Origin of the sequence: Halostella litorea, assembly GCF_004785955.1 — an archaeon.
Classification (GTDB): Archaea; Halobacteriota; Halobacteria; order Halobacteriales; family Natronoarchaeaceae; genus Halostella; species Halostella litorea.
This window is the reverse complement of the sequence record NZ_SJER01000005.1, coordinates 1-52,322: the sequence shown is the minus strand read 5'-3', so window position 1 is coordinate 52,322 and position 52,322 is coordinate 1. Positions and strand designations below refer to the sequence as shown.

Annotated in this window: 59 protein-coding genes, 2 tRNA genes and 1 rRNA gene (1 of these 62 running past the window's edge); 35 read left to right on the top strand and 27 right to left on the bottom strand. The window is 69.8% G+C overall.

The window, feature by feature from the left end; translation table 11 throughout:
• The 4 genes from EYW40_RS15030 to EYW40_RS15015 all read right to left on the bottom strand — a co-directional run.
• Positions 1–308: the beginning of a helix-turn-helix domain-containing protein gene (locus EYW40_RS15030; protein WP_135822479.1), read on the bottom strand. Its footprint begins 367 nt before the window's first position; only the first 308 of its 675 coding nucleotides appear in the window; it begins with the start codon at positions 306–308; the stop codon falls past the left edge of the window.
• A gap of 42 nt (positions 309–350) precedes the next feature.
• A complete protein-coding gene (locus EYW40_RS15025; protein WP_135822478.1) occupies positions 351–1,184 on the bottom strand; it encodes an N-acyl homoserine lactonase family protein in 834 nt (277 codons plus the stop codon).
• 561 nt (positions 1,185–1,745) lie between these two features.
• Positions 1,746–2,204, bottom strand: a complete 459-nt coding sequence (locus tag EYW40_RS15020; RefSeq protein ID WP_135822477.1) for a DUF7992 family protein — start codon at positions 2,202–2,204, stop codon at positions 1,746–1,748.
• A gap of 35 nt (positions 2,205–2,239) precedes the next feature.
• Positions 2,240–2,680 carry an acyl-CoA thioesterase gene (locus tag EYW40_RS15015; protein ID WP_135822476.1) on the bottom strand — a complete coding sequence of 147 codons (441 nt, stop codon included), beginning with the start codon at positions 2,678–2,680 and terminating at the stop codon, positions 2,240–2,242.
• 114 nt (positions 2,681–2,794) lie between these two features.
• Between EYW40_RS15015 and EYW40_RS15010 the strand changes: the two genes are divergently transcribed.
• The 3 genes from EYW40_RS15010 to EYW40_RS15000 all read left to right on the top strand — a co-directional run bounded on the left by EYW40_RS15010 (position 2,795) and on the right by EYW40_RS15000 (position 5,212).
• Positions 2,795–4,117, top strand: coding sequence for a TraB/GumN family protein (locus EYW40_RS15010; RefSeq protein WP_135822475.1), 1,323 nt, complete (start codon positions 2,795–2,797; stop codon positions 4,115–4,117).
• Positions 4,117–4,713: a zinc metalloprotease gene (locus EYW40_RS15005; protein ID WP_135822474.1), complete on the top strand. Its 597-nt coding sequence runs from the start codon at positions 4,117–4,119 to the stop codon at positions 4,711–4,713. Before EYW40_RS15010 ends, EYW40_RS15005 begins: the two co-directional genes overlap by 1 nt.
• A 97-nt stretch (positions 4,714–4,810) precedes the next feature.
• On the top strand, positions 4,811–5,212 hold the full coding sequence (locus tag EYW40_RS15000; RefSeq protein ID WP_135822473.1) for a hypothetical protein: 402 nt from the start codon (positions 4,811–4,813) through the stop codon (positions 5,210–5,212).
• Between the two features lie 30 nt (positions 5,213–5,242).
• Here EYW40_RS15000 and EYW40_RS14995 read toward each other — a convergent pair whose 3' ends face one another.
• Genes EYW40_RS14995 through EYW40_RS14980 form a run of 4 tightly spaced genes read right to left on the bottom strand, consistent with a single transcriptional unit; the run spans position 5,243 to position 7,814 of the window.
• Positions 5,243–5,539 (bottom strand): DUF8036 family membrane protein, encoded by a 297-nt coding sequence (locus EYW40_RS14995; RefSeq protein WP_135822472.1) that lies wholly within the window; start codon positions 5,537–5,539, stop codon positions 5,243–5,245.
• Positions 5,540–5,541: 2 nt separating this feature from the next.
• Positions 5,542–5,814: a winged helix-turn-helix domain-containing protein gene (locus tag EYW40_RS14990; RefSeq protein ID WP_135822471.1), complete on the bottom strand. Its 273-nt coding sequence runs from the start codon at positions 5,812–5,814 to the stop codon at positions 5,542–5,544.
• 36 nt (positions 5,815–5,850) lie between these two features.
• Complete coding sequence (locus tag EYW40_RS14985; protein WP_135822470.1) at positions 5,851–7,335, bottom strand: molybdopterin-dependent oxidoreductase; 1,485 nt, start codon at positions 7,333–7,335, stop codon at positions 5,851–5,853.
• Positions 7,332–7,814, bottom strand: coding sequence for a hypothetical protein (locus tag EYW40_RS14980; RefSeq protein ID WP_135822469.1), 483 nt, complete (start codon positions 7,812–7,814; stop codon positions 7,332–7,334). The genes EYW40_RS14985 and EYW40_RS14980 overlap by 4 nt, the downstream gene beginning before the upstream one ends.
• Before the next feature lie 135 nt (positions 7,815–7,949).
• Between EYW40_RS14980 and purM the strand changes: the two genes are divergently transcribed.
• On the top strand, positions 7,950–8,921 hold the full coding sequence (purM, locus tag EYW40_RS14975) for a phosphoribosylformylglycinamidine cyclo-ligase (protein WP_135822468.1): 972 nt from the start codon (positions 7,950–7,952) through the stop codon (positions 8,919–8,921).
• Here purM and EYW40_RS14970 read toward each other — a convergent pair.
• The 4 genes from EYW40_RS14970 to EYW40_RS14955 all read right to left on the bottom strand — a co-directional run bounded on the left by EYW40_RS14970 (position 8,918) and on the right by EYW40_RS14955 (position 11,595).
• Positions 8,918–10,144: a hypothetical protein gene (locus tag EYW40_RS14970; protein WP_135822467.1), complete on the bottom strand. Its 1,227-nt coding sequence runs from the start codon at positions 10,142–10,144 to the stop codon at positions 8,918–8,920. The two genes, purM and EYW40_RS14970, sit on opposite strands and share 4 nt — an antisense overlap.
• Before the next feature lie 141 nt (positions 10,145–10,285).
• Positions 10,286–10,825, bottom strand: a complete 540-nt coding sequence (locus tag EYW40_RS14965) for a CBS domain-containing protein (protein ID WP_135822466.1) — start codon at positions 10,823–10,825, stop codon at positions 10,286–10,288.
• A 38-nt stretch (positions 10,826–10,863) separates the two neighbouring features.
• Positions 10,864–11,232: a DUF555 domain-containing protein gene (locus tag EYW40_RS14960; protein ID WP_135822465.1), complete on the bottom strand. Its 369-nt coding sequence runs from the start codon at positions 11,230–11,232 to the stop codon at positions 10,864–10,866.
• 72 nt (positions 11,233–11,304) lie between these two features.
• Entirely contained in the window at positions 11,305–11,595 is a 291-nt protein-coding gene (locus EYW40_RS14955) for a HalOD1 output domain-containing protein (protein ID WP_135822464.1), read from the bottom strand.
• A gap of 411 nt (positions 11,596–12,006) precedes the next feature.
• Here EYW40_RS14955 and EYW40_RS20055 point away from each other — a divergent pair, with 411 nt between their 5' ends.
• The 6 genes from EYW40_RS20055 to EYW40_RS14930 all read left to right on the top strand — a co-directional run bounded on the left by EYW40_RS20055 (position 12,007) and on the right by EYW40_RS14930 (position 17,801).
• Positions 12,007–12,180, top strand: a complete 174-nt coding sequence (locus EYW40_RS20055) for a hypothetical protein (RefSeq protein WP_202614565.1) — start codon at positions 12,007–12,009, stop codon at positions 12,178–12,180.
• Positions 12,181–12,266: 86 nt separating this feature from the next.
• Positions 12,267–13,001: an archaeal proteasome endopeptidase complex subunit beta gene (gene psmB, locus EYW40_RS14950; RefSeq protein WP_135822463.1), complete on the top strand. Its 735-nt coding sequence runs from the start codon at positions 12,267–12,269 to the stop codon at positions 12,999–13,001.
• A 158-nt stretch (positions 13,002–13,159) separates the two neighbouring features.
• Positions 13,160–14,917, top strand: a complete 1,758-nt coding sequence (locus EYW40_RS14945) for a hypothetical protein (protein WP_135822462.1) — start codon at positions 13,160–13,162, stop codon at positions 14,915–14,917.
• Between the two features lie 54 nt (positions 14,918–14,971).
• Complete coding sequence (locus tag EYW40_RS14940; RefSeq protein WP_135822461.1) at positions 14,972–16,201, top strand: HD domain-containing protein; 1,230 nt, start codon at positions 14,972–14,974, stop codon at positions 16,199–16,201.
• Between the two features lie 42 nt (positions 16,202–16,243).
• Positions 16,244–17,257 (top strand): amidohydrolase family protein, encoded by a 1,014-nt coding sequence (locus EYW40_RS14935; RefSeq protein WP_202614564.1) that lies wholly within the window; start codon positions 16,244–16,246, stop codon positions 17,255–17,257.
• A 43-nt stretch (positions 17,258–17,300) separates the two neighbouring features.
• Positions 17,301–17,801 (top strand): universal stress protein, encoded by a 501-nt coding sequence (locus tag EYW40_RS14930; protein ID WP_375137158.1) that lies wholly within the window; start codon positions 17,301–17,303, stop codon positions 17,799–17,801.
• Between the two features lies 1 nt (position 17,802).
• Here the strand turns inward: EYW40_RS14930 and EYW40_RS14925 are convergent, their stop codons facing one another.
• Entirely contained in the window at positions 17,803–18,726 is a 924-nt protein-coding gene (locus tag EYW40_RS14925; RefSeq protein WP_135822460.1) for a biotin--[acetyl-CoA-carboxylase] ligase, read from the bottom strand.
• A gap of 49 nt (positions 18,727–18,775) precedes the next feature.
• Entirely contained in the window at positions 18,776–19,132 is a 357-nt protein-coding gene (locus tag EYW40_RS14920) for a winged helix-turn-helix transcriptional regulator (RefSeq protein ID WP_135822459.1), read from the bottom strand.
• Between the two features lie 138 nt (positions 19,133–19,270).
• On the opposite strand from EYW40_RS14920, the gene EYW40_RS14915 reads away from it, so the two are divergent.
• The 5 genes from EYW40_RS14915 to EYW40_RS14895 are packed head-to-tail and all read left to right on the top strand — an operon-like array spanning position 19,271 to position 24,591.
• Entirely contained in the window at positions 19,271–19,687 is a 417-nt protein-coding gene (locus EYW40_RS14915; protein WP_135822458.1) for a DoxX family protein, read from the top strand.
• 57 nt (positions 19,688–19,744) lie between these two features.
• A complete protein-coding gene (locus EYW40_RS14910; protein WP_135822457.1) occupies positions 19,745–20,680 on the top strand; it encodes an ABC transporter ATP-binding protein in 936 nt (311 codons plus the stop codon).
• On the top strand, positions 20,677–22,521 hold the full coding sequence (locus EYW40_RS14905) for an ABC transporter permease family protein (RefSeq protein WP_135822456.1): 1,845 nt from the start codon (positions 20,677–20,679) through the stop codon (positions 22,519–22,521). Before EYW40_RS14910 ends, EYW40_RS14905 begins: the two co-directional genes overlap by 4 nt.
• A complete protein-coding gene (locus tag EYW40_RS14900; protein ID WP_135822455.1) occupies positions 22,514–23,566 on the top strand; it encodes an ABC transporter permease in 1,053 nt (350 codons plus the stop codon). Before EYW40_RS14905 ends, EYW40_RS14900 begins: the two co-directional genes overlap by 8 nt.
• A gap of 50 nt (positions 23,567–23,616) precedes the next feature.
• Entirely contained in the window at positions 23,617–24,591 is a 975-nt protein-coding gene (locus EYW40_RS14895; protein WP_135822454.1) for an aldo/keto reductase, read from the top strand.
• A 21-nt stretch (positions 24,592–24,612) separates the two neighbouring features.
• On the opposite strand, the gene EYW40_RS14890 is transcribed toward EYW40_RS14895, so the two are convergent.
• A complete protein-coding gene (locus tag EYW40_RS14890; RefSeq protein WP_135822453.1) occupies positions 24,613–25,122 on the bottom strand; it encodes a macro domain-containing protein in 510 nt (169 codons plus the stop codon).
• A gap of 101 nt (positions 25,123–25,223) precedes the next feature.
• Here EYW40_RS14890 and EYW40_RS20050 point away from each other — a divergent pair, with 101 nt between their 5' ends.
• Positions 25,224–25,388, top strand: a complete 165-nt coding sequence (locus EYW40_RS20050) for a DUF7331 family protein (protein WP_202614563.1) — start codon at positions 25,224–25,226, stop codon at positions 25,386–25,388.
• A 47-nt stretch (positions 25,389–25,435) separates the two neighbouring features.
• Here EYW40_RS20050 and dpsA read toward each other — a convergent pair whose 3' ends face one another.
• Positions 25,436–25,969 (bottom strand): DNA starvation/stationary phase protection protein DpsA, encoded by a 534-nt coding sequence (gene dpsA / locus EYW40_RS14885; RefSeq protein WP_135822452.1) that lies wholly within the window; start codon positions 25,967–25,969, stop codon positions 25,436–25,438.
• 157 nt (positions 25,970–26,126) lie between these two features.
• On the opposite strand from dpsA, the gene EYW40_RS14880 reads away from it, so the two are divergent.
• The 4 genes from EYW40_RS14880 (at position 26,127) to EYW40_RS14865 (ending at position 29,004) form a co-directional block, all read left to right on the top strand.
• On the top strand, positions 26,127–26,777 hold the full coding sequence (locus tag EYW40_RS14880; RefSeq protein WP_135822451.1) for a helix-turn-helix domain-containing protein: 651 nt from the start codon (positions 26,127–26,129) through the stop codon (positions 26,775–26,777).
• A 58-nt stretch (positions 26,778–26,835) separates the two neighbouring features.
• Positions 26,836–27,153, top strand: coding sequence for a DdfA family disk-determining factor (locus EYW40_RS14875; protein WP_202614562.1), 318 nt, complete (start codon positions 26,836–26,838; stop codon positions 27,151–27,153).
• Positions 27,154–27,201: 48 nt separating this feature from the next.
• Positions 27,202–27,984, top strand: coding sequence for a sugar phosphate isomerase/epimerase family protein (locus EYW40_RS14870; protein WP_135822450.1), 783 nt, complete (start codon positions 27,202–27,204; stop codon positions 27,982–27,984).
• A gap of 69 nt (positions 27,985–28,053) precedes the next feature.
• On the top strand, positions 28,054–29,004 hold the full coding sequence (locus EYW40_RS14865) for a carbohydrate kinase family protein (protein ID WP_135822449.1): 951 nt from the start codon (positions 28,054–28,056) through the stop codon (positions 29,002–29,004).
• A gap of 14 nt (positions 29,005–29,018) precedes the next feature.
• On the opposite strand, the gene EYW40_RS14860 is transcribed toward EYW40_RS14865, so the two are convergent.
• Positions 29,019–30,326 carry an MFS transporter gene (locus EYW40_RS14860; protein WP_135822448.1) on the bottom strand — a complete coding sequence of 436 codons (1,308 nt, stop codon included), beginning with the start codon at positions 30,324–30,326 and terminating at the stop codon, positions 29,019–29,021.
• A 124-nt stretch (positions 30,327–30,450) separates the two neighbouring features.
• Between EYW40_RS14860 and EYW40_RS14855 the strand changes: the two genes are divergently transcribed.
• The 5 genes from EYW40_RS14855 (at position 30,451) to EYW40_RS14835 (ending at position 36,343) form a co-directional block, all read left to right on the top strand.
• The gene (locus EYW40_RS14855; RefSeq protein ID WP_135822447.1) at positions 30,451–30,927 is read left to right on the top strand and encodes a YbaK/EbsC family protein; all 477 of its coding nucleotides are present in this window, start codon (positions 30,451–30,453) and stop codon (positions 30,925–30,927) included.
• Between the two features lie 125 nt (positions 30,928–31,052).
• Positions 31,053–33,155: an acetate--CoA ligase alpha subunit gene (gene acs, locus EYW40_RS14850; RefSeq protein WP_135822446.1), complete on the top strand. Its 2,103-nt coding sequence runs from the start codon at positions 31,053–31,055 to the stop codon at positions 33,153–33,155.
• Complete coding sequence (locus EYW40_RS14845) at positions 33,152–34,213, top strand: phosphotransacetylase family protein (RefSeq protein ID WP_135822445.1); 1,062 nt, start codon at positions 33,152–33,154, stop codon at positions 34,211–34,213. Before acs ends, EYW40_RS14845 begins: the two co-directional genes overlap by 4 nt.
• Before the next feature lie 81 nt (positions 34,214–34,294).
• On the top strand, positions 34,295–34,924 hold the full coding sequence (locus EYW40_RS14840) for an HAD family hydrolase (RefSeq protein WP_135822444.1): 630 nt from the start codon (positions 34,295–34,297) through the stop codon (positions 34,922–34,924).
• A gap of 126 nt (positions 34,925–35,050) precedes the next feature.
• Positions 35,051–36,343: a S8 family peptidase gene (locus EYW40_RS14835; protein WP_135822443.1), complete on the top strand. Its 1,293-nt coding sequence runs from the start codon at positions 35,051–35,053 to the stop codon at positions 36,341–36,343.
• Here the strand turns inward: EYW40_RS14835 and EYW40_RS14830 are convergent.
• Complete coding sequence (locus tag EYW40_RS14830) at positions 36,310–36,840, bottom strand: HPP family protein (RefSeq protein WP_135822442.1); 531 nt, start codon at positions 36,838–36,840, stop codon at positions 36,310–36,312. The two genes, EYW40_RS14835 and EYW40_RS14830, sit on opposite strands and share 34 nt — an antisense overlap.
• Before the next feature lie 336 nt (positions 36,841–37,176).
• Here EYW40_RS14830 and EYW40_RS14825 point away from each other — a divergent pair, with 336 nt between their 5' ends.
• On the top strand, positions 37,177–37,473 hold the full coding sequence (locus EYW40_RS14825) for a PRC-barrel domain-containing protein (RefSeq protein ID WP_135822441.1): 297 nt from the start codon (positions 37,177–37,179) through the stop codon (positions 37,471–37,473).
• Here the strand turns inward: EYW40_RS14825 and EYW40_RS14820 are convergent.
• Positions 37,470–38,924, bottom strand: coding sequence for a DHH family phosphoesterase (locus EYW40_RS14820; RefSeq protein WP_135822440.1), 1,455 nt, complete (start codon positions 38,922–38,924; stop codon positions 37,470–37,472). The genes EYW40_RS14825 and EYW40_RS14820 overlap by 4 nt on opposite strands.
• Positions 38,925–39,188: 264 nt before the next feature.
• On the opposite strand from EYW40_RS14820, the gene EYW40_RS20045 reads away from it, so the two are divergent.
• The 3 genes from EYW40_RS20045 (at position 39,189) to EYW40_RS14810 (ending at position 40,113) form a co-directional block, all read left to right on the top strand.
• Entirely contained in the window at positions 39,189–39,335 is a 147-nt protein-coding gene (locus tag EYW40_RS20045) for a hypothetical protein (protein WP_202614561.1), read from the top strand.
• Between the two features lie 92 nt (positions 39,336–39,427).
• A tRNA-Lys gene (locus EYW40_RS14815) sits at positions 39,428–39,501 on the top strand.
• Positions 39,502–39,594: 93 nt separating this feature from the next.
• Complete coding sequence (locus EYW40_RS14810; protein ID WP_135822439.1) at positions 39,595–40,113, top strand: SHOCT domain-containing protein; 519 nt, start codon at positions 39,595–39,597, stop codon at positions 40,111–40,113.
• A gap of 154 nt (positions 40,114–40,267) precedes the next feature.
• On the opposite strand, the gene guaB is transcribed toward EYW40_RS14810, so the two are convergent.
• Positions 40,268–41,764: an IMP dehydrogenase gene (gene guaB / locus EYW40_RS14805; protein ID WP_135822438.1), complete on the bottom strand. Its 1,497-nt coding sequence runs from the start codon at positions 41,762–41,764 to the stop codon at positions 40,268–40,270.
• A 350-nt stretch (positions 41,765–42,114) separates the two neighbouring features.
• Here guaB and EYW40_RS14800 point away from each other — a divergent pair, with 350 nt between their 5' ends.
• The 3 genes from EYW40_RS14800 to EYW40_RS19670 all read left to right on the top strand — a co-directional run bounded on the left by EYW40_RS14800 (position 42,115) and on the right by EYW40_RS19670 (position 43,533).
• Positions 42,115–42,999, top strand: coding sequence for a DUF5794 domain-containing protein (locus EYW40_RS14800; RefSeq protein ID WP_202614560.1), 885 nt, complete (start codon positions 42,115–42,117; stop codon positions 42,997–42,999).
• 34 nt (positions 43,000–43,033) lie between these two features.
• Positions 43,034–43,258, top strand: a complete 225-nt coding sequence (locus EYW40_RS14795) for a DUF5795 family protein (protein WP_135822437.1) — start codon at positions 43,034–43,036, stop codon at positions 43,256–43,258.
• 98 nt (positions 43,259–43,356) lie between these two features.
• Positions 43,357–43,533, top strand: a tRNA-Trp gene (locus EYW40_RS19670).
• A gap of 53 nt (positions 43,534–43,586) precedes the next feature.
• On the opposite strand, the gene EYW40_RS14790 is transcribed toward EYW40_RS19670, so the two are convergent.
• Complete coding sequence (locus tag EYW40_RS14790) at positions 43,587–43,982, bottom strand: PIN domain-containing protein (protein WP_135822436.1); 396 nt, start codon at positions 43,980–43,982, stop codon at positions 43,587–43,589.
• Positions 43,979–44,179: a DUF7557 family protein gene (locus EYW40_RS14785; RefSeq protein WP_135822435.1), complete on the bottom strand. Its 201-nt coding sequence runs from the start codon at positions 44,177–44,179 to the stop codon at positions 43,979–43,981. The genes EYW40_RS14790 and EYW40_RS14785 overlap by 4 nt, the downstream gene beginning before the upstream one ends.
• A gap of 359 nt (positions 44,180–44,538) precedes the next feature.
• Between EYW40_RS14785 and EYW40_RS14780 the strand changes: the two genes are divergently transcribed.
• Positions 44,539–45,084 (top strand): hypothetical protein, encoded by a 546-nt coding sequence (locus EYW40_RS14780; protein WP_135822434.1) that lies wholly within the window; start codon positions 44,539–44,541, stop codon positions 45,082–45,084.
• Between the two features lie 82 nt (positions 45,085–45,166).
• Here the strand turns inward: EYW40_RS14780 and gdhB are convergent, their stop codons facing one another.
• From gdhB to EYW40_RS14760, 4 genes are all read right to left on the bottom strand, one after another.
• Positions 45,167–46,453 (bottom strand): glutamate dehydrogenase GdhB, encoded by a 1,287-nt coding sequence (gene gdhB / locus EYW40_RS14775; protein ID WP_135822433.1) that lies wholly within the window; start codon positions 46,451–46,453, stop codon positions 45,167–45,169.
• A gap of 14 nt (positions 46,454–46,467) precedes the next feature.
• On the bottom strand, positions 46,468–46,608 hold the full coding sequence (locus EYW40_RS14770; protein WP_135822432.1) for a rubrerythrin-like domain-containing protein: 141 nt from the start codon (positions 46,606–46,608) through the stop codon (positions 46,468–46,470).
• 81 nt (positions 46,609–46,689) lie between these two features.
• Positions 46,690–49,539 carry a bacterio-opsin activator domain-containing protein gene (locus EYW40_RS14765; protein ID WP_135822431.1) on the bottom strand — a complete coding sequence of 950 codons (2,850 nt, stop codon included), beginning with the start codon at positions 49,537–49,539 and terminating at the stop codon, positions 46,690–46,692.
• Between the two features lie 118 nt (positions 49,540–49,657).
• Complete coding sequence (locus tag EYW40_RS14760; protein WP_135822430.1) at positions 49,658–50,050, bottom strand: pyridoxamine 5'-phosphate oxidase family protein; 393 nt, start codon at positions 50,048–50,050, stop codon at positions 49,658–49,660.
• 120 nt (positions 50,051–50,170) lie between these two features.
• Here EYW40_RS14760 and EYW40_RS14755 point away from each other — a divergent pair, with 120 nt between their 5' ends.
• Positions 50,171–50,950, top strand: a complete 780-nt coding sequence (locus EYW40_RS14755; RefSeq protein ID WP_135822429.1) for a GTP cyclohydrolase III — start codon at positions 50,171–50,173, stop codon at positions 50,948–50,950.
• Here the strand turns inward: EYW40_RS14755 and EYW40_RS14750 are convergent.
• A complete protein-coding gene (locus EYW40_RS14750; protein ID WP_135822428.1) occupies positions 50,947–51,555 on the bottom strand; it encodes a transcription initiation factor IIB family protein in 609 nt (202 codons plus the stop codon). The genes EYW40_RS14755 and EYW40_RS14750 overlap by 4 nt on opposite strands.
• 676 nt (positions 51,556–52,231) lie before the next feature.
• On the opposite strand from EYW40_RS14750, the gene EYW40_RS14745 reads away from it, so the two are divergent.
• A 16S ribosomal RNA gene (locus EYW40_RS14745) occupies positions 52,232–52,322 on the top strand; the annotation flags it as partial.

The window sequence follows — 52,322 nt, the reverse complement described above, 5'->3', positions numbered from 1 at the left end:
AGGATGGACGCCTCCGCGTCCCGGAGCGCGTACACCAGGGGTTCCACGTTCGCCGACCACTCCGCGCGGTAGAACCGGCCGTCGCCGTCCTCGTCGAGCACGCGGACGTCGTCGACGGTCGGGTCGGTCGTCAGCGTCTCGTGAAACCCCTCTATCTCGTCGCCGGTGGCCCAGTAAAACGGCGTCACGCGGTCGGCCGTGTCGGCCACGATCCGCTCGACCTCCACGGTGACGTCCGGGTACTTCGACACGGCCCGCCCGAGCACGAACTCCGAGGCGGGATGACTGAACTCCGCGATGATCGGCATTGAGCGCGTTACGCGTCGGAGCTACCTAACGTGTCGCTCCTGTCAGTTGAACGACGTGTCGCCGACCTGGCCGACGTCAGCGTAGCCGTCGTACCGGTCGAACGTGTCGGGGTCGTGGCCGTAGATGACGTTCGGGTCGGATTCGTCGACGACCTCCCGGATCCGGGGGACGGCGACGTCCGCCCAGTCGGCGTGGTCCCAGTTCGCGCCCGGCTGGACCGCGTCGGGGAACACGTTGCCCTCGCGGAACGCCGCGTCCCCGACGAGGAAGAGCGGTTCGTCGAGTTCGGTGAACAGCAGTCCAGTCATGCCGGGCGCGTGGCCGGGGAGGTGGATCCACTCGACCCCGGGAACGACCTGGCCGCGATCGCCCGACAGGGGCCGCCAGTCGAGGTCGTGGTCGTAGTCCGCGGGCACGTACGCGCCACGGGCCTGTGGCTCCCGAACGACGTTCGCGGCGTAGAACGCCCACTCCAGTTCCTCGCGGTGTGCGTACACCGGCACGTCGCTCCCGGCGAACAGGCGGAGGTTGCCCGCGTGGTCGTTGTGGAGGTGCGTCTGGACGACGGCGTCCACGTCCCCCGGTGCGAGCCCGATCTGTTCGAGCCGGTTCTCGAACAGGTGTTCGTCGTCGCCCGTCCACGACACCGTCTCCCGCAGCCACTCGGGCCAGTACCCGTCCATTCCGTCGGGGTGGCCGCCCGTGTCGACGACGACGGTGTTCGCGTCGTCCTCGTACACGAGCGAGAACGACGGGATCCGTATCCGATCTACCGTCGGCGACGGGTTCGACCGCGTCGCCAGGTCCGTCATCGGGTAGTGAAACCGTTCGTCCACTTCGAGGTAGCCGTGGTCGAGGAGATGAATCCGTGGCACGGTTCGCGGGTCGACGCCGCCGGCGATATAGTTTTGGCATGTTACTGAGTCGCACACGCGTCGAACCGAACGGCGGGACGCTCCCCGGTAGCCGGGCGGTCCGCCCGCCCGGAGGTTTATGTCCCATTCCGGGGCCAGCCCCGCCGTGACCTGAAACGGTCGCGCGGTGCCGGTCCGGGCGGGAGCACGGCGCGCCGCACCGCGTCCGTCCCACGCGCCGTCTGTTCGCTCCGCTCGACCTGCTGGTCCGATCAAGCCGCTCCGGCGAGCGGTTGGGGTTCGTTTGGACGGGTTTGTCACAAACCCCTTTTGTCCGCCGTGAAAGGGTTCACTCGGGGAAAACGGGGCGACTCCGGGGCCGACGGGGACGGGGAGTTCGCGGCGTCCGTCCGCGGTCGGGGGTACGCGGGGTTCCGCGGGCACGGGACGCCGGGAGACGCCATCTGCGGGCCGACGGAACGACGATTCGGGCACGAACGAGAGGCACCCACCGCCCACGCCGGGGACGGGTATTCAGTTCCGGCGACGGGTGGACCACGACCGGTTTTCCGGCCGTCGCGGCTACTCGAAGTCCGGGAGGTCGTCGGGCGCGCTGTACTCGGCCTCCCAGTCGACGTACTCCTGTTTCAGCGTCTCGCTGACGACCTGTCCCAGTTCGGTCAGCCCCGCGTTGATCGACGAGACGGTACCCCAGGAGTCGAGTTCGGGGTGGTACTCCCGTTCGCGCCAGTCCTCGGGGATCCCGGGGGCGTGGTAGCCGACCCTGTCGGCGAAGTCGTCCCAGAAGAAGTCGAACTCCCGGAACAGTTCGAGGTCGGTCGCGACCTCGAACTCCGCCTCGTCCATGTCGGACTGGGCGGCCCACTCGTCGAAGGCGTCCTCCCACGCGCCCTGTTTGAGAAACGCCTCCAGGTCGTCGCGGTGGTAGTCGCTCTGCCCCTCGACGCTGGCGTCGTCGTACGACTCGGGGTCCGTCTCCTGCAGTTCCGGCGGCATCGGTGCGTCCGCTTCGAGAGCCATGGCACGGTCTACGCCGCGCCGGGGAATAAGCGTTCTCAGGCGTCGAGTCCTTCGACGGCCTCGCGGCGGCGGCGCTTTCCCTCCTCGCTGTCGACGACGAGGTCCGGCACGGGGGAGGGGTCGCCGGACTCGTCGATCCCGACGTAGACGAAGTACGATTCGGTGGTCGGTTCCCGCTCCCGGGTCCGGGGGTTCTCGCGGAACGCGCGCAGGTGGACGTGGACGCTCGTCTCCCCCGCGTCGTACACGTACGCCTCGATCACCGCGGTGTCGCCGACGAGGATCGGCCGGCGGAAGTCCATCTCGTTGACCCGGGCGGTGACGCAGGCCTTCCCCGCGAAGCGCATGGCCGACATCGCCCCCACCTCGTCCATCCACTTCATCACGTTCCCGCCGTGGACGGTATCGAGGTTGTTCGCGTGGTTGGGCTGGACCATCTCGCGGTTCTCGATGTACGTCTCCATCAGGCTCGGCATGCCCGACCCTTTCCCGGGCGGCTGAAAGAACGTGGCGTTCCGCTCCGATGCGGGTTCGAGCGCGGCGTTCCGCGCTCCGACAACGGTAAAAGCCGTGCCCGAATAGCGAACGGCATGACTGACGAAGCGGAGTCGTCGTCCTCCCTCCGGTCGTCGTCCCCGCCCTCGGGCGACGGCCGGGTCACGGTCGTCGGGACGGCGCACGTCTCCGCCGACAGCGTCGAGGAAGTGGAGCGGACCGTCGAGACGGAACGGCCCGACGTGGTCGCGGTCGAACTCGACGAGGGGCGCTACCAGCAGATGAAAGGCGAGGGCACGGGACAGGACATCGAGGCCCGCGACCTCCTCCGGGGCAACACGGTGTTCCAGTTCCTCGCCTACTGGATGCTCTCCTACGTCCAGACGCGGCTCGGCGACCGGTTCGACATCGAACCGGGCGCGGACATGAAAGCCGCCATCGACACGGCCGAGGACTTGGGCCTCGGCGTCGCGCTGGTCGACCGGGACATCCAGGTGACGATCCAGCGCTTCTGGGCGCGGATGACGTTCGTGGAGAAGCTGAAGATGGTCGGCAGCCTCTTTCTGGGGCTGTTCGGGTTCGGGTCCGAACCGGAGGAGGAGTTCTCGATGGACGACATCACCGACGCCGACGTCGTCACCGCGATGATAGAGGAGTTCCGCCGGTTCAGCCCCGGCGGCGCGGAGGCGCTCATCGACGAGCGCGACGCGTTCATCGCCCACAGGCTGATCGGGCTCCGCGAGCAGGGGTACCACGTCGTCGCCGTCGTCGGCGCGGGCCACCGCGAGGGGATCGAGCGCTACCTCGAAAACCCCTCGTCGCTCCCGCCGATGGAGAGCCTCGTCGGGACGGAGTCGGGGTCGCGGTTCTCCCCGTTCAAACTGCTTGGCTACCTCTTTACCCTCGGGTTCCTGGCCTTCTTCTTCCTGCTCGTCATGGCCGGGGTCAACGACGCGTTCCTGCTGAAGCTGTTCGTCGCCTGGTTCCTGTTCAACGGCTTCTTCGCGTTCACGCTGGCGAAGCTGGCCGGCGCGCGCTGGACCAGCGCGGGCGTCGGCGGCGCGGTCGCGTGGCTCACCAGCGTCAACCCGCTGCTCGCCCCGGGCTGGTTCGCCGGCTACGTCGAACTCCGGCACACGGCCGTCGACATCGGCGACGTCGGCCGGCTGAACGAGATCCTGAACGACGAGGAGAGTCCCATCCGGGACCTGCTCGGCCGGATGTTCGACGTGCCGCTGTTCCGGCTCATCATGGTCGTCGCGCTGACGAACATCGGGAGCATGATCGCCAGCTTCCTGTTTCCCTTCACGGTCCTGCCGTGGCTGGCCCCGGAGATCGGCGGCGTCAGCGGGATCATGAGCGAACTGATCGCCGGCGCGGAAAACAGCGCGGAGTTGCTGTGGGGGCTCGTGACCTGATGCGTTTTTCCGGCCGCGAACTGGTCGACCTGGCGGCGGCGTGGGTCGCGCTGGGGGCGGCGTTCTCGATATTCTTCGTCCGGGGCCTCGCCGTCGGCGACGTGGTGGCCTTTCTGCCCGCGAGCCTGGCGACCGTCGGCGTCGCGTTCCTGCTGCACGAACTGGCACACAAAGTCGTCGCCGTGCGGTTCGGTCAGGTCGCGGAGTTCCGGGCGGACTACGGGATGCTGTTCGTCGCCGTGATGAGCGCGCTCGCCGGGTTCATCTTCGCCGCGCCGGGCGCGGTCCACCACCGCGGCCGGATCACGCCCCGCGAGAACGGCATCATCTCGCTAGCCGGGCCGGTGACGAACCTCCTGCTGATGGTGCCGTTCGGCGCGCTGGTCGTCTCGGGCGTCGATCCGGCGGTCGGCGGCTACACCGTCGGCACGCTCGGCGTCGGGGTCAACGGCTTCCTCGCCGCGTTCAACATGATCCCGTACGGGCCACTGGACGGCAAGACGGTGCTGCGCTGGAACAAGGCGGTCTACCTGGCCGTCTTCCTGCCGAGCGCCGCGTTCGTCGTCTGGCTGTTCCTCGGGACGCCTGGGTTCTGACCGGCCGATCACTCGGGGACTGGTTCCGTCCTGCGGCCGATGTATTCACCGGCTACCCACCGGAAATCATACCACGGGGCGCGTGGTACGACGGGACGTGAACCGGCGAACCCTCCTCGCTACGCTCGGACTGGGCGCGAGCGGTCTCACGGCTGGCTGTGCGAGTTCCCTCGGACCGGACGGCTCCGAGACGCAGGACGACGTGGGGATAACCGCGCGCAACTACGGCGACGACGCCGTCACGCTGGACGTGTTCTTCACGGACGACGACCGGGACACCCTGTTCTCGACGCGGTACGAACTGGCGGGCGACACGACGAACGAAGCCCACGGCTTCGACGGGGACCCGGCCTACGTGTACGTCGTCGTCGAGGAGTCGCGGACCGAAATCACCGCCCTCGACGGGTCCGACTGCACCGACGCGGACGCCGTCGACGCGTGGGTCGTCTACGGTGAGGACGGGACGGTCTCCGTGGACCTCCTCTGTCCGGGCGGGTGAGCGGACGGGCCCCCGCCCGGCCGCCCGCAGTCACTTCGCCGTCACCCACGCCAGGAAGGCCAGCGCGACGAACTGGAGCGCTCGCAGCGTGACGACGGCGGTCTGGACGCCGGGGTCGCCGGAGTACAGCATCTTCGTGCTGAAGAAGAAGTAGATGGCGGCGGCGTTCTCCAGCAGCATGACGCTCCCGAAGGCGATAAGCCCCAGTATCAGCGGCGTGCGGAAGGTGCGGTAGTTCCGGACCCAGACGGCCGTCAGGCCGCCGAGCAGGAGGATGTTGACGCCGGCGAGTACGCTCGCGGCCATGATCTCGGTGCCCATCGCCATGGTCAGACGTGCTCCAGTATCTCCTCGAACTCCTCGCGGTGGTGTTCGAACCGGTCGGTCAGGAAGTACAGCTTCCCGTAGTCGTTGCCGCCCGTCTCGACGACGTCGTGTTCGGTGAGCATCTCAAGGTGGTGCCGGACGGTGTTGTAGTCCACGTCCATCGCCTCGGCGATCTGGTTCGCGTTCCGTGGGCGCTCCGAGAGGACGCGGACGATCCGCGCCCGGTTCTCGCCGCCGCGCGTGCCGGCGAAGAGATACCAGAGCGCCTGTTCCATCTCCGTCCCCCACCCTCACGCCGACGCCACAAAGCTTCACCGCTCCGCCTCGACGGTGCGGGACACCCAGCCGGTCGCGCCGCTGGGGTAGGCGTCGGTCTCCTCGCGGGGCTGGACGGTGCCGTCGCTCTCGACGGCCCGGACGACCACCTCGTGCGTGCCGTCGGCCGCGAACTCGTGGGCCCACATCCGCCACACGTCGTCGCCCGGGAGCGTCGGCGACAGCGTCGCCTCGCTCCACGTGTCGCCGCCGTCGGTCGACACCTCCACGGCCGAGACGCCGCGGGTGCCGGCGTACGCGTGGCCGCCGACCCGGACGGTCCCGTCGTCGCGCTCGTCGACCGACCCGATCTTCGCGACCGTCTCGACGGGGCCGGTGCCGTGCCAGCCGCGCTCCTCCCAGTAGCCCTCGGCGTCCCGGTCCAGCACCTCGATCTCCGTGATCCACTTGACGTTGATCTCGCCCCAGTGGCCGGGGATCAGCACGCGGACGGGGTGGCCGTGTCCCTTCGGCAGTTCCGTGCCGTTCATGCCGTACGCGAGGAAGCCGTTGCGGAGGGCCGCCAGCGGGAAGACCTGATAGTAGTCGTCGGCGGCGCGCAGGCGGACGCACTCGCAGCCGCCCCCCGGCCCCGCCTCCTCGACGAGGTCGGCGAGCGGCGTCCCGGTCCAGAGCGCGTTGTCCATCTTGTTCCCGTTCAGCGGGTCGCTGACGCAGCGGAGCGTGACGAAGCGGTGTTCGGTCGACATGTCGCGCAGCCCCTCGAAGTCGACGGTCACCTCCTCCTCGACTTCGCCGGTGACCGTCAGCGACCAATCGTCCTTCCGGACGGTCGGGTCGAAGTTGCTGTAGTCGACCTCGTAGAACGAGTCGCTCACCAGCCCGCCGGTGCCGGCGAGGTCGAGCGACCGCTCGTCGGCCGTCGAGAGCAGCGTCTCCGTCTCCGCCGCCTCGTCCAGCGGTTCGGGGTCGATGCTTCCCCCGCGCTGGGTGCCGAGCACCGTGCTTGCCCCCGCCAGGCCCAGCAGGCCGCCGACCGAGCCGAGCAGGGTGCGCCGCCGCTTCGAGACGGTCGTCGGCGCGCCCGTCGCGCGGGCGGTGACCGGAACGAGCGCGGTCGGCACCGCGGCGGCCAGCGCTGGCAGCGGCCCCACCCCGAGCAGCGTCGACGCGCCGCCGCCAAGCACCGCGGCGACGGCGACGCCGGCACCGAGGCTGTCCGTCCGGCGGTCGACCGCGACGCCGGCCAGCCCGAACAGGGCGAACAGCGCCGTGGCGGCGACGACCGCCGTCGCCAGCAGCGTCGGCGCGGCCAGGTCCCGGAGGTCGCTCCGCACGAACTCCACGACCGGTTCGGGGGCGGTGTCCCGAATCACCGCCTCGACGGCCGCGCCGACGAACGCCGTCGGGTCGCCCGCGGCGGCGAACGACGCGGCGACGGCCGCCAGCCCGCCCGCCGCTGCCAGCCCGAGTTCGGGCGCGTTCCCGCGGATCCCCGCCCGGATGCGCGCGGCGCTCATCGGAATCTCGCGTACCCGAGCGCGGCGGCGAGTGCGAGGACCACCGCGACGACGCCGAACCCGTCGAGCGAACCGCCATCGCTGTCGTTTTCGTCCATGTCCTCCCCTTCGGACTCGCCGTCCATATCGTCGTCGCCCATGCCGTCGCTCATCTCGGTCGTCCCGTTCATCCCGTCGTCCATCTCGGTCGTCCCGTTCATCCCGTCGTCCATGCCGTCGCTATCGTTCATCCCGTCGCTGTCGTTCATGCCGTCCCCCATCGCCGTCGTCTCGTCCATGCCGCCGTCGTTCATTCCGTCGTCCATGCCGGTCGTCCCGTTCATCCCGTCGCCGTCCATGCCGCCGCCGTCGGTCGTCGTCACGGGGGCTCCGACCGACGGGGAGCCGTCCGCGGCGACGAGCCCCGCGGCGGGGACCGCGACGAGTGCGACTGCGACCAGTGCGACCAGCGCCGTGGTGCCGAACTCTCTGTGTGTCACGTTCGGAGCGACGGCGGACCCACTAAAACCGATTTTTCAAAGGCCGACCCGACTCCGTTCGAACTGGTTCTAGAATTCCTCCCGGATCCGCGCCAGACCGGTGGCCTTTTGCTCGCGCCGGGCGGGGTCTCGCGTATGACCGACGAGGACACCGAGGGGCTGACGTACGCCGACGCCGGCGTCGACATCGCCGAGAGCGAGGCGGCGACCGCGGCGCTGCTGTCGGCGTTCGACGACGTCGAGGGCTTCGCCGGCCTGCTCGACATCGGCGACCGCTACCTGGCGCTGGCGACCGACGGCGTCGGGACGAAACTGCTCGTCGCCGAGGCGCTGGGCGACTACTCCACGGTCGGGATCGACTGCGTGGCGATGAACGTCAACGACCTCGTCGCGGCCGGGGTCGACCCCGTCGCGTTCGTCGACTACGTCGCGGTCGAGGAGCCGGTCGACGACTTCTCCGAGCAGGTCGGCGAGGGGCTCGCGGCCGGCACCGAGGAGGCCGGGATCGCCCTGCTCGGCGGCGAGACGGCGGTGATGCCCGAGGTGATCCGCGGGCTGGACCTGGCCGGCACCTGCGCGGGGCTGGCCGAGAAGGGCGACACGTTCGACGGCGAGGCCGCCCCCGGCGACGCGCTCGTCGGGTTCCCCTCCAGCGGCATCCACTCCAACGGCCTGACGCTGGCCCGCGAGGCGGTCACCCGGAACCACGACTACGACGACCCGTTCCCGCCGAACCCGGACCGCACCGTCGGCGAGGAACTGCTCGAACCGACCCGCATCTACGCGGACCTGCTCGGCGACCTCAGGAACCACGACGCGCACGCGGCCGCCCACGTCACCGGCGGCGGCTGGACGAACCTCGAACGGATGGGCGACTACCGGTACGATATCACCGACCCCCACCCCGCCCAGCCCGTGTTCGAGTTCGTCCAGCGGGAGGGCGACGTCTCCGACGCCGAGATGCACCGCACGTTCAACATGGGCACCGGGTTCGTCGCCGCCGTCCCCGCCGACGAGGCCGACGCGCTGGCGGCCGCGACCGACGGAAAAGCAATCGGCGAGGTCCGCGAGGGCGACGGCGTCGCCGTCCGCGGGCTGTCGCTCTAAACGCTCCGCAGGACGACCTCGTCGTCGTCGACCCGCGCCACCTGGTCCTCGTCGACCGCGTAGGCGTCTTCCTCGCCGCCCCAGCCGAGCCGCGTCTTGATCCGGTCGGCGATGCCGGCCTGCGGGTTGACCAGCACGGCTCCGGGCTCGACGCCCGCCACGACGCCGACCTCGGTGCCGCGGTCGTCGACCACGCGCTTGCCGACGTCGTCCTCCGTGAGTTCGACCCCGGTCGGCCCGCCCGCGGCGCGGTCGCCGGGGACCGCGTCGGCGGGCGCCGTCGCCTCCGCCGGGTCGCCGGGCCGCCGCCGTGCGTGCTCGGGGACCGCGGACTCCGAGACGACGTCGTGTTCGAGCTCCTCGCTGTAGATGGTCTCGGTCCCAAGGTGCTCGTCGTCGACGAGCGAGTACGTGAGGCGGCGCTCGTCGGCGACCTCCTCCTCGACCGTCGACCGCTCGACGAACGTCGTCTCGATGACGTCGCCCTCCAGCAGGCGGCTCTCTATCGCGTCCGTGTCGACGACCTCCTCGCCGACGCGCCCGCTCGCGACGATGTCCGACTTGAGCAGGTTCCGCTGGACGTTCTCCACGTCGACCGACGTCTCTATCTCGTCCGTCTCCACGGCCTCGCCCTGCATCAGTTCGCTGTCGACCACCTCGCTCTCGACGACCTTCCGCTCGAACCGCTCGCGGGTCTCGTCGCGGGTCTCGATGACCTCGACCTCGACCGTCTCGTCGTCGACGAACGTGGTGTCGACCACCTCGCGGTCGACCACCTCGCTCTCCAGGACGTCGCTGGCGATGAGTTCGCTGTCGACCACCTCGCTTTCCAGCACGTCGGTCTCGACGACTTCCGTCTCGACGACGGTCGTCTCGGTGATCTCCGTCGTCACCGACTCCCCCTCCATCAGGGCCTCCTCGACGGCCTCGCTCTCGATGGCGGCCCGCTCCGCCGCGTCCGCGCGGCGCACGAGTTCGTACTCCTCCCCCTCGTCGCGGTAGATGAACACGAGTTCGTCGTCGGTCATCGTCTCCCCGAGGCGCTCCCACTCCACCTGCTCGTGGTCCTCCGGGGCGTCGTCGTGCCGGTAGAAGCCGACGTCGTCGCTCCCCCCGTCGCGCCGCCGGTACGGTCGCATGTCGCGCTGTTCGCCCCACTTCCGGATCCGGTCCGGGTCGCGGGTGATGTTCCACTCGTCGCCGGTGTTGCGTTCGTCGCTCATTCTCCCCACCCGTCGGAGAGAACCGCACGAACGTACTTAGCCGTAGGGCCGCCTGTCGGTTTCCGGGGCTGTTCGCGGAACCGACGGGTGACGCTGCGGGGAACGATGCGGCCGTTGCGGAATAGAGGTCGCTGCAGCGAGTCAGGAGAGCCGCGCCGCGAGGTCGGCCTCGGTGACGATGCCGACCGTCTCGCCGTCCTCGGTGACCATGACGGCCTTGTAGTGGTCCAGCAGGCTGCTGATCTCGTCCAGCGTCGCGCTCTTGGAGACGGTGGGGAACGACTCGCTCATGTACTCGCGGACGGGTTCGCCGCGGGCCTCCTCGTCGGCGTGGACGAGGTCGCTCTGGCTGATGCTCCCGACCGGGATCCCCTCCTGGATCACCGGCAGTTGCGAGTACGCCTCCTCTTCCATCTTCCGGACGGCGTCCCGGAGTTCGTCGTCCGGGGAGACGTTGATCACCGTCTCGTGCATCAGGTCCTCGGCGCGGACGATGCCGCCCTCCGCGGCCTCCAAGGCGTTGACGATCCGCCGGAGCGTCGACAGCCGCGGGTCGACGTCGCCGCCCTCGATGCGCGCGATCAGCGGCTGGGAGACGTCGGCCCGCTCCGCGAGCTCGCTCTGGGTCAGCCCCAGTTCGTTCCGCCGCTCCCGCAGGTCCGCCGGCGTGGGTAAGTCCATACCGGGGAATTACCTTCGGTTATGAGATAAAGCTTCGGTCATTCCCCGTCGAGTTCGTCCTCGTTCTCGTACTCGATCGTCTCGACGACCGAGAGGGGGACGTCCCGGAGCGCGCCGCCGACTTCGCTTTTCGCGATGCGCTGGGCGTGCTCCTGGCTGTCGGCGTTGAACACCTTCATCTCGAGCACCAGCCCCACGAGGGCCGTGTCGGCCGCGATGAACGCCGAGTCGAACGGCTCGCCGCACGCGGGACACCCCGTCGCGCCGACGTCGACCTCCACGTAGTCCATGTCCTGCTCGTTCAGTCGCTTGCCGGCTTCGCTGACGGCGACGCCGATGGCGTCGTCGACCGCTTCCACGTCACGGACCAACCATGCGGCTTCCATCACGACGAGATAGTTACTCATAGGTAGCCCTGCGGCCCGGAGGGTTTCCCCCTTTTCGGTTTCGCGCCCGCACGGCGCGACCGGCCGCCCGCCTCAGTCGGCGTCCGCCGGCGCGATCCGGTACCGGCCGCTCCGCGAGACCGTGACCTCGTAGCCGGCGTGGGTGAACGACACCGTCAGCCGCCCCGGGTCGTCGGCCGCCTCCGCGGGGGTCGCCAGCACCGCGTTCAGGCCGCTCGGGTCGATGGAGTCGTAGAGCCGACTGTCCAGCCGCGTCGGGTCCCGACCCTCGATGGTCGCTATCGCCTCGACGATGGCCGTGGCCGGGGTCGCGTCGTCGTCGACCGTCCCCCTGAACACGTCGCCCGCCCCGTTCCCTCCCATCCGTCTCACCTCCGAGAACCGTGCGGCCGCGCCCGTCGGCACTGTGACCACGGGCGCGGCGATGGCCGGCGGCCGGGGCACTGCGCGGTCCTCCGGCTACCGGCCGCGGCGCTATGAACGTTTGTGATCGATCCGCCGAGCGGTTCCGCGCGGCGACGGCCGTCGGCGTTCGGGGCGTCCCGGCGGCCGCGCACGTCAACGGGATAATGCCCATAACTTATGAGAATCAGCGGCGTTGGCCCGTCGACACGTAGGGGTCGCCCGGCCGGAACGCGCCCGCAGATGCGTCCAGTACAACTACAGTTGAACCGCACGACTGCGTCGGGGTCGGAAGGCGATGAAAGATGGTTACCGACCCGTCGCGTGGGGAAGGCTTATATACGACCCCCGGTTGGGGTGGGCTGAAGTCCAATGATACAACGGGTGTATCGGGGAACGCTACTCGCCCTGTACCAGATCAGCCTCGCGGTCGGCATCCTCCTGATGCCGCTCGCGCTCGTCGCCAACCGCGCGGGAGTCACGCTCCCGATTCACAGACTCATCGACCGCCTCGACAGCGCCTACGAGGGCGTGAAGGAGCCGTAAGCGGCCGACGGCGGCGCGCGCGGCGAGCGGCCGACGCCGCGTCCGAACGTTGTCCTTTTTATGCGTCCGGGGAGTACCCTCCGGCAATGCGTACGCCCATGCACGAGTCCGAGTTCTCGCGGAACCGGGAGCGCCTCGCGGGGAACCACACGGGCCCCTTCGAGGCCGAGGTCGGACAGGTCCCGACGAACGACCTGTCCGCTGAGGACCTGGACAACGTAAACAAGACGGGGACGACGACGGTCGGCCTGGTCACCGCGGACGGCGTGGTGATCGCGACGGACATGCGCGCCAGTCTGGGCGGGCGGTTCGTCTCGAACAAGAACGTCCAGAAGGTCGAACAGATCCACGACACGGCCGCACTCACCCTCGTGGGGTCGGTCGGCGGTGCGCAGTCGTTCATCAAGAGCCTGCGGGCTGAGGCGAACCTCTACGAGGCGCGCCGTGGCGAGTCGATGAGCATCAACGCGCTGGCGACGCTGGCAGGCAACTTCGCGCGGGGCGGTCCGTTCTTCGCGATCAACCCCATTCTGGGCGGCGTCGACGAGGAGGGCCACCACGTCTACAGCATCGACCCCGCCGGCGGCGTCATGGCCGACGACTACACCGTCACCGGCTCGGGCATGCAACTGGCCTACGGCGTCCTCGAACAGGAGTACGAAGAGGGCCTCTCGAACGAGGAAGCCAAGACCGTCGCCGCCCGCGCCGTCAAGAGCGCCGCCGAGCGCGACACCGGCTCCGGTAACGGCGTGTTCCTCGCCGAAATCACCGACGAGGGCGTCGACATCCACGGCCACTCCGACTTCGACGAGGTCCTGTAGACGACCCGCGGCCGCGGGCCGCGCGCAACCGTCGACGCATAGATTGATTGTCGACCGCTCGGTACGTCCCTCGCAGAGCCGTGCGAGGGGACATTCCGGAGTTGGGCAGGGTCGGCCGGTCGCGCCCGGCGGTGCTTTCGGGGCTGGCTGCCAGTTCCGTGTTCTGGCGAACCCTGCCGGAGGTCCCGGCGAGGCGCGTCGCCGGCGTCCTCGAACTCCTCCTCGACGGGCTGGCAGGGGTCGTGCTCGCGGGTGCGGTCACCGTCACGCTCGGCGACCTCGACGCGTTCGGCGTCCTCTGTCAGACGGCGTTCTACGGGTGCGCGGTTTACCAGTTCCTGCCCCGCGTCCTGCCGACTGACGGGCTTGGTGGCGAGCTGTTCGACCGACCAAGCTACCGCGCGTTCGCGACGGCCGCCGCCCTGGTCGTCGGGGTCCCCCTCTCCGGGAGCGTCCCCGTCCTGTTCTCGACGTCGCCGCTCGCCGTCCTCGACGCCGCGCTGCCGGCCGCAGTCCCAGCCCAGTTCTCCACCGCCGCGCTGCTGGGCGCGTTCTTCCTCGCCTTCGGCGTCGCCTGCGTCGGAACGGGGCTCTACGTCTACTTCGGCTGGTGGCGTACCGCCGGGTTCGACGACCGCGTCGAACTGTTCGACCAGCTTTCCTCCCGGCGGCTGACCGACGAAGACGTGACCGACGCGCGGGAGCGATACGAACGCGGCGGGGTCGACTACCACGTCACCGCCTTCTTCGTGCTGTTCGGGGTGGCCGCACAGGTCGCGGTCACGCTCGTCTTCCTCGGCTTCCTGTCGGCGTTTCTCGCGATGCTGTTCCCGCTGACGGAGCTGCTCCTGCTGACAGCGGGGGCGGCGTCGGTCGCCGCTGACCGGCTCGGGGACCGCACCCCCCGGCTCGCCGCCGTCGTCGAGAGGGCCGCGGCGCGCAAGGGCGACCTCGAAGCGCGGTTTCTGGCGCTGCTCGCGTACCGCCGCCTGTCGCGGCAGGGCGACGGCGTCGTCCTCTACCTGATCGCCGCGGTGCTGTGTCAGGTCCTCCTCGTCCTGTTCTCCATGGTTGCCGTGGTCGCGCTGCTGTACGGCGTCCTCGTCAACCTCGGCGAGATACGCGCGCCGGGGTGGAACACGGCGGTGCTGGCGTGGGACGCCGTCGGGATCCTGCTCTGTGCTGCTCTCCCGGGGTTCTACGGGCTCTGGTACTGGGCGCGACAGGCGGCGCGGGTCCCGGCGTATCTGGAGCACTGGGAGCGGACGCGTCCGGAGACGGTCGACCTCTCGACGCTCCGCGACCGCCCGCCGGAGGTGACCCGCCCGGTCGGTAACCTGCTCGTCCCCTCGCTGGCGTTCGTCCCGCTGGCCGCCGTCACCGCGACCGGAAGCGGCGCGCTCTCGCCGACGAACCGGGTGGTGTTCGGCCTCGCGTGGCCCGCGGTCCTCGGCGTCGTCGCGTTCGCGGTGCGCGAGACGCTCCGCCGCCCCCCGCAACCGCCCCACACCGACGGCACCGCGATCCAGGTGGCGTTCGCCGTCGAACTGACCTGGCTGTGGCTGCTGTTCGGCGGCGTACTGCTCCCGGGCGGCGCGGTCCTCGTCACCCTCGAAGAGCTCGCTGGCCTGCTCGCGGCCGCGACGCTCTTCCTCGTCTTCGCGGACTTCCGGGTGTACACCGACCGCCTCAAGCGCACCGTGCCGTGGCTCCGGGCCACGGGGGACTACTTCAGCGCCCTCCGAATGGCGTTTCTGGCCGCCGTCGTGCTCGCCGCCGCGACCGTGATCGACCGCCTGGCGAGCGCACCCCTGATAGAGCCGATACTGGTCGTAACCGGCGGGCTGCTCCTCCTCCTAGCGCTGACCAACGCGGTTACGGTCTGGTACGAGGCGCGGGAGTCGAGCGGGACGTAGCGCGGCCAACCCCGTCTGCCGGGGTTTTTCACCGAGAGCGCCGAACGGGGGCGTATGAAGACGATCAAGGACAGCGTCCACGACCACATCACGGTCGACGGCGTGGCGCGCGACCTGCTGGACACCCCCGCCGTCCAGCGGCTCCGCCGGGTCAAGCAGCTCGGCACGGTGTCTTTGGTGTACCCCTCCGCGAACCACACCCGGTTCGAACACAGCGTCGGCGTCTACCACCTCGCCTGCGAGGCGCTGGACCAGCTGGGCGTCTCCGGCGACCGTGCCGCCCGGGTCGAGGCCGCCGCCCTCCTGCACGACGTGGGCCACAGCCCGTACAGCCACAACGTCGAGGAACTGCTCCACCGGCGGACGGGCAAGTACCACGACGACGTCCACGACCTGATCGCCGGCGGCGCTGTCGGGGAGATCCTCCGCGACCACGACATCTCGCCGGACGCGGTCGCGGACCTGGTCGCCGGGGACGGCCGGTTCGGTCAGATCGTCTCGGGCGAACTGGACGTCGACCGGATGGACTACCTCGTCCGGGACGCCCACCACACCGGCGTCCCCTACGGCACCATCGACCACGGGCGGCTGATCCGCGAACTCACCTTCGAGGGCGGCGAACTCGTGCTCGCGGAGGGGAACGTCCAGTCGGCCGAGAGCCTGCTCGTCGCGCGGGCGCTGATGAACCCGACCGTCTACAGCCACCACGTCGCCCGGATCAGCAAGTCGATGCTCCGGCGCGGCACCGAGCGCCTGCTGGACGAGGCCGGCTACGACGCCGGGACCGTCCGCCGGATGGACGACCCCGGGTTGCTGTCGGCGCTCAGGCGGGAGCCCGAGACGGCGGCCGTCGCCGAACGGCTCTGCAACCGCGACCTGTTCAAGCGCGCGCTGTGGGTCGAACTGGAGGACGTCCCCGAGAGCGTCATCGCGGCGAACCACGACGTGATCCGCGAGTGCGAGCGCGAGATCGCGGCCGCCGCCGGCCTTGGCCGGGAGGACGTGGTGCTCGACGTCCCCGAACGCCCGGAGATGACCGAGAGCTCGACCCGCGTCGTCGTCAGCGGCGAGGTCCGCCGGCTGGACCAGCAGTCGCCGCTGGTCGAGGCGCTGCGGGCGGCCCAGCGGTCGCAGTGGCGGCTCGGCGTGTACGCGCCGGCGGACAAGACCGACCGCGTCGGCCGCGCCGCCGTCGAGACGCTGGGGCTGGACCTCGACGGCGCGCTCGTCAACGAGCGTCGCAGCGGGTGGAACGCCCGGCTGGACGAGTTCGCCGACCGCTGACGAGGCGGGGCACTCATTACGCAGTCCCCACAACGCCCGGGCATGGAGATAGAGGGAACGATCCTCCGGGGGCGCGAGTTCGACCCCGTCGAGGGCCGGGTCGTCGTCGAGGACGGTGAGATCGCCGCCGTCGAGGAGGCGGCGGTCGAGAGCGAGGCCGTCGTCTGTCCCGCCTTCGTCAACGCCCACACGCACCTGGGGGACTCGATAGCCAAGGAGGCTGGCCGCGGCCTCTCGCTGGAGGAACTGGTCGCGCCGCCGGACGGCCTGAAACACCGCCTGCTCCGCCAGGCGGACCGCGACGAACTGGTCGAGGGGATGCGGCGCTCGCTGCGGTTCATGGAGTCGACCGGCACGGCCGCGACCGTCGAGTTCCGCGAGGGCGGCGTCGAGGGCGTCTACGCCATCGAGGAGGCCGCCGAGGGGCTGGGGATCGACCCGGTCGTGCTGGGCCGGGAGACGGTCGACGCGATGGCCGCCGCCGACGGGTTCGGCGCGAGCGGCGCGAACGACGCCCACTTCGAGCACGAACGCAGAGAGACCCGCGAGGCCGGCAAACTGTTCGGCATCCACGCCGGCGAGGTCGACGAGAGCGACATCAACCCCGCGATGGACCTGGACCCGGACTTCCTCGTCCACATGGTCCACCCCGAGCCGATCCACCTGGAGCGGCTGGCCGACACCGGGATCCCGGTCGTCCTCTGCCCGCGGTCGAACCTCGTCACCGACGTGGGCGTGCCGCCGGCCGAAAAGCTGGCCGAGCGCACGACGCTGGCGCTCGGGACGGACAACGTGATGACGAACAGCCCGTCGATGTTCCGCGAGATGGAGTTCGCCGCGAAGCTGTTCGACCTCCAGGCCCCGGAGGTCCTCCGGATGGCGACGCTCAACGGAGCGGAGATTGCCGGGCTGAACTGCGGGCTGATCGAACCCGGCCGGGACGCCAAACTGCTCGTGCTGGACGGCGACTCGGACAACCTCGCGGGCGGCCGGGACCCGGTCCGGGCCGTCGTCCGGCGGGCCGGGGCGAGCGACGTGGAGCGCGTCGTCCTGTAGCGCCGGCCCGGGACCGCGGAGGGTTTTTATCACCCCCTCGCGTATGTCACCCCATACCACGATGTACGACCGGATCCTCGTCCCGACGGACGGCTCCGAGGGCGTCGAGCGGGCCATCGAACACGCGGTCGACCTGGCAGCGGCCCACGGAGCGAGCGTCCACGCGGTGTACGTCGTCAACTCGGCGAGTTACGGCACCATCCCGATGGAGACGTCGTGGGAGGGGATCGCCGACGTGCTCCGGGACGAGGGCGAATCGGCGCTGGAGCGGGTCCGAACGCTGGCCGAGAACCGCGGCGTCGCCGTCGAGACGGCGCTGCTGGACGGTTCGCCGAGCAAGGAAATCGTCCGCTACGCCGAGGCCGAGGGCTGTGACCTGGTCGTGATGGGGACCCACGGCCGCGGCGGGATCGACCGCCTGCTGCTGGGGAGCGTCGCCGAGCGCGTCGTCCGCTCTGCCGACGTGCCCGTGCTGACGGTCCGGGTCAGCGGCGAGGGCGAGGAGCGACAGGAGCCGTCGATAGTCGAGGACGCGGAGGGGTAGCCTACTCCGGCCGGAGGTGTTCGCAGTCGCCGGCGTGAACGCGGCGCTCCCCGTCGTCGGTCGCGACCACCAGCGTCCCCGGCGGTTCCACGTCGACCGCCTCGCCGACTAGTTCGCCGCCCGGCGTCTCGACGCGGACCCGCTCGCCGAGCGTCAGCGCCGCCTCGCGCCACGCGTCAAGCACCGCGTCCGAGTCACCGAGCAGGTCGTGGAACGCCTCCAGCAGGCGCTGGACGAACGCGCGCCGCTCCACGTCGCCGACGCGCTCCCGCACGCTGGTCGCCGTCGCGGGGAGGTCGGCGGCGTCGACGTTGACGTTCACCCCGACCCCGACGACGACCCAGTTGACGCGGTCGGCCTCCCCCTCCATCTCCGTGAGGATCCCCGCTAGCTTCCGGCCGTCGTCGCGCGCCAGCACGTCGTTGGGCCACTTGATCCCGGCGTCGACGCCCGCCTCGCGGAGCGCGCGGGTCGTCGCCACCGCCGCCGCCAGCGTGACCACCGGGACGCCGGCGGGCGAGAGGGCGGGGCGGACGACGACGCTCGCCCAGACGCCGCCGCTCGGCGAGGTCCACTCGCGGTCGAGGCGGCCCTTGCTGTGGGTCTGCTCGTCGGCGAGCACGACCACCCCGTCCGCGCCCTCGTCGGCGAGTTCGCGGGCGCGGTCGTTCGTGCTGTCGACGGCGTCGTGGTACTCGACCTCGTAGGGCGCGTCCAGCCCGTACTCGACGGCCGCGCCGCCGTACTCCGGCACGCCGGCCAGCCGGTAGCCGCCGTCGCTCTCGACGTCGAACCCCGCCTCGCGGAGCGCCTCGACGTGTTTCCAGACGGCTGCCCGCGAGACGCCGATGCGGTCGGCGAGTTCGGGGCCGCCGACCGGCCCGTCGGCGAGCGCCCGCACCACCTCCCGGCGCGTGTCGTTCATGGCGGCGGCTACGCGCGTCCGCGACTTGAATGGCCCGAGAAGCGACCGGTCAGTCGTCCGCGGCCGGGTCCTCGCCGAGCCACTCGGCGGCCCAGTCCTCTATCTCCTCGAAGACGGGGCAGAGCGAATCCCCCTTCTCGGTGAGGCTGTAGTACGTCGCCACCGGCGCGTCCTCCTCCAGCCGGCGGGTGATGAAGCCAAGGTCGTTCAGGTCGTCGAGCACCCGCGACAGCGTCCGGGAGTTCGCGCCGGTCGAGCGCTTGAGTTCGTTGAACCGCTTCTCGCCCTCCCGCAGGTCGCTGAGGACGATCAGCCGCCACTGCGAGCCGATCTGTTCCAGCGACTCGACCACGTCGCAGGCGTCGGCGTTTTTCTCCTCCGCCGTGGGTGGCGTCTCCAGTGACATCCCTGTTACCTGCTTACCCCTCCGTCCGGGAACGACTAAAAGGTTCGCTATCGTACCAGGTAACGTAATGAAACTACGTTACGCGATGCAACTTCAGAACGGTTCGACGACCGCACGCGACGACCGGAGGGTGGCCTGATGGCGCTGGCGCTCTCCCCGGCGGGCGAGGTCCTGTTTCTCGCCGCGCGGGTGCTGTTCGGCGGCGTCCTCGCGTTCATGGGGCTCAACCACTTCACGGACGCCGAGTCGATGGCGGGTTACGCCGGCGCGAAGGGCGTCCCGGCCGCCGGGATCATGGTCCCGTTCACCGGCGGCATGCTGCTGGTCGGCGGCCTGCTGGTCGCGGCCGGAGCCTACCCGCTCGTCGGCGCGGGCGCGCTGGCCGCGTTCCTGCTCGTCGCCACGCCGAAGATGCACGACTTCTGGAACGCGGGGGACCCCCAGGAGCGACAGAACGAGACGATCAGTTTCCTCAAGAACGTCGGCCTGCTCGGCACCGCGCTTGCCTTCCTCGCGCTGAGCGCGGAGGCGTGGCCCTACGCCGTCGGCCTGTAACCCCGTTCGCCGGCGTCCGCGAATTTAACTGCCGTCGGTCCGACGTCCACGTATCGAATGATCGAGGTGACGGACTTCCGGAAGGAGTACGGCGGCTTCGTCGCGGTTGAGGGGAGCACGTTCACCGTCGAACCGGGCGAGGTGTTCGGCATCGTCGGCCCGAACGGGGCCGGCAAGACGACGACGCTGAAGGCCGTCGCCGGCCTGATCGAGCCGACCGCCGGCAGCCTCACCGTCGACGGCGGCGCGGCCGACGACCCCGAGACGCGCCGGAACCTCGGCTTCCTCCCCGAGGAGTCGCCGCTGTACGAGGAGATGACCGCCGACTCCTACCTCAACTTCTTCGCGGACCTGTACGACGTGCCCGGCGACGCCGCGGCCGAACGGATCGACGACGCGCTCGCCCGCCTCGAACTCGAACACCGCGACCGCCGCATCGGCGACATGTCGAAGGGGATGAAACGGAAGGTCGCCATCGCCCGGGCGCTGGTCAACGACCCGGACGTGCTCGTGTTCGACGAGCCGGCGAGCGGGCTGGACCCGCTGACGACCAACTACGTCATCGAGTTCACCCGCGAACTGAGCGAGGCGGGCAAGACCGTCCTGTTCAGCGCGCACAACCTCTACCACGTCGAGGAGGTGTGCGACCGCGTCGTCATCATGAACCGCGGGGAAGTCGTCGCGCGCGGCACCGTCGAGGGGATCCGCGACCGCCACGGGACGACCGAGTACCGCGTGTACACGACGGTGCCGGTCGAGGGGTCCGAGCCGGTCGACGACGCTGACGCCGACGCGGCCGAAACCGACGACCACCGGCGCCGCCACCGGTCCGTCGTCGCGGACATGGACGCCGTCGAGGCCGTCCGCGCCGACGCGCAGGCCGCGGGCGGCGAGGTGGTCGACATCCGCACCGACGAGCCGAGCCTGGAGGAGATATTCCTCGACGTGGCGGGTGAGGCCCCTGCGGACGCCGAGCGGGAGGCCGAGCCGTGACGCCGTCGAAGGTCCTCCGGATCGCACGCTGGGAGGTCAGCAAGAGCGCGGGCACGGTCGACCGGCGGACCGCCCTCCTGGCCGTTCTCGGCGTGGTCTTCGGCGCGCTGGTCGGCCCGGCGGTCGTCTCCGGCGGGCTGGCGCTGGACGAGGGGATCTACCGCGTCGGCGTCGCCGACGACAGCCCGTATCACGACGTGGTCGAGTCGACGCCGGCGTTCGCCCCCGGCGAGCCCTCCCGCGAGGCGCTGGCCGAGAACCGGATCGACCTGCTCGTCGCCGACGGGACCGTCCGGACGAATCCGGACACGCCGGCGAAAAGCGAGGCGGCGCTCGCGGAGTTCCGGTCGGCGATCGAGCGCTACAACGACGACGAACTGATGCGGGCCGAACCGGACCAGGATGCCGCGTTCCCCGTCGAGGTCGACCTCCGGTACGAGTCCCGGAGCGTCGCCCAGCCGGCCGTCGACGGCGGCGGGAGTACCGGCGACGGCACGGAAACGGACGACAGTACGGCCACCGACGGCGGGCCCGACGCCGGCGGCGGGACGACGGCCGACGGCGGCACGACCGACGGCACCGCCGGGGGCGGCGGTGACGGTACCGCGACGGGCGGAACGGAGGGCACCCCTTCCGGCTCCGACGACGGCGCGGTCCAGGCGCCGAACGTCGGCGGCGGGGTGTTCGGCGGCGGCGGCGACGGGACGCCCGGCGGCCTGAGCCCGCCGTTCCCGTTCGCGTCGCTCGTGCTCGCGTTCCTCTTCGTCGTGCCGATGAACTTCGTCGTGCAGGCGTACGGCTCGACGATCATGGACGAGCGGATCAACCGCCGCGGCGAACTCATGCTCGTCTCGCCGGTCACGCCGGGCGACATCGTCGCTGGCAAGACGCTGCCGTACCTCGCCGCGCTGCTCGCGGTCACCGTCGGCGTCGCCGCGGCGGTCGGCGGGGGCCCGCTCTCGGTGGCGGCGGTCGTCCCGCTGGCCCTGCTCTTTCTCGGCGCGACGTTCGTCGGCGCGATGTTCGCGCGGTCGTTCAAGGAACTCACGTTCGTCACGGTCACGATCAGCGTGTTCCTCACCGCCTACGCGTTCGTCCCGGCCATCTTCGCGGACGTGACGCCGATCGCGCTCATCTCGCCGCTGACGCTGGTCGTGTGGGATCTGGGCTCCCGGTCGGTCTCTGTCATGGAGTTCGCGTTCTCCGTCGGGCCGGCGCTGCTGACCGCGGTCCTGCTGTTCGTGCTCGGCGCGGGCGTCTACCGCGAGGAGGACATGTTCACCCAGCGCCCGGTCCACCTGAAGGCGCTCGACGCGCTGGCGACCCGGATCCGCCGCCCGCGGTCGGTCGGGCTCGTCACCGCGGCGGCGATCCCCTTCGTCTTCGTCGCGGAACTGCTGGCGGTGGCGCTGCTGTTCGCGCTCCCGCTCGACGCGTCGCTCCCGGTCCTGCTCGTCGCCATCGCCGTGATCGAGGAGGTCGCGAAGGGCGTCGGGAGCTACGCCGGGTTCGTCCACGCGCGATACGACCGCGGGCTCCGGACAGCGCTGGTCGTCGGCGCGTGCTCGGGCCTCGGCTTCTTCGCCGCCGAGAAGCTCACCGCCATCGTGCAGGCGGTCGGGCTCACGCAACTGGAACTGGGCCGCGCCGCCTTCGCCACGACGGCGGCGAGCGGGCCGTTCCTGCTCGTCGCGCTGCTCGCGCCGCTGGCGCTCCACGTCGTCACCGCGGGCATCTCCGCGGTCGGCGCGCGGCGCGGGCCGAAACGCTGGGCGGCGGCGACTGGCGTCGCCGTCATCATCCACGTCGCCTACAACGCGGCGGTGATCGGCGGTGTCTGACCCGCGCCTCGCGGTCGCCCGGCGGGAACTCGCCGCGCTGAAAAGCGAGAAGACGATCGTGCTCGCGCTGGCGATCCAGTTGTTCATCGCAGCGTTCTCGTCGTTCCTCGTCGTCGGCCTCGTCTCGCTGTACGACCCCGGCAACGTCGAGGGGTACAACCCGTCGGTCGGCGTCGCCGGCAACGCCAGCGACGACCTCGGCGCGGCCATCGACGAGGTCGGCGGCGTGACCGCCGTGGAGTACGACGCGGCCGGCGAGGCCGGGACGGCGTTCGCCGACGGGCGGGTCGACGCGACGCTCGTGGCGAATCGGACGGCGAACGGGACGGTGCGGGTGACGGCGACGGTGCCCGAGGAGAACCTCCGGACGACGGTGCTGGTGGTGAAGCTGCGCGACGTGCTGGAGCAACTGGAGCGGACGGAGCGGGACCGCCTGAGCCACCGCCTCGAACGCCAGCCGCTCGACCTGCCGGGGCGGGTCGCCGCCAGCCCGTACTTCGGCTTCACCTACACCGTACTCGTCCCGCTGTTGGTGTTCCTGCCGGTGTTCATTAGCGGGAGCGTCGCCGTCGACTCGCTGACCGAAGAGGTCCAGCAGGGGACGCTCGAACTCCTCCGGGTCGCGCCGCTCACGCTCCGCGACATCGTCGACGGGAAACTGGTCGCCGCGGCCGGGCTCGCGCCCGCCCAGGTCGCGCTGTGGCTCGGCCTGCTTGCGTTCAACGGCACGCGGATCGCCCACCCCGCGGCGCTGGTCGGCGTCGCGGCGGGCTTCTCGCTGGCCGTCGTCGCCGTCGGGCTCGGCATCGCCCTGCTCGCGCCCGACCGCCGGCAGGCGCAGTTGCTGTACTCCTCGGGCATCCTGCTGGTGTTCACCGCGGCGACGCTGCTGCCGGCGGCCCCGCCGAACGTTGTGGCGAAACTCGCCATCGGGAGCGCGACGACGCTCTCGTGGGTCGCGGCGGCCGGCTACGTCGCGCTCGGCGTCGTCTGCGTGGCCGTCGTCCGGGCGGCCGTCGGGCGGGCGAACCCCGAAAGCCTGTAACGGTCGCCCCCTCCCCCACGTTCTTGCGACGGGGGGCCGTACGCCGTCGCATGGAGTACACGACCCTCGGATCGACGGGCATGGAGGTCAGCCGGATCTGCCTCGGCTGCATGAGCTTCGGCACCAGCGACTGGCGCGAGTGGGTGCTGGACGAGGAGGAGAGCCTCGACGTGATCGACCGCGCCATGGACCTGGGGATCAACTTCTTCGACACCGCCAACATGTACTCCGAGGGGGAGAGCGAGCGCGTCCTCGGGACGGCCCTCGACGGCCGCCGGGACGAGGCCGTCGTCGCGACGAAGGGGTACTTCCAGATGGACGACGCAGACCCCAACTCCGGCGGCCTCTCGCGGAAGGCCATCGAGCAGGAACTGTCGAACAGCCTGGACAGGCTCGGGATGGACGCCGTCGACCTCTACCAGATCCACCGCTGGGACTACGACACGCCCATCGAGACGACGATGCGGGCGCTCTCCGACGCCGTCCGGCGCGGCCAGGTGCGCTACCTCGGCGCGAGTTCGATGTGGGTCCACCAGTTCGTCGACGCGCTGCGGGCCAGCGAGCGCCTCGGCCTGGAGCGGTTCGTCACGATGCAGAACCACTACAACCTGCTGTACCGCGAGGAGGAACGCGAGATGCTCCCGCTCTGCGAGAAGGAGGACGTGGGCGTGATCCCGTGGAGCCCGCTCGCCCGGGGCTACCTCACCCGGCCCCACGACGAGTTCGACGCGACGACCCGCGGCGAGACGGACGACTACGCCCGCGAACACCCCTACTTCGAGGGCGGCGGGGAGGCGGTCAACGAGCGCGTCGCGGACCTGGCCGACGACCACAACGCGACGATGGCCCAGATATCGCTCGCGTGGGTGCTCCACCAGGACGCCGTGGACGCGCCCATCGTCGGCACGACGAGCGTCGAACACCTGGAGGACGCCGTCGAGGCCGTCGAGATCACGCTGTCGGACGACGAACTCGACTACCTGGAGGAACCCTACGAGCCGGTCCGCGTCTCCGGCCACGAGTAGGGTAGTCGGCGGCGGAGCGTCCTACCCATTCCGCACGTCCTCGCTGACCCGCTGGACCGTGTCGTACTCCCCGTCGCCGTACGCGATGAATCGCACGTCACGCAGCGTCTCCGGGTCGTAGTCACGGATCGCCTCGCAGATGATCCGCGCGCCGTCCGCGAGGTCGAACCCGGCGACGCCGCAGCCAAGCGCCGGAAGCACGAGCGACTCGCAGCCGAGTTCGTCCGCGCGGCCGAGCGCGTTCCGGGTCGCGACGCGGATGCTTTCCTCGGTCGCCCGCCCGTCGCCGTAGTGTGGCATGGCCGCCGCGTGGATCACGTACTCGGCGTCGAGGTCGAACGCGTCCGTGACGGCGACCCCGCTCAGGTCGACCGGTCCCTGCTCCATCGCGGCCGCGTTGATGTCGCCCCCGGCAGCCCGGCGGAGCGCGCCGGCGACGCCGCTGCCCATCCGGAGGCTCGTCCCGGCGGCGTTGACGAGTGCGTCCGCGGACTGTGCGGCGATGTCGCCCTGCACGACGGTCCAGTCCATGCGTCCGCCTTCGTCCCGAGCCGCCGTAAAGCCCGACCCGCGTCCCGATGTCTTAGGTCGACCAAAACCCTTTTTGCTTTAGGCTCACCTAATCCCTCGTAATGGCAGCCCACGGCAGCACGGAAACCGAAGAAACGGCGACGGAGGCGGCCGAGGAGACGCTCGTGACGGCCTGCGAGACGCGTCCCGGCCGCGTCGTCTTCACCGAATCGGACAACAGCGACGCCTGGATAGCGACCGACCTGACGGTCGACCTCGAACGGTAACCGCGAAAAGGGTCCCGCCGCCCGCGATTCGTCCCCCGAGCGGTCGGTTACCAGTCCTTCAGCGAGTCGTCCTCGAGGTAGTGTTCGATGTGGTGGGCGTACTCCTCGGTCTCGACGAGGTGCTCGCGGAGCATCTCGGCGGTGGCGTAGTCGCCGAGGTTCTCGGCGAGTTCGACGTGGTCGCGCATCGTCTCGATGATGTCGCCGTACATCTCCAGGTCGTGTTTCAGCGACGTGCGGACGTCGTACACGTCCTCGCCCTCGGGTTCGACCGGCGCGGCCGCCTCAAGGTCCGACATGCCGCTGATGGGGACGCCGCCCAGCGCCTGCACGCGCTCGGCCTGCTCGTCGGCGGCCCGCTCGGCGACCTCGTAGGCCTCCTCCAAGAACTCGTGGAGCGGGAGGAACTCCGCGCCCTCGACGTTCCAGTGGTGCTTTTTCAGCTGGTGGTACAGCACGTACGACGCCGCCAGGTCCGTGTTCAGCGCGTCGATGATCTGTTCGGCCTTCTCCTCATCGATGCGGAGCGCGCTCTGCTCGACGGTGCCTGCCTCTCGACGGACTGACTTCTGAGTGCTCATGGTCACCTCTACGTACGCGGCGTACTCACTTAAAGATTGGTCACTCGGCAACTGTTTTTTGGGTTTCCCAAAAAATACATCTCCGTTCCTGTTCCAAAAGTCGCATGTCGCCGTTCCATCGCGGTAGAATTAACCCGGCGCTCGCGAACGGTCACCCATGGGCGTGATCGTGGAGTTCACGGTCGACGACGAATCCCTGCTCCTCCGGGATACCCTCTCCGAGGTGCCGTCGATGCGGCTGGAGATCGTCCAGGACACCGCGAGCCGCGACGGGCTGCCGATCTTCTACTTCTGGGCGACGGGGGGCGAGTACGGGGCGTTCGAGGCGGCGCTGGCCGACGACGAGAGCGTCGCCGACTACGAGTTGCTGGAGCGACTCGACGACAGGCGACTGTACCGGGTGAAATGCTCCCGGAACTCGTTTTACGACGCCTACCGCGAGGCCGCGGCGACCATGGACGACCTCGCCGCCGACGGCGACGGCTGGCACCTGCGGATGCGGTTCCCCGACCGCGAGTCGCTCCGGGAGTACCGCAGCATGTACGAGGAGGCGGGCGTCCAGATCACGGTCCACCGCCTGTTCGCCGACAGCGGCGGCCCCGGCGACGCGTTCGGGCTGACCGAGAAGCAACGCGAGGTGCTGACGCTTGCACACCGGCGCGGCTACTTCGCCCGCCCCCGCGAGGTAACGCTCGAGGAGCTCGCGGCCGAACTGGACGTCTCGCCGCAGGCCGTCTCCGCCACGATAGGGCGGGCGCTGGAGACGCTCGTCGGCGCGACCGTCGCGTCCGAGCCCGGGGGGAGGTAATAAAAGGTTGAACACGAAACCCGCCGATGCAGGTGACCGGGTCGGCTATGGAGAGCTAATGAACGCACCCGACGAGTCGATAGAAGCACTGATGGACGACGGAACCCCCGCCGAGTTCGAGAACCCCCACGGCGTCGTCGAACGGCGATACGACTCCGGGGACGGGTCGCCGAGCGAGGCCGTCGTCTACGCCGTCGCCGAGGCGGTCAACGTCGACCCGCTTGAACTGGACCCGCTTCACGGCACCGTCGACCCCGACGCGCTCGACGCCCTGTTCCGGAACGGCGACGACTCGACCCTCCTCTCCTTTTCGTACGGCGGTTGTGACGTGAGCGTTTCGGGCCAGGGGCGCGTGGTCGCCGCTCCGCAGCAGTAGCCGCGACCGACCGCCCCGCTGAAGTGGCGGCGCTCCGTACTCCGCCCGATGAACGTTCGCCGCGGCTTCGTCACGCAGGTCGGCATGGACGCGGAGCTGTTTTCCCGCGCCGCCGACGCGGGGTACGACTACGTGGAACTGATGCTCGACGGGGACTGGTCCCGCGAGGCGGTCGCAGCCGACCCCGCCCGCCTCCGCGACCCGCTCGACGAGCACGACCTCGACCTGCTCGTCCACCTACCGTTCGGCGGGTTCGACGTGGGGTCGCACCACCCGCACGTCCGGGAGGGAGCCGTCGAGGAACTGTCCGCCTGCCTCCGCACGGTAGGCGAGTTCGGCGCTGAGAAGGCGGTCCTCCACGCGGAGTCGAACGCCTGGACGCCGGCCGCGAGCGAGGACGAGCGGATCGGCCACGTCGTCGACTCCGTCCGCGAACTGGTCGACGTCGGCGAGTCGGCCGGGGTCGAGGTGTGCGCCGAGAACATCCCCCGGGCCACGCCCAGCGTCCACCAGTTCGACCGCCTGTTCGAGGCGACCGACGTCTCGATGACCGTCGACACCGGCCACGCGCGCATGGACGGCGTCGACGCCGGCGGGATCGCGTCTATCGTCGCCGACCGCCCCGGGCGCGTCTCCCACTTCCACCTCAACGACACGCGCGTCGCCGACGACGAGCACCTCCCCTACGGCGCGGGGACCATCGACTTCGACCGGATCTTCGACGCGCTCCGCGATGTCGACTGGACGGGGACGCTGTCGCTTGAGGTGTTCACGCTCGATTACGGCTACCTCGCGGAGAGCCTGGAACGGCTGGACGCCGACCTCGGCTGACGCCGACGCGCTCGCCGGGGCGGCGTCGCTGTCGGCAGGCCTTTGGGACCGAGCGCCGCAGTCCCCCGCATGACACACGACGTGCTCGTCGCGGGCGAGGCGCTCGTCGACTTCCTCCCTGAGAATCCCGGCGACCTGGACGCCGCCGAGGCGTTCGCGCGCCGGGCGGGCGGCGCGCCGGCCAACGTCGCGGCCGCGCTGGCGGCGCTCGACCGTCCGCCGCTGTTCTGGACGCGCGTCGGGGACGACCCCTTCGGCGACTTCCTCGTCCGGACGCTCGCCGAGCGCGGCGTCCCCGACGAGTTCGTCGAGCGCGACCCCGGCGCGAAGACGACGCTGTCGTTCGTGGCGCGCGACGCGGACGGCGACCGCTCCTTCTCGTTCTACCGCGACGGCACCGCCGACACGCGCATGCGGTCCGGAACGGTCCCGGACGGAAGGCTCGAAGCGGTGGAGTGGGTTCACCTCGGCGGCGTCGCGCTCGCGGCCGAGCCGTCGCGGTCGGCGACGCTGGACCTCGCGGAGCGCGCCGCGGCGGCCGGCTGTACCGTCTCGTTCGACCCCAACTACCGGCCCGAACTGTGGGGGAGCGAGGCGGAGTTCGCGACGGTCGCGGGCTGGGCGGCCGAGCACGCGGACGTGCTGACGGCGACGCCGGCGGAACTGCGCGCGATGGGCGCGGACGGCGACGGCCCCGAGGCGCTGGCCCGGAGCGCCCGCGGCTTTGGTCCGCACACCGTCCTGCTCACGCTCGGCGACGACGGCGCGCTCGCCGCGGCGGCCGACGACGCGCCGCGGCCCGGCGTCGAACGGCACGACGGCTACCCGGTCCACCCCGTCGACGCCACCGGCGCGGGCGACGCCTTCACCGCTGGGGCGATTGCTGCCCTCCTCGATGGCGAACCGCTTGGCGAAGCGATCGCGTTCGCCAACGCGGTCGCCGCCGCCGCGACGACCGCGACGGGGGCGATGGCGGCGCTGCCGGACCGCGAGCGCGTTCGGGAGATCCGCGGCCGGTAGGCGCTCCGATTGCGCTACCGGCCGAGCGGGCGGTCGGCCGCGGGGACCGCCCCGCGCCGACCCAGCGCCACGAGCGCCGCGCCGACGGCGATCAGGCCGGCGGCCACGCCGAACGCGGCGACGTAGCCCGCGGACGCCGCGATCCACCCGCCGAGTGCGCTGCCGACGCCGCCGCCGAAGTTCGACAGCGCGGCGTACGCCCCGAGCGCCTCGCCCCGGGCCTCGGACGGTGCCAGCCGCGTGACGACGCCCGTCGAGGTGACGGCGATCACCGCCCAGGTGACGCCGACGAACGCGAACAGCGGCGCCTGTGCGGCCACGGCTACGGGCGGCGCGAGCGCCACCCCGACGGCGGCGATGACGGGGAACGCGCCCGCCCGCCCGAGCAGCGCCGCGACCTGTAGCCGGCGGGCGTCCATCCGCGCCGAGAGGTCGCCGGCGCGGGCGTAGAACGCGGCCGACCCCGCGCTGGAGAGGACGAACAGCGCGAAGATCCCGTCGGTCGAGAACGACTCCGCGGTCAGGTAGGCCGGCAGCGGGCCGAAGAAAACCGAGAAGCCGACGAAACACAGCGTCAGCGCCGCGAGGTATGTCCCGAGCCGCGACCGGAACCGGCCCGTCAGCCGGTCGGGGCGCAGCGACCGCAGCGACCAGTACACCCGCGACGGGCCGAACGGCACCGCGCGGACCGTCCGGCCGCCCGTGCGCGAGAGGCGGCGGTACACCCGGCGGAAGCGCTCGGGGGACACCCGCGGGCGCTCGGGGTACCAGTAGCGGACGACGCCGAGCGCGACCGCCGTCGACGCCGCGCTGGCGAGGAAGAAGCTCCGCTGTGCGGCGACGGGCGAGGCGTCGGTCGCCGCGGCCGCCGCGCCGGTCCAGGCCGCCCCCGCCACGAGGCCGAGGAGCCAGCCGTACCCCTGGTAGTGGTTCAGCCGGCCGATCTCCCGCTCCCAGTCGGACTCGGGGACGCCGTCGACGACGATCAGGTTCAACACCGGCGCGGCCGCCGCCACGACGAACCACAGCGCCGCGTTGGCGACCAGCAGCGCGACCGGGTCCGACAGCAGCGGGACGACCGCGAGCACGCCCGCCGTGGCCGCGAGCGCGACGAGGACGAACACGCGCCGCCGGTCGGTGCGGGCGGCCAGCCGGCCCCACAGGATCGCGCCGGGGACGCCGGCGAACGCCGCGGTCGACGCCATCAGGCCGACCAGCAGCGGCCCGGCCCCCAGTTCGAGCGCGTACAGCGGTATCAGAAGCGACGCCGCGCCGACGGCGGCGTACCCCAGCCCCCAGCCGTACAGCCAGCGGTCGGTCACCGTCCACCCCCGCTCATCGTCCTCCCTCGGTCATCGTCCATGCATCGGCGCGGCGATACTTCACTCCCCCGCCGAAATCGCCGCGCTCGGATCGCTTTTGGTCCACGGGCGCGAGCCACGCGGTATGCACCCGAGCGCCGAGGCGTTCGCCGAGCGAGCGCGCGACGAGCACGGCCTGTCGGTTGACGTCACCGAGTTCCCGGAGGGGACCAAGACGGCGGCCGACGCGGCCGACGCCGTGGGCTGTGACGTGGCACAGATCGTCAAGAGCATCGTGATGAGCGCGGACGGCGACCACGTGGTCGCGCTCACGAGCGGCGCGAACCGCGTGAGCGAGCGCCGCCTCGCGGACCACTTCGAGGTGGCGGCCGACGCCGTCGAACCGGCGTCGCCGGGCGCGGTCAAGGAGGCGCTCGGCTGGTCCATCGGCGGCGTCCCGCCGGTGTGTCACGACCGGGACGTGCCGGTTGTGTTCGACCCGACGCTCGCGGACCACGACACGGTGTGGGCGGCGGCCGGCACGCCGGAGGCGGTGTTCCCGGCGGACCCGGAGCAGTTGCTCGCGACGGCCGACGCGACCGTCGTGGACGTCACCGAGTAGCGGGCGGCTCGCGCGACCGCCCGCCGGGGAACGGGCCGTCTCCGTCCCCCGGTTCTTCCCCCCGCGTTCCCGACAGGTGGGAAGAAGCGTACGTTTAATCCCCCGTCCCGTCGAACGTGCGAACGATGGGATCGTTATCGGCTCTGTTCGCGCCCGAAAGCGTCGCCGTCGTCGGCGCAACCGACCGCGAGGGGTCGGTCGGACGGGCGATCCTCACGAACTTACGCGACGACTTCGAGGGGCGTATCGTCCCGGTAAACCCCAGCCGGGAGTCCGTGCTGGGCTACGACTGCTACCCCGACGTGGGGAGCGTCCCCGACGGCCCGCCGGACCTGGCGGTCGTGGTCGTCCCGCCACACGTCGCCGTCAACGCCGTCGAGGAGGCCGGCGAGGCCGGCGTCGAGAACGTGGTCGTCATCACGGCCGGGTTCAGCGAGACCGGGAGCGAGGGCGCGGCTCGGGAGCGCGAACTCGTCGAGGTGGCCGAGTCCTACGACATGGCGCTCGTCGGCCCGAACAGCCTCGGCGTGATGAGCACGCCGGTCGGCATGAACGCCACGTTCGGCCCGGAGAACGCACAGGACGGGTCGCTCTCCTTCATGAGCCAGTCCGGGGCGTTCATCACCGCCGTGCTCGACTGGGCCAACGACCAGGACATCGGGTTCAAGGACGTCGTCTCGCTTGGCAACGAGGCCGTCGTCGACGAGACGGACCTGATCGAACACTGGGGCGACGACCCCGACACCGACGTCATCATCGGCTACCTCGAGGGGATCGACGACGGGCAGGAGTTCATCCGGACCGCCCGCGAGGTGACCGACGACACGCCGATCGTCCTCGTCAAGTCCGGCCGGACGGACGCCGGGGCGCAGGCGGCCTCCTCGCACACCGGCTCCATCGCCGGGAGCGACGAGGCCTACGAGGCGGGGCTGGAGCAGGCCGGCGTCCAGCGCGTCGAGACGGTGCAGGAACTGTTCGACTACGCCCGCGCGCTGTCGGGCCAGCCGCTGCCCGACCACGACGACGTGGCCGTCGTCACGAACGCCGGCGGCCCGGGCGTGATGGCGACCGACGCCATCGGCGACTCGTCGCTGTCGCTGGCGTCGTTCTCCGACGACACCATCGACGCGCTGGGGGAGGCGCTGCCCGACGGGGCGAACGTGTACAACCCCGTCGACACCATCGGCGACGCCGACGTCGACCGGTTCCGCGAGGCCATCGACCTGGCGCTCTCCGACGACGGCGTCGGCGCGGCCGTCGTCGTCTCCGCGCCGACGGCGGTGCTTTCCTTCGAGGAACTGGCCGACGCCGTCGTCGAACTGCAGGCCGAACACGAAAAGCCCGTCGTCGCCTGCCTCATGGGCGGGGAGAGCACCGAGGCCGCCGCCGACCGCCTCCGCGAGGGGGGCATCCCGAACTACTTCGACCCCGCGCGGGGCGTCCGGAGCCTCGATGCGCTCTCGGAGTACCGCGACGTCCGCGAGGGCTCCGTCGACGACCCGACGGCGTTCGACGTGGACCGCGAGCGCGCCCGGGAAGTCCTCTCGCGCGCGGAGGACCGCGGCGACAACCGCCTCGGCGTCGAGGCGATGGACCTGCTCGACGCCTACGGCATCCCGACGCCGGCCGGCGACGTGGTCGACTCGCCCGAGGACGCGGTCGCGGTCGCACACGACGTCGACGGCCCGGTCGTGATGAAGATCGTCAGCCCGGACATCCTGCACAAGTCCGACATCGGCGGCGTGAAGGTCGGCGTCGAGAACGAGGACGTGTACGACGCCTACGAGGACCTGGTCTCCCGCGCCCGGAACTACCAGCCGGACGCGGACATCCTCGGCGTGCAGGTCCAGGAGATGGTCGACCTGGACGAGGGGACCGAGACCATCGTCGGGATGAACCGGGACCCGCAGTTCGGCCCGCTCGTTCTCTTCGGTCTCGGCGGCATCTTCGTGGAGGTCATCGAGGACACGACGGTCCGGGTCGCCCCGCTGGGCCGCGACGAGGCCGAGGCGATGGTCGACGACATCGACGCCGCGCCGCTGCTGCGCGGCGCGCGCGGGCGGACGCCCGCCGACGAGGACGCCATCGTCGAGACGATCCAGCGGCTCTCGCAACTGGTCACCGACTTCCCGGCGATCCTCGAACTCGACATCAACCCGCTCGTCGCGGGGCCGGACGGCGTACAGGCGGTCGACATCAGGCTCACGGTAGACACGGAGGAACTATGACTCACACCACGCTCGTAACCTCGATCGAGGAGAGTACCGGCAAGACGGCCATCACGCTCGCGCTCGGCCTGCTGGCGCAGGACGGCGGCGAGTCGGTCGGCTACATGAAACCGAAGGGGACCCGCCTCGAGAGCAACGTCGGGAAGACGCTCGACGAGGACCCCATGCTCGCCCGCGAACTGTTCGGCACGGACGACGAGATGCACCAGATGGAGCCGATCGTCTACTCGCCGACGTTCGTCGAGCAGGCGATCCGCGGCCGCGAGGACCCCGACGACCTCCGCGAGATCGTCGCCGAGCAGTTCGAGGCGATCGCCGCCGACAGGGACCACGTGTTCGTCGAGGGCGGCGGCAGCCTCACGACCGGCGGCATCATCGGCCTGACCGACGACGAGGTCGCGGAACTGATCGACGCGCAGGTCGTCGTCGTGGCGACCTACGAGCGCCCCGAGGACGTCGACGACGTGCTCGCCGCGGCCGACCGCCTCGGCGACCGCCTCGGCGGCGTCGTGTTCAACCTCGTCGCCGACGCCGACCACGACGAACTGGAGCACGACGTCGTGCCGTTCCTCGAGGGGCGGGGCGTCCCGGTCCACGGCATCGTCCCGCGCAAGCAGGAACTGGCCGGCGTCACGGTCGGCGACCTGGCGGAGGAACTCGCCGCCGAGGTGATCACGGACGTGCCGACCGACGAGTTCGTCGAGCGGTTCAGCGTCGGCGCGATGAGCGCCGACGAGGCGCTCCGGCACTTCCGCCGGACGCGCGACGCCGCGGTGATCACCGGCGGCGACCGCTCGGACATCCACACGGCGGCGCTGGAAGCGCCGGGGATCAGGTGTCTGATCCTCACCGGCGGCCACCGCCCGCCGGGGGCCGTCGTCGGCAAGGCCGCGGACAAGGGCGTCCCCATCCTGCTGGTCCGGACCGACACGCTGACCACCGTCGACCGGGCGGAGGAGGTGGTGCGGTCCGGCCGCACCCGCGACGCCGGGACGGTCGAGGCGATGCGCGAACTCCTCTCGGACCACGCGGACGTCGAGGGCCTGCTCGGCCACTGACTGGGCGAACCCGCCTCCTCGGCCGTCCCCCCGCCAGCCCCGATCGCAAGCGATAGGGCCGCCCGAGCGGAACCGACGGGCATGCGCGCCGTCTACTTCAACCTCGATCTCACGCTCACCCGGATGGAGCGCCCGTTCGACGCGCTGGTCGTCGAGACGCTTCAGGAGGCCGGGATACCCGACCCGGAGATCGACGCCACGCGGCAGTCGAACCTGTTTTTCGACCGCTTTCTCGACCTCGAACCGGAACCGCTGGCCGGGGCCTACCGCGCGCACTTCGAGGAACTGGAGGCCGACCCCGACCTCACGCCGGAGGAGGCCGCCCGGTTCCAGAAGCAACTGGAGGTCGACGCCGTCCGGCCGGCCGTCGAGGACCTGCCCGGGCTGGTCGAGGCGGTGGCCGACGAGTTCGCCGTCGGCGTGCTGACCAGCGGCCTCCCCGACCTCCAGCGCGCGAAACTGGAGAAACTCGGGATCGACGACCTGCTTGACGACGTCGCTATCTCGTACGACCTCGACGCGACGAAGGAGAGCGGCGACCTGTTCGCCGCCGCCGCGGACCGCCTCGACGCGTCCGCCTACGCCTACGTCTCGAACCACGACTCCGACCGCGAGGCCGCCGCGGCCGCCGGCTGGGCGACTGTCGACGCCGACGCGGCCGAACTCGCGGACGCGCCAGTCGCCCGGATCCGCGACGCGACCGGCTGGTGACCCGCCGCCCGACGCTTTCCTTCTCCCGTTCGAAGCGATAGTGGGAGCTATGCCGGCGAGTATGTAACACCTCCACGGAGATAATTCAACAACTATTATGTAGGTCCACAATGCGTGTGGGGGTGTATGTCACATCACACTCGACGGAGTTTCGTCAAGCTGAGCGGCGCGGTTCTGGGCGGTATCGCCGCGGGGACGACGGTGACGGCGGCGACGGCGTCGGACCGATATCTGGTGGACACACGTGGAAACGTCGACCTGTCGGGCGTCGAGGTGGTACACGACCTCCGGGCGGTCGACCTGGCGGTGGTCCGGGGCGAGCGCGAGGCGGTCGAGGGGACGTCGTTCGCCCCGGACCTGACGATGGCCCTCGACGACCCCGTCCACCGGGAAGCGGCGGAGCCGGCGAGCGCGGTCGACGAACCGCTGTACGGCCTGCAGTGGGACAAGCGGGACCAGAACCTCGCGGCGGTCCACGAGGTGACGCGCGGCGACGGGGCGCGCGTGGCGGTCATCGACTCCGGGGTGCTGGAGACCCACCCCGACCTCGCGGGGCCGCTGAACGTCGACCTCTCGCGGAACTTCACGGACGACGGGGGCGACCACAACCCGGTCGGGGACGACCACGGTACCCACGTCGCCGGCACCATCGCGGCCGACGACACGAACGGCGTCGGCGTCACCGGCACCGCGCCGGGGGCTGAACTCGTCGACTGTCGCGTGTTCGCCGCCGAGGGCGGCGCGGCGTTCGGCGACATCCTCGCCGCGGTCGTCTACAGCGCCGAGGTCGGCTGTGACGCCGCGAACCTGAGCCTCGGCGCGTACCCCGTGCCGCGGGGGGCCAACGGCGAGTTCTACGGCAAGGTCCTCAATCGGACGATGACGCACGCGAACAGGCAGGGGACGCTGATCGTCGCCGCCGCCGGCAACGACGGCGCGGACCTCCAGCACGACGGGAGCGTGATCAGCCTCCCGAACGAGGGGGCACAGGGGTTCAGCGTCGCCGCCACCGGCCCGATCGGCTTCGGCTGGGGCGAGGACGGGCTCGAATCCCCGACCCACAGCCCCGCGTACTACACCAACTACGGCACGAACGCGATCGACGTGGCCGCGCCCGGCGGCGACGTCGACCGGGACGCGACTGGCTCGGACCAACCCTGGTTCAATGACCTCGTGTTGAGCACCACCTTCTCGGACGACGCCGACGGGCTGACCCCCTCGTACGGCTGGAAGGCGGGTACGAGCATGGCGGCCCCGCAGGTCGCGGGCGCGGCGGCACTGGTCAAAAGCGTCAACCCCGACTACAGCGCCAATCAGGTCGACGCCGCGCTTCGCAGGACCGCGTCGGTCCCGGACGGCTACGACAGGGCTTACTACGGGGCCGGCTACCTCGACCCGCTCGCGGCCGTTCGGGACTGACCGAGGCGCGCGAGCGCCGCCGCCGTCGCGGCGAGCGCGGCCCGGTGGACGGCGAGCAGGAACGCCACCGCGACGACGATGGTCGCGCCCGCCTCGACCGTCGGGAGGATACCGAGCGAGACGATGAGCGTGGTCGCGCAGGCCGGTGGGTGGTTCGTGTCGGTCGCCTGCATCCCGACGGCGGTCAGCGTCACCGCGAGCGCCGCGGCCGCCGCCAGGCCGAGCGTCGCGGCCGAGAACGGCTGGAACCCGCCCGTCATCGCCGTGCCGGGAGCGACGACCCGGGAGGAGACCAACCCGGCGGCGACGCCGACCGCGTGCCCGCCGGCCACGCGGTGCGGTGCGACCGTCGGCCCGCGCCGGACCTTCGCGAGCAGGTAGGCCGACGGTCCGAGGCTCGGGAACACGAACGGCTCACCCGTCGCCCACGCGACCGCGCCGAGGGGCACGAGCAACAGCCCCGCGTACGCGCTCGTGACGGCGCCGCGCCTGTCCATACCCGGGGTTACCGGTCGTGGTTGAAGAGGACACTGGCTCGGCGGCCGACGGTCCGAAAAAGTGGTTGGAGCCACCGAACGAGGTCGCCCTCGTTTTCGGCCGACCCGGGCAAGTCGGCCGGTAGTTGCCGGATGTCAGAGGCACCCCGGCGTGTAACTGGATCCGGTTCCTGTCTAATAACATCACCCCTCGCACACTCGTTCACGGACTGATAGGTGCTATATAGATGTTTGGCTCGGAGTAATACTCGTGGGGCGACCGGACGCGCCGGCCGCGGCGCGTGGCGGGGTCCCGTCTGACTAACAATTAAGGCACGCCCAGCCGTCCCTTCCCGCATGGACGACACTCCGCAGGAGATAACGGCTCTCGTCGGACGGGAGGTGTACTCGAAGGGCGGCGTCTACGTCGGCGAGATCGAGGACGTTCGGCTCGACCTGGACGCCGAGGTGGTCACCGGCCTCGCGCTCCACCAGTTGAACGGCGACCTGTTCGCCGGCATCGAGAACGGTGCCCGCGGCGTCATCATCCCGTACCGCTGGGTGCAGGCGGTCGGCGACGTCGTGCTCATCAACGACGTGGTCGAGCGGATCCGGCGGCCCGACGACGACGAGGAGGAAGAGGCGGTCGTCTAGGAGCCGTTCGAACTCTCGCCGCTCTCGACGCCCATCGCGTCGAACAGTTTCCGTTTCACCGCCTCCTCGGTGAGCTGGAGCAGCGTGTCCCGGTTCTCCTCGTTGGTCTCGATGCCGGTGAAGATGCCGAGCGGTATCTCGGCGCTGGCCTGCGTCGAGTGGCCCGCCGCCTCGCCGATCTCCGCGTAGGCGTCGCCGAGCACCTTCCCGATGTTCATGCGGATGTCCTTCGAGCGCGCCGCGAGGTAGATGGTGTCGTCGGCGATGCCGAAGACGGCCGTCGTCGTGATCCCCTCCAGGTTGAGGAGGTGCTGGGCGGCCTGGGCCAGCGCGTCGCGGTCGCGGATGAACCCGGCGTTCGAGACGAGGTGACTCCCCTGTACCTCCCGGTTCGTGATGGCCTCGGCGAGCACGTCCAGCGTCTCGGGTGACATGCTCGGCGACTCCACCTGCTCCAGCGTGTCGTGGTTGGCGAAGGGGTAGAGGTACGCCGCGGCCGTCAGGTCCGCCGGCGTCGTGTCGCGCTTGAAGTCCAGCGTCTCCGCGCGGATGCCGTACAGGAGGGCGGTGGCGACTTCCTCGCCGACGTTCATGTCGAATTCCTGTATGTACTTCGTCATGATCGTCGACGTCGAGGACATGTTCGGGCGCACGTCGACGAAGTCGGCGTCGTGGTCCTCGTCCGGCTCGTAGTGGTCGATGAGCACGTCGACCGTCAGGTCGAAGCTCTCCTCGGAGGCCTTCGTGTGGTCGACCAGCGCGACCGTGTCGTAGACGCCGACGTCCTCGACCTGGTTCCAGTCGTGGAGCTCGATCCCCAGCAGGTTCACGAACGCGCGGTTCTCCTGGTGGCCGATGTCGCCGAGATAGAGGATGTCCGCCTCGACGCCGAGGTGTTCGGCGATCGCCTGGAGCGCGGCGGCGCTGGCGATGGAGTCGGGGTCGGGGTTGTCGTGGGTGATGATGGCCACGCGCTCGTCGGTCGCCGACAGCACGTCGCCGAGCTGGCGGGCCTTGTACTCCAGTTCGCCCGTCTCCAGCGACCGGAGCGCGGAGTCGGCGATGACCGCCGAGGGGTTGATCACGTGGTCGGCCCCGAGCTCGCGCAGCTCGTCGCTGGACACCGGGTCGCTCGCGCGCACGATCACGTACTGGTCGCTCTCGCGCTTGCGGATGTTCTCGACCGCCGCCTTGTTGGCCTCCACGTCGGAGGACATGATGAGGACGACGTCCCGTCCGCCGATGCTCTCGGCGACGGATTCCTCGGTGATGTCGTCCTGCTGGGCGTTGAGATCTTGGTCACGCAGGGCCTCGACGCGTCCCTCGTCCTTGTCGATGATGAGCACGTCCTTCCCCTGATCGACGAGTTCCTCGGCGACGGCGTGGCCGACGCTGCCACAGCCGAGGATGGCGTACGTCGATATCGAGGAGATAGCGACCCCGGTGTTCATTTGCGGTTCAGTTACCGGGGGTGATACTTAACGGTCCCGAACACTCCGTCTCCCCGGACGTTCGGTCGGAAACGCCCTCGAAGTCCGCCGGTTCCCCGGAGGCCGCCCGCCTCCCCGGTCCGGCGTGTGTGTGTCGCCACGCCGCGAGCGCTCCGCGGGTTTCACTTACACTCCGGTCTCCGTCGGAACCGGATCGGTTTTGTGGCTCGACGCGATTCGCCAGGGTACGACCCGACGGCCGCCCCGCGGCCGTCGAACCGACCCATGATATTCGACAAACTCACCCGGTTGCTCGCCGACGCCCCGACGGTCGTCCGCGAATGTCGACGCTGCGGTGCGTCGCTCGACACGGACGCGGACCGCTGCCCGGAGTGTGGCTCCGGGGAGTCGGCCCGCTTCGAGATCAGCTAGTGCCGCCCTCGCCACCCTCCCCGACTCTCCCCCACATGCGGCCGACGAAACAAAACGTATTTTAGTACACCGCCGGTACGACTTGATACGCTGGGCCGGTAGCTCAGTCTGGCAGAGCGTCTGACTCTTAATCAGACGGTCGCGTGTTCAAATCGCGCCCGGCCCGCTTCTGCGACGAACTTCGACGTGAGCAGCAGGACGCTTAGGCGGCGTGCTCGTCCCGGTGCGGTTTTGTACCCGACCTGTCTCTATCAGGGAGATGACAAACGTAGGCAAGTACGTCTCGGTGGTCGGCGGGGTACTCACCGTCGTCGGCGCGTTTCTGCCGTGGGTAGTCGTCGGCGGACAGACCACCGTCTCGGGGGTTCAGGGGCAGGGACTGTTCGCGGTGACGTTCTGCGCGATAGCGCTCGGGGTGATCGCCTTTCGGGAGTGGAGACCCCCCGAGCAAGCGGTCGTCGTCTCGATGGGGCTGCTCGTACTCATCGTCGTGCTGAACGTCTTCAACGGCCTCGACGAACTCCCGGCGGGGCAGTCGATCGCGCTCACGACGGACCCCGCGATCGGCCTCTACGTGAGCCTGCTTGGCGGCGTGGCGCTCGCACTCGGCGGCGCGCTAGGGTACGTCCTCACGCCGGACGATGCGGAGGAATCCCCCGACAGCGAGTCGGATACGGTCGGCGTGCCCGAGCAGTTGCGCCGTTACAAGCAACTCGAAGAGGAGGGCGTTCTCACGGAGGCGGAGTTCAAGGCGAAGAAAGCGGAACTGCTGGAGTAGCGTCGGCGGCAGCCGTGCCTCACCGTACGGCCGATGGGGCAGACGACCAGACTGCAGTCGTCCGAATACGTTCCTCATCGAGGCGCGAGGATCCCGCGCGCATGACGGACTTCGAAACGGCCTTCTGCGAATCGGCGTCGTAGGGCCGTCCGCGTTACTCGTCGGGGCTGTAGTTCGGGGCCTCGTCCGTGATCACCACGTCGTGGGCGTGGCTCTCGCGCTGGCCGGCCGAGGAGACGCGGACGAACTCGGACCGTTCCTTGAACTCGGGGATCGTCTCCGCGCCGACGTACCCCATGCCGCTTTGCATCCCGCCGGTGAGCTGGTAGAGCTCGCTCGCCAGGCTCCCCTTGTACGGCTTCGCGGCCTCGACGCCCTCGGGGACGTACTCCTCGTCGTCCTCCGGGGCCTCCTTCAGGTAGCGGTTCTCGTCGTCGCCGCCCTGCATCGCACCGACGCTGCCCATCCCGCGGTACTGCTTGTACTTCTTGCCGTTCATCGTGATGACGCGGCCGGGGGCCTCGTCCGTGCCGGCGAAATAGGAGCCGAGCATCACGGCGTCGGCCCCGGCGGCGATGGCCTTGATCGCGTCGCCGGAGTAGCGGATGCCGCCGTCGGCGATGACGGGCACGTCGTGCCGGCTGGCGACGTCGGCCACCTGCGCGACGGCGGTGATCTGGGGCATGCCCGCGCCGCTGACGACGCGGGTGGTGCAGATGCTCCCCGGGCCGATGCCGACCTTCAGGCCGTCGGCGAAGTCGACCAGGTCCTCGGCAGCCTCGCGCGTGCCGACGTTGCCGACGACGACGTCCGCGTCGACCGCCTCCTTGATCTCCCGTGCGCCCTCCACGACGTTTCGGTTGTGCGCGTGCGCGCAGTCGATGAACAGGACGTCCGCGCCGGCGTCGTCCGCGGCGGTCGCCCGGTCCATCTCGAACGGGCCGACGGCGACCGCGGCGCGGAGCTTTCCGTCGTCGTCGCGGGCCGCGTTGTCGTACTCGCGGCGCTGGAGGATGCCCTGCATCGTCACGAGGCCGACGAGGCGGTTCCCGTCGTCGACGACCGGCACGCGCTCGATCTTGTACTCGTACATCAGTTCGAGCGCCTCGCGCGCGGTCACGTCCTCGGAGGCAGTGATCACCTCGTCGGTCATCGCCTCGCGGACCTCGTCGGAGTCGCCGACCTCCAGATACGGGCGGATGTCGGTGCCGGAGATGATCCCGAGTACCTGGTCGTCCCCGTCGACGACGGGCGCGCCGCTGACCCCCTCGCGGTTCATCATCTCGTCGACGTCCCGGACCGTCTGCTCGGGGCTGGCCGTAACGACATCGCGGATGATCAATTCGTCGGCTCGCTTGATGCGCTCGACCTGTCTGACCATCTCGTCGACGTCCATGTTGCGGTGGAGGACGCCGAGCCCGCCCTCACGGGCCATCTCTATCGCCAGTTCGCTCTCGGTGACGGTGTCCATCGCGGCCGACAGCACCGGGACGTTCAGCTCGACGTTCGTGGAGACCCGCGTCGAGAGGTCCGCCTCGTCCGGCTCGACGGTGCTCTCCTTGGGGCGGAGAAGCACGTCGTCGAACGTCAGCGCTTCCGGTACGCGAAGCTTCTCGGAGAAGGTGCCGTCGTCAGGAACGTCGTTCGCCATGTAAACTGTCGGCAACGGTCGCCCAAAAACGTTGCGTGTCGGGGCTCGTCGTGGGGCGATACACCACGTCACGGCCTCACGCGGCCGTTTCCGGGCAACGTGGGGACACGTCCCACGCAATACTTATCCCTCCACCTGTTCGATCATGTAGTATGGATTCCGCCTGTTCCATCGCAGAGCGTAACGCCGGTCGGACGAGCGACGACTCCGGCATCCTCTTTACACGCTTTGTGACGGGCTTCAAACCGGCGGAGAACCTCCGGGCCCGCTGGCGGCCGCACGGCACGCGTCGTTATCGCGGTTCACACCACCCGCAGGCCACGGGGTACGGCCATCCCGGCTAACCGCGCATGAGTACGTCCCAACACCCGATCGCCCTTCGCCTGGAGCAACAGGTGAGCGGTCCGACGAAGCTGCTCGCCACCGTGATGTGTCTGCCGCTCATCGACGGCATCTTCCCGGCGCTCGTGCTTGCCGGCGCCGTCGACAGCGTCGGCGGCATCCTGCAGGTCGGCCTGCTCGTGTTCGGCGGGAGCGCCACGGTCGCGGTCATCCTCGCGGAGATGGACGGCACCCCCCGCGAGCAGGCCCGCGTGGTGATGCTCGTCGGCGCGGTCATCCTTGCGGTCGCCGCAGTGGAGGCGGCGCTGGCCCCGACGATAAGCAGCGTCCTGAACCTGCACCTGTTCGAGCGGTTCGCCGCGCTGGTCATCGCCGCCGTCGCGGCCAAGACCGCCAGCGCCCGCGTCGGGGAGTACCTGCCGCGGCCGGCGGTCATCGTCGGCCTCGGCCTCGTCGCCAGCCTCGAACCGGCCGGCGCGGAGCTCGTGCTCGTGCCCGACGCCATGCTGGTCGCCCGCGCGGTGGCCGCCGCCGGCGTCGGCGTCGGGTTCGCGCTCCTCGTCGCCCTGCTCTCGCCGGTGTTGCGCCGGCAGGTCGACATCGACCGCTTCCGCTTCGGGAGCGCCGTCGCGCTCGGCCTCCTGCCGCTGTCGCTGCTGGGCATGCCCTACGGCAACGCGCCGCTGGCCGTCCTCGTCGTCACCGGGCTGTTCGCGTTCGAACCCGGCGGCGACGCGATGGCCGACGACGCCGACGCCGAGGACGCCCCGCCCGCCGCGGACGTCCCCGGACACGAGGGGGCCGTGGCCGACGGGGGGCAGGACGGCCCCGACGAGGCGGACGAACCCGCCGACGCGCCCGTCTCGACGGAGGGTCGCGCTCCCTGGCTTTAGGAACCCTTACTTTCCCGCGGCCGCTTGCTCGCCCATGAGCAACCGCGTCGTGCAGGGCCGCATGGTGACGGCCGAGTCGCTCGCCGAACTGGTCGAAGGCGAATCGGTCATGGAGGCCGAACCGATCGAGGACGCCGACCGCGAGTGCCCGGAGTGTGGCGGCGACGTGCTCGCCGTCGGGTACATGCCGTCGGTGACGGAGTTCGTCACCGGCTACAAGTGTCAGGACTGCGACTGGGCCGAGACGGACCGGAGCTGAGAGGACCGACTGTGACGCCGGCGTGCTTCGCTGCCGCCGGGGACCGCCCGCTCCCGAATCGAAACCACTTTACGGAACTCCGGCTAACGAAGAGCCGAGGGGTCGTGGCCAAGCCCGGCATGGCGACTGACTCCAGAGGTACTGCGCCCGGTGACGACATCCCAGACTGATATACCGAGCGGCCGACTGATCATCGGTCGCGTTGACGACCCTCTGGGGTACCGAGGCGCGCCGGAGATATCAGTCGATCGGGGGTTCAAATCCCTCCGACCCCATACCGTTCTTATACGAACAGCGAGACGTTGGCCCGCCGATCCGTGATCGCGGATTACTCCCCACGCAGGTTCGTGACCGTCATCAGGTCGGTCAGATACTCGGTATCGAAGTCGGAATCGGCGACGACGAGTTCATCACCGACCGAGTATGCGGAGGCAGCGATCATAACATCGCGGGGGGCCATCGGTTCACCGATATCGAGTAGGTGATCCTGTAGCTTTGCGGCTTCGAGCGCGACGGATTCGGTGAGATCCAGAACGACTACGCGGCCGAAGTTCTCCCGGGTGCCAGCTATGTCGGTCGGGCCGCTGGTGTACAGTTCCCCGGCGAGAACTTCGTACAGACAGATCGCCGAGGTGCGAAGCTGTGGTTCCGAGTCGACGAACTCGACGACCTCGTCGACGTTATCTAGATAGTCGATGATGACTGAGCTGTCGAGAAAGGTCATCGACCGAACGATTCCCGTGACCGCTTGATGGCCTCGCGGGCCTTCTCGGCTTTCCCGGTCCCCTCCCATGCCCCCGGATTCATCGACCGGCTTTCGTTGGCGAGCCGGTCGAGGAGTTCGTCCCAGGTTTCGTCCTCGCGTTTCAGGTGCCGGAGCTTGTCTTTCGTGTCGTCGGACACGCGGATCGTTGAACTCATGAGTATACGTTGTGTATACAGATGGGTAGGTGTTTCGCCGCGAAACCGGATCCGGCAGTTACTCGCCGGACACCACTACGCTCTCGGCGGCCGTTGCCAGCGCTGATGGAGTATCGCCCGCAGCGACGGCACAGTAGACGTTCGGACCCGTCGCACCGGTCGCGGGACCCCGAACACGCCCCACCTCACGGGTTTATCCGAACGACAGGTCCCCACGTCGGAGTTTGAGAGAGGAATGATATCTGAATCTGTCATCTCTTCTCTAACTGTCCTGTACGATACGCCTCTAGAGATTCAATGAACCAATCAAGCACGCAGACAACGAGGTTTTATTTCCTTTCGCTGTGGTGTCAGAACGTATGCGAAAATCCATCCAACGGCGCACCTTTCTCGCAAGTTCAAGTGCCGCCCTGCTTGCCGGATGCATATCCGATGACGAGGACGCTGACACTACCCAGAACGGAGGCGGAGACCAGGGCAACAACTTCAATGGCGGCGGGGAGAGCGGTGGCGGATCAAACAACCCGGATACAACCGAAAGCGTTCAGACGAATACACTCGTCGATGATACGGTCGACGTGTCCGAGGATGAATACCGGTACTGGACATTCACTCTCAACCAGGAGGCAACGCTCAGTTACGAGTTCACCGTCCGAAATGGGCCGAACGTCGACGTTATCCTCACTGACCAAGAGGAGTTCAACAGTTACCAGGACGGTAACCGATTCCGGTACGCGAGTTCAGGGAGTAGTTTAGATTCGATCGGCGACAGGATCAGTACCGATATCCCGGCCGACGACTACGTCCTTTGCATCGATAATACAGAGGCTGGAGAGGCTCAGCCGCCGTCGAATCTAGACGATGACGTTGCCCGCGTCGAGATCATGGCAGTCATTGAAAGCTAATTCACTTGTCCCCTCTCGTTCTAATCGTTGAACGGTTACCAGTTCAGGGACCCGGACGCGGGCAACGACGAACTGCCTGCAGTCAGGGCCAGAGCCCGCGCGCTTCCTTCGCCTTGCCGATCCGGTTGAGCGCGACGACGTAGGCGGCGTCGCGCCAGCTCACGTCGCCCGCCTCGACTTCCGCCCGCACGTCCTCCCAGGCCGACAGCATCTCGGATTCGAGCTCGCTGTTGACGCGTTCCTCGGACCACTTCCGGCGGTTGATGTCCTGCAGCCACTCGAAGTAGGAGACGGTGACGCCGCCGGCGTTCGCCAAGATGTCGGGGATCACCGGGACGTCGCGCTCGTCGAGGATCCGGTCCGCGCCGGAAGTCGTCGGCCCGTTGGCCCCCTCGACGACAATGTCGGCGTCGATCCGGCCGGCGTTGTCCATGGTGATCACGTTGCCGATGGCGGCGGGGATCAGCACGTCCACGTCGAGCTCCAGCAGCTCCTCGTTCGTGACCGTGTTCGGGGCGTCCTGCCCCATGACGCCCTCCGGCTGCTCGTCGTGGGACGGGATCGCGTGCGTGTCGAGGCCGTCGGTGTCGTAGACGCCGCCGTTGACGTCGCTGACGGCGACGACCTTCGCGCCCCAGTCCTGGAGCAGGCGGGCGGCGTTCGCGCCGACGCTGCCGTACCCCTGGACGGCGACGGTCGTCTCGCCGATATCCTTGTCGTAGTAGTCGATGGCCTCGCGGGCGACGATGGCGACGCTGCGGCCGGGTGCCTCCTCGCGGCCGTAGCTGCCGCCGACGACCGGCGGCTTGCCGGTGACGACGCCCGGCGTCGTCTCGCCCTGCTGCATGCTGTAGGCGTCCATGAACCACGCCATCGTCTTCGCGTCCGTGCCCATGTCCGGCGCGGGGATGTCGCGTTTCGGGCCGACCTCGTCGCGGATCTCCTCGGCGAAGCGCCGGGTCAGGCGCTCCTTCTCGCCCGTGCTGAGGTCCTTCGGGTTGACGACGATGCCGCCTTTCCCGCCGCCGAAGGGGAGGTCCATGACGGCACATTTCCAGGTCATCCACATCGACAGGCCGACGCACTCCTGGGCGGTCACGTCGGGGTGGTATCGCAGTCCCCCCTTGTACGGCCCGCGCACGTCGTCGTGCTGGGCGCGGTAGCCGGTGAACACTTCGACGTTCCCGTCGTCGCGCTCGAGCGGCACGGACACCTCGACGACGCGGGTCGGGTGTCGCAGCCGTTCGATGACGCCGGGGTCGACGTCGACGTGGGTCGCGGCCTCGCGAAGCTGTCGGCGGGCGGTTTCGAGGGCGGACTCGTGGTCCGTTTCGTCGGGTTCGGGTTCGGTGGCTTGTTGCGATGTCATCGGTTGCTTGGTCGCTACTCGAAGGGTGTACCCCGGTTACGCATAGTTGCTCCGCATTCGGGGCACTCGACCGGGTGACCACCCGTCGAGACGCGGTGGCCGCACCCGAGACACTCGTACTCCGACTTCGCGCCCTGGCGTACGTCGCGGTCCATGAGTTGCGAGTATTGCTTGTATCCGCCGCGGCATAGGGAGTGAAGCTGAATAGTAAACTACTGCATCACTTCGGTGGGTTACTATTCAACCCACTCGGAGCTGTCGCCGCCTTCGAACAGCGCCGCGAACAGCTTTCGCTCCGCCCGCTTGACGTGGTCGTAGAACGCCGTATGCGAGATGTCGAGCGTCGCCGCGACGTCGCGGCCGGTCACGTCGCGGTCCGCCTCAAAGAAGCCGCTGTGGTAAGCGACCTGCGCGACCTCCGCCTGCCGGTCGGTCAGCAGGTCGGCCCCCGGCTCCTCCGGGGCCGACGGTCGCGTCCGGTTCCGCTGGGCGACGAGTTCCACGTCGGCGAACGTCCCGGAGAGCAGGTCGTCGACCGCCCGCACCGTCGCGGCATCGGGGACGTCGACCACCAGGTCGATCCCCCGCGACGTCGCTTCGAGCGTTCGCCGCGTCGCCCCGTGGCCCGCCAGGGCGGCGCTCAGGGCCCCGTCCCGGACCGTCAGGCTGACGAGGCCGCCGTCGTCCGTCGAACGGACGGCCGTCGCGTCGGTCACGTCCACGAGCGCGGCCGCCGCCTCGACGACCGCCTCGGCGTCGGCGTCCGTGACGGCGAGGAAGAGACGCGTCGCGCCGTCCGACCGGGCCACCTCGGTTCTCAGTTCGAGCGTGCAGTCGGCGGCCGCCGCGACCCGGTGGAGGAGCGCCGAGCGGTCCTCGATCCGGTACGACAGCCTGAACACGGTGTCGCTTTGCAGCGCCTCCTTGCGCTGGATGCCGTTTATCGCCGCCCCGATCGTGTCGCCGAGTTCGCTGAACACCGCCTGCACCGTCTCGCTGAAGGCGTCCGGCTCGTCGTCGTACACGGCCAGCGTTCCGAGGAGGACGCCGTCGTATGTCAGCGGGATCGAGAGGGCCGAGTCGAAGTTCCGCGAGACGGCCTCCTTGCACCAGCCGGCCTCGCGGAGGCGGTCCGCGACGTTCGGCACGACCGTCATGGTCCGCTCCCGGCAGGTCCGGACCGCCGGCTCCGGGAGCGTCCCCGCCTCGGCCGTCGACAGCGAGACGGCGTCCAGGTACTCCCTGTTGTCGCCGGCCCACTCCAGCGGCCGCAGGCGCTGGCCGTGCGCCGCGGGCTCGCCGACCCAGGCGAACGCGAAGCGGTCCTCGGCCGACAGCCGCTCGCAGACCGCCTCGACGATCCCCTCGCGCGTCTCGGCGTTGACCAGCGCCTGGTCGATCTCCCGGATCATCTCGTTGACCCGGTTCAGCTCCGAGAGCCGGCGGTTTCGCTCCTGCAGCGTCGCGTCCCGCTCCCGTAGCTCGCGCTCGCGCTCCAGCCGGTCGAACGCCGCCTCCGCCGTCGCGGCGAGCAGTTCGCCGACCTCCCGGTCCACCGCGCTCAGGGCGCCGTCGACCGCCCCGACCGCCAGTACGCCGTGGTCGCCAAGCGGTATCGCGGTCAGGTCCGCGAGGCTCGCCAGCGGGCCGCCTGGTCGGTCGCCCGACTCGTCCAGGTCGGTCGTCCGCTCCTCGACGAACGCGGCCCCGACGGGCGACCGCCCACCGAGGCTCGCGTCCGGCAACGGCCCCAGCGCCGCCCGGACCCGGTCCGACGCGGCCATCGGGTAGAGGACGTTCTCGTCGCCGTCGAAGCCGTACAGCACCGCCCCGCCGCCAGTCAGCGCCGTCGTCGCGTCCGAGACGACCCTGTTTGCGACCGCGGCCTTCGTCTCCGCGTACAGGAGCTCCCGGCTCGTCCGCTGGACCTGCGTGAGCGCCCGCTCCCGCTGTTTCCGCTTCGTGACGTCCCGGCAACTGTACAGCCGCGTTCCGTCCTGGATCGACACGTTCCGCACGTTCACCAGCAAGGTGTGTTCCTCGCCGTCCTTGTCCGTCGCCGTGTGCTCGACGTTCCTGACGACGCCCTCGTCGGCGAGCCGGTCGGGGTCGGCCGGGTCGTTCCCCAGCAGTTCGTCTATCGTCCCGAACTCGTGGATCTCCTCGGCGGTGTAGCCGAAGATGAAGTGGACGTTCGGACAGACGTAGGTGAACTCCCCGTCGTCGTTCGTGACCAGCACCGTCTCGGTCATGTTGTTCAGCGTCACGCGGTGGAGTTCCTCGGAGGACCGCAGCTCCGCCTCAAGCTGGTCCCGCTCGGCGCGGTTCTCGCCCTGGACGAGAACGGCGTCGGGGTCGTCGCCGGCCGGCTGGACGCGGAACTCGAGGGTCGAACCGTCGTCCGCGTCCCCCGCCGCGAGCGTGCCCTCGAACGTCGTGTACTCCCCGTCCCCGGCACGCTTGACCGCACGCTGGATGGCCCGGCGCGCCGGCTGCCCGTCGCGCCAGGGGAGCGCCCAGAACCGCTTCCCCGCGACCGCGTCGGCCGACGCGTCGAGATACGCCTCCGCGGCGTCGTTGAGCGTTCGGACCGTCCCGTCGCCGTCAAGCACCGCGACGAACCGGTCTGGGTCCTCGAACGCCGCATCGAACGGGGCGGCCCGCCGTCGGCGGCTGAATTCGCGCTCCCGCGCGAGCACGTTCGCGAGCCCTTCGATGCCGGTCGGTCCCGGACGGCTCCCGTCGAGCGGGACTACCCACGAGAGCGTCGCCGCGGCGTCGGTTCCGTCCGCTTCCGACGTGCTGGCCTCCCCCGGCACGAGGACGACCGGGAGGTCCGCGTCCCGAACGGCCGCCCGCTCCGCGAACTCCCGCCCCGTGGCGTCGGCGAGTTCCGCGGCGCTCACGACGCAGTCGTACTGGTCGCCGGCCGACAGCGACCGCGCCGCCGCCTGTGCGGTTCGGACCGATTCGCCGCGGGCACCGTCGACGCCGTCGAGCGCGTGCTCCGCGCGGGCCCGCCACTCCGGCGGTCCGACGAACAGCACCCGGAACGTCGGGTCGTCCGTCCCCCTGGTCGCGTTCATGCCCGTCGGTGGGCGACACGGGCGGAAAAACTTGCCTCTCGGTCGCCGGCGCGCCGCCGGCACGGGCCGTCGCGTCGGATCGCCGACGGGCCTCGAAACGTAAATCGGCGATCGGCGCTCAGTCGTAGGTGCGGTACGTTGCGGACCCCACGTCGACCCTGACTAGCGTGTTCCCGCCGTACGCGTCCTCGTCGGCCCCGTACTTCGCGTTGATCCGGCGGTTGGCCTCGTGGAAGGCGGCGTCGTCCTCCACGACCGTCGCGGTGCCGAGCAGTGACACGGCCCACTGCGCGTCGCCGCCCTTGTCCTTCTGGACGGAGAGCGCGACCCGCGGGTTCTCGCGGACGTTCGCCAGCTTCCGGCCCGACGTGACGAGGGAGACGACGTCGTCGTCGTACACGTACCAGACCGGCGCGACGTGCGGTCGGTCGTCCACGCTCGTCGCCAGGTGGGCCATCAGCGGTTCGCTCCGGAGCAGGTCCGCGGCCTCCGGTGGAACGGCGTCGGTCACGCCGTGACCTACGACCCCTGCCCGGTTAAAATCGGGCGTCGGCGCGGCGATTCACGCCCGTCCGGCGGGCTGTTGTCATTCAATAGTGCAATAAGTGAGTACCCCGTAGGGGGGACAACCGTGGCCAACACACAGGTTACGCTCATTCAGATCGACAACTACGGACCGTGGACGGTGACGCCGGAGCCGCGCCGCGAGGTCGACCTCCAGACCCTCCAGTCACGCCTCTACGCGGACCTCTCACAGCTCATCGGCAACCGGGACGGCTACGTCTTCTTCACCCGGTTCGACAACATGATCGCCGTGACCAACGGCCTGGACGTCGACGCGCACGCACGCGTACAGGAGTCCATCGGCAACCGCTATCCCGTCTCGGTCAGCCTCAGCATCGCCGCCGCGCCGGCCCCCATCGACGCGCTCGAAACCGCGACGGAACAGCTTCAGGACGCCGGGAGCGCCCAGGACAAGGGCCGCCGCGAGATCCTTCGGGGCACACCGGTTCCGGAGACCGACCGCCGCGACGACGACGTGCAGATCGCTCACTTCGACGTGATCGACGCGACCGGGAAGTACACCGACCAACTCAACGCGTTCGACTCCTTCATCACCATCGAGCAGGGGTACGCGGCGCTCATGCGACACATGCGCGAGGAACACGACTCCCTGGCGTTTTTCGTCGGCGGGGACAACGTCATCGCCGCCTGCCCGAACCTCTCGACCGGCGAGTACGAGGCGGCCATCGAGCACGTCTCGGAGGCCGTCGACGTCGACCTGCAGGTCGGCGTCGGCCGGGCCGACAACGCACATGAGGCAGGCATGGCGGCCAAACACGCGCTGGAGAAGTGCCGGTACGACGGCACCCGCGTCGAGCGCGCGAGCGAACCGGTCCTCGGTGACTAGTTGACGGCGAGTTCGCCCGTGTCGGTCACCAGGTCGCCGACGGCCTCGGCCTGTTCCTGATACCGGTTCCGGATCGTTATCTTGCTCACGTCCGCTATCTCGTGGACGTCGCTCTGCGTACACTCCTCGCGGCGGATCGTCGCGGCGTAGTACACCGCGGCCGCAGCGAACCCGCGGGGCGACTTCCCCGAGGCGAGCCCCCGGTCCGTCGTCACGGTGACGATGTTCCGGGCGAGTTCGCGCGTCTCCGCCGCCAGCCCGAGGCGGTCGCAGTACTCGTCGACGTACGCGGTGGGGTTGAACGACTGGATCCGAACGTCCAGTTCGGACTGTATCCACTTCGAGCGTCGGAACAGCAGTTTTTCGGAGACGTCCGCCTCGGCGGCTATTTCGCGGGGATGTGCCGGGACGTTCTCTCGCTTGCACGCGAGGTACAGGGCGGCGGTCGCGATCACCTCGCAGGAACGTCCCTGCTGTGTCTCGTCGGTGTACACCTGATGCAGAATGGCGTACGCCGTTTCACAGACGGTCTCGGGCAGGTCGAGCGCGTCAGCGACGGTACGGATCCGCTCGTCGCCTCGTTCGCGCAGCGCGTCGATATCCATGATTACCTACGAACCGACGTGTTCACCGGGGGTTCGCCCCCCAGGCATCTATCTCTTTCGTCGGTAATGATAGCTTTCCGCGATCCCCGACGGTCGTTCATGCGATAGCCGACGATCCGACGGCCTTTTATGATAGACGGGCCTCGGATAGAGTGCGACGAACCACACGCGGAAGGCGAGACGAACCTCGACCTTCCCCGTACGCTTCGGACGGATTCGGACGCGTTCCGGATGACAGGGTTTATGTACTCTTCATCCGGTACGATACAGTCCGAACCGGAGCCCGACACGGCATGGATCACTTCGCCGTGTCGGGGTCTCGACGGGTCGGTTCCCGTCGAGGTAGGTCCGATGGGTTTATGTACCCGTCGCGCCCTACGTTTACATCCGAAGCGGTGGGCGGCAATCGCCGCCCGGGACTTCGAGCGAGCGGCCGACGCTCGCCGGGCCGGTTCGACGGGTTTATGTACCCGTCCCGGCCTACAAAGAAGTCCGGAAGGAGATGAGGATTCCACCCCTGCGGTCCGCCGTACACGATGGGATCTGATGTTAGCCTTGGTAGTTCGGTGCCACCCGGCCGGTCAGCGGTTCGGTGGGCACCGAGCACGGACCACGCAATATGGTGTACACTCTCTGAGTGTACCCGCCAAGCCCCCCGGCCCTTGTGGCCGGGAACATTCCGGTTGATCCTGCCGGAGGCCATTGCTATCGGGGTCCGATTTAGCCATGCTAGTCGCACGAGTTCATACTCGTGGCGAATAGCTCCG

What these genes read in the sequence shown, in the direction of transcription:
- EYW40_RS15020 (WP_135822477.1), bottom strand. Translation starts at nt 2,204, where the DNA reads ATGGCTCTCGAAGCGGACGCACCGATGCCGCCGGAACTGCAGGAGACG.
- EYW40_RS15015 (WP_135822476.1), bottom strand. Translation starts at nt 2,680, where the DNA reads ATGCCGAGCCTGATGGAGACGTACATCGAGAACCGCGAGATGGTCCAG.
- EYW40_RS15010 (WP_135822475.1), top strand. Translation starts at nt 2,795, where the DNA reads ATGACTGACGAAGCGGAGTCGTCGTCCTCCCTCCGGTCGTCGTCCCCG.
- EYW40_RS15005 (WP_135822474.1), top strand. Translation starts at nt 4,117, where the DNA reads ATGCGTTTTTCCGGCCGCGAACTGGTCGACCTGGCGGCGGCGTGGGTC.
- EYW40_RS14995 (WP_135822472.1), bottom strand. Translation starts at nt 5,539, where the DNA reads ATGGCGATGGGCACCGAGATCATGGCCGCGAGCGTACTCGCCGGCGTC.
- EYW40_RS14990 (WP_135822471.1), bottom strand. Translation starts at nt 5,814, where the DNA reads ATGGAACAGGCGCTCTGGTATCTCTTCGCCGGCACGCGCGGCGGCGAG.
- EYW40_RS14985 (WP_135822470.1), bottom strand. Translation starts at nt 7,335, where the DNA reads ATGAGCGCCGCGCGCATCCGGGCGGGGATCCGCGGGAACGCGCCCGAA.
- purM (WP_135822468.1), top strand. Translation starts at nt 7,950, where the DNA reads ATGACCGACGAGGACACCGAGGGGCTGACGTACGCCGACGCCGGCGTC.
- EYW40_RS14970 (WP_135822467.1), bottom strand. Translation starts at nt 10,144, where the DNA reads ATGAGCGACGAACGCAACACCGGCGACGAGTGGAACATCACCCGCGAC.
- EYW40_RS14965 (WP_135822466.1), bottom strand. Translation starts at nt 10,825, where the DNA reads ATGGACTTACCCACGCCGGCGGACCTGCGGGAGCGGCGGAACGAACTG.
- EYW40_RS14960 (WP_135822465.1), bottom strand. Translation starts at nt 11,232, where the DNA reads ATGAGTAACTATCTCGTCGTGATGGAAGCCGCATGGTTGGTCCGTGAC.
- EYW40_RS14955 (WP_135822464.1), bottom strand. Translation starts at nt 11,595, where the DNA reads ATGGGAGGGAACGGGGCGGGCGACGTGTTCAGGGGGACGGTCGACGAC.
- EYW40_RS20055 (WP_202614565.1), top strand. Translation starts at nt 12,007, where the DNA reads ATGATACAACGGGTGTATCGGGGAACGCTACTCGCCCTGTACCAGATC.
- psmB (WP_135822463.1), top strand. Translation starts at nt 12,267, where the DNA reads ATGCGTACGCCCATGCACGAGTCCGAGTTCTCGCGGAACCGGGAGCGC.
- EYW40_RS14940 (WP_135822461.1), top strand. Translation starts at nt 14,972, where the DNA reads ATGAAGACGATCAAGGACAGCGTCCACGACCACATCACGGTCGACGGC.
- EYW40_RS14935 (WP_202614564.1), top strand. Translation starts at nt 16,244, where the DNA reads ATGGAGATAGAGGGAACGATCCTCCGGGGGCGCGAGTTCGACCCCGTC.
- EYW40_RS14930 (WP_375137158.1), top strand. Translation starts at nt 17,301, where the DNA reads ATGTCACCCCATACCACGATGTACGACCGGATCCTCGTCCCGACGGAC.
- EYW40_RS14925 (WP_135822460.1), bottom strand. Translation starts at nt 18,726, where the DNA reads ATGAACGACACGCGCCGGGAGGTGGTGCGGGCGCTCGCCGACGGGCCG.
- EYW40_RS14920 (WP_135822459.1), bottom strand. Translation starts at nt 19,132, where the DNA reads ATGTCACTGGAGACGCCACCCACGGCGGAGGAGAAAAACGCCGACGCC.
- EYW40_RS14915 (WP_135822458.1), top strand. Translation starts at nt 19,271, where the DNA reads ATGGCGCTGGCGCTCTCCCCGGCGGGCGAGGTCCTGTTTCTCGCCGCG.
- EYW40_RS14910 (WP_135822457.1), top strand. Translation starts at nt 19,745, where the DNA reads ATGATCGAGGTGACGGACTTCCGGAAGGAGTACGGCGGCTTCGTCGCG.
- EYW40_RS14895 (WP_135822454.1), top strand. Translation starts at nt 23,617, where the DNA reads ATGGAGTACACGACCCTCGGATCGACGGGCATGGAGGTCAGCCGGATC.
- EYW40_RS14890 (WP_135822453.1), bottom strand. Translation starts at nt 25,122, where the DNA reads ATGGACTGGACCGTCGTGCAGGGCGACATCGCCGCACAGTCCGCGGAC.
- EYW40_RS20050 (WP_202614563.1), top strand. Translation starts at nt 25,224, where the DNA reads ATGGCAGCCCACGGCAGCACGGAAACCGAAGAAACGGCGACGGAGGCG.
- dpsA (WP_135822452.1), bottom strand. Translation starts at nt 25,969, where the DNA reads ATGAGCACTCAGAAGTCAGTCCGTCGAGAGGCAGGCACCGTCGAGCAG.
- EYW40_RS14880 (WP_135822451.1), top strand. Translation starts at nt 26,127, where the DNA reads ATGGGCGTGATCGTGGAGTTCACGGTCGACGACGAATCCCTGCTCCTC.
- EYW40_RS14875 (WP_202614562.1), top strand. Translation starts at nt 26,836, where the DNA reads ATGAACGCACCCGACGAGTCGATAGAAGCACTGATGGACGACGGAACC.
- EYW40_RS14870 (WP_135822450.1), top strand. Translation starts at nt 27,202, where the DNA reads ATGAACGTTCGCCGCGGCTTCGTCACGCAGGTCGGCATGGACGCGGAG.
- EYW40_RS14865 (WP_135822449.1), top strand. Translation starts at nt 28,054, where the DNA reads ATGACACACGACGTGCTCGTCGCGGGCGAGGCGCTCGTCGACTTCCTC.
- EYW40_RS14855 (WP_135822447.1), top strand. Translation starts at nt 30,451, where the DNA reads ATGCACCCGAGCGCCGAGGCGTTCGCCGAGCGAGCGCGCGACGAGCAC.
- acs (WP_135822446.1), top strand. Translation starts at nt 31,053, where the DNA reads ATGGGATCGTTATCGGCTCTGTTCGCGCCCGAAAGCGTCGCCGTCGTC.
- EYW40_RS14845 (WP_135822445.1), top strand. Translation starts at nt 33,152, where the DNA reads ATGACTCACACCACGCTCGTAACCTCGATCGAGGAGAGTACCGGCAAG.
- EYW40_RS14840 (WP_135822444.1), top strand. Translation starts at nt 34,295, where the DNA reads ATGCGCGCCGTCTACTTCAACCTCGATCTCACGCTCACCCGGATGGAG.
- EYW40_RS14835 (WP_135822443.1), top strand. Translation starts at nt 35,051, where the DNA reads ATGTCACATCACACTCGACGGAGTTTCGTCAAGCTGAGCGGCGCGGTT.
- EYW40_RS14830 (WP_135822442.1), bottom strand. Translation starts at nt 36,840, where the DNA reads ATGGACAGGCGCGGCGCCGTCACGAGCGCGTACGCGGGGCTGTTGCTC.
- EYW40_RS14825 (WP_135822441.1), top strand. Translation starts at nt 37,177, where the DNA reads ATGGACGACACTCCGCAGGAGATAACGGCTCTCGTCGGACGGGAGGTG.
- EYW40_RS14820 (WP_135822440.1), bottom strand. Translation starts at nt 38,924, where the DNA reads ATGAACACCGGGGTCGCTATCTCCTCGATATCGACGTACGCCATCCTC.
- EYW40_RS20045 (WP_202614561.1), top strand. Translation starts at nt 39,189, where the DNA reads ATGATATTCGACAAACTCACCCGGTTGCTCGCCGACGCCCCGACGGTC.
- EYW40_RS14810 (WP_135822439.1), top strand. Translation starts at nt 39,595, where the DNA reads ATGACAAACGTAGGCAAGTACGTCTCGGTGGTCGGCGGGGTACTCACC.
- guaB (WP_135822438.1), bottom strand. Translation starts at nt 41,764, where the DNA reads ATGGCGAACGACGTTCCTGACGACGGCACCTTCTCCGAGAAGCTTCGC.
- EYW40_RS14800 (WP_202614560.1), top strand. Translation starts at nt 42,115, where the DNA reads ATGAGTACGTCCCAACACCCGATCGCCCTTCGCCTGGAGCAACAGGTG.
- EYW40_RS14795 (WP_135822437.1), top strand. Translation starts at nt 43,034, where the DNA reads ATGAGCAACCGCGTCGTGCAGGGCCGCATGGTGACGGCCGAGTCGCTC.
- EYW40_RS14790 (WP_135822436.1), bottom strand. Translation starts at nt 43,982, where the DNA reads ATGACCTTTCTCGACAGCTCAGTCATCATCGACTATCTAGATAACGTC.
- EYW40_RS14785 (WP_135822435.1), bottom strand. Translation starts at nt 44,179, where the DNA reads ATGAGTTCAACGATCCGCGTGTCCGACGACACGAAAGACAAGCTCCGG.
- EYW40_RS14780 (WP_135822434.1), top strand. Translation starts at nt 44,539, where the DNA reads ATGCGAAAATCCATCCAACGGCGCACCTTTCTCGCAAGTTCAAGTGCC.
- gdhB (WP_135822433.1), bottom strand. Translation starts at nt 46,453, where the DNA reads ATGACATCGCAACAAGCCACCGAACCCGAACCCGACGAAACGGACCAC.
- EYW40_RS14770 (WP_135822432.1), bottom strand. Translation starts at nt 46,608, where the DNA reads ATGGACCGCGACGTACGCCAGGGCGCGAAGTCGGAGTACGAGTGTCTC.
- EYW40_RS14765 (WP_135822431.1), bottom strand. Translation starts at nt 49,539, where the DNA reads ATGAACGCGACCAGGGGGACGGACGACCCGACGTTCCGGGTGCTGTTC.
- EYW40_RS14750 (WP_135822428.1), bottom strand. Translation starts at nt 51,555, where the DNA reads ATGGATATCGACGCGCTGCGCGAACGAGGCGACGAGCGGATCCGTACC.